General features: G+C 70.3%; 53 protein-coding genes (2 of these 53 only partly in view). 26 read left to right on the top strand and 27 right to left on the bottom strand.

Features of this window, described 5'->3' with window-relative positions; translation table 11 throughout:
* The 5 genes in view from C7444_RS01615 to C7444_RS01635 are tightly spaced (at most 58 nt apart) and all read right to left on the bottom strand, a layout consistent with a single transcriptional unit that may run on beyond the window.
* Positions 1-567 carry the 5' portion of a GntR family transcriptional regulator gene (locus tag C7444_RS01615; RefSeq protein ID WP_110399061.1) on the bottom strand. Its footprint begins 171 nt before the window's first position, so 567 of the gene's 738 nt are visible here — the first part of the coding sequence; it begins with the start codon at positions 565-567; its stop codon lies beyond the left edge, outside the window.
* Positions 568-609: 42 nt separating this feature from the next.
* A complete protein-coding gene (locus C7444_RS01620; RefSeq protein WP_110399062.1) occupies positions 610-1,542 on the bottom strand; it encodes an ABC transporter permease in 933 nt (310 codons plus the stop codon).
* Between the two features lie 2 nt (positions 1,543-1,544).
* Positions 1,545-2,426 (bottom strand): ABC transporter permease, encoded by an 882-nt coding sequence (locus C7444_RS01625; RefSeq protein ID WP_245909354.1) that lies wholly within the window; start codon positions 2,424-2,426, stop codon positions 1,545-1,547.
* A 28-nt stretch (positions 2,427-2,454) separates the two neighbouring features.
* On the bottom strand, positions 2,455-3,774 hold the full coding sequence (locus C7444_RS01630; protein ID WP_245909355.1) for an ABC transporter substrate-binding protein: 1,320 nt from the start codon (positions 3,772-3,774) through the stop codon (positions 2,455-2,457).
* A gap of 58 nt (positions 3,775-3,832) precedes the next feature.
* Positions 3,833-4,855 (bottom strand): ABC transporter ATP-binding protein, encoded by a 1,023-nt coding sequence (locus tag C7444_RS01635; RefSeq protein ID WP_110399064.1) that lies wholly within the window; start codon positions 4,853-4,855, stop codon positions 3,833-3,835.
* Positions 4,856-5,096: 241 nt separating this feature from the next.
* Between C7444_RS01635 and C7444_RS01640 the strand changes: the two genes are divergently transcribed.
* Positions 5,097-5,822, top strand: a complete 726-nt coding sequence (locus C7444_RS01640; RefSeq protein WP_110399065.1) for an aspartate/glutamate racemase family protein — start codon at positions 5,097-5,099, stop codon at positions 5,820-5,822.
* A 21-nt stretch (positions 5,823-5,843) separates the two neighbouring features.
* On the opposite strand, the gene C7444_RS01645 is transcribed toward C7444_RS01640, so the two are convergent.
* From C7444_RS01645 to C7444_RS01675, 7 genes are all read right to left on the bottom strand, one after another.
* On the bottom strand, positions 5,844-6,611 hold the full coding sequence (locus tag C7444_RS01645) for a M48 family metallopeptidase (protein ID WP_110399066.1): 768 nt from the start codon (positions 6,609-6,611) through the stop codon (positions 5,844-5,846).
* Between the two features lie 16 nt (positions 6,612-6,627).
* Complete coding sequence (locus C7444_RS01650) at positions 6,628-7,380, bottom strand: lysophospholipid acyltransferase family protein (protein WP_110399164.1); 753 nt, start codon at positions 7,378-7,380, stop codon at positions 6,628-6,630.
* Between the two features lie 79 nt (positions 7,381-7,459).
* Positions 7,460-8,107, bottom strand: coding sequence for a D-glycero-beta-D-manno-heptose 1,7-bisphosphate 7-phosphatase (gene gmhB, locus C7444_RS01655; RefSeq protein ID WP_245909356.1), 648 nt, complete (start codon positions 8,105-8,107; stop codon positions 7,460-7,462).
* 7 nt (positions 8,108-8,114) lie between these two features.
* The gene (glyS, locus tag C7444_RS01660; RefSeq protein WP_110399067.1) at positions 8,115-10,256 is read right to left on the bottom strand and encodes a glycine--tRNA ligase subunit beta; all 2,142 of its coding nucleotides are present in this window, start codon (positions 10,254-10,256) and stop codon (positions 8,115-8,117) included.
* Between the two features lie 2 nt (positions 10,257-10,258).
* Positions 10,259-11,212: a glycine--tRNA ligase subunit alpha gene (gene glyQ / locus C7444_RS01665; RefSeq protein WP_110399068.1), complete on the bottom strand. Its 954-nt coding sequence runs from the start codon at positions 11,210-11,212 to the stop codon at positions 10,259-10,261.
* A 207-nt stretch (positions 11,213-11,419) separates the two neighbouring features.
* Positions 11,420-12,298: a hypothetical protein gene (locus tag C7444_RS01670; protein ID WP_110399069.1), complete on the bottom strand. Its 879-nt coding sequence runs from the start codon at positions 12,296-12,298 to the stop codon at positions 11,420-11,422.
* Between the two features lie 9 nt (positions 12,299-12,307).
* The gene (locus tag C7444_RS01675) at positions 12,308-13,114 is read right to left on the bottom strand and encodes a nucleotidyltransferase family protein (RefSeq protein ID WP_110399070.1); all 807 of its coding nucleotides are present in this window, start codon (positions 13,112-13,114) and stop codon (positions 12,308-12,310) included.
* Between the two features lie 222 nt (positions 13,115-13,336).
* Between C7444_RS01675 and tkt the strand changes: the two genes are divergently transcribed.
* The 3 genes from tkt (at position 13,337) to C7444_RS01690 (ending at position 17,767) form a co-directional block, all read left to right on the top strand.
* A complete protein-coding gene (tkt, locus tag C7444_RS01680; protein ID WP_110399071.1) occupies positions 13,337-15,397 on the top strand; it encodes a transketolase in 2,061 nt (686 codons plus the stop codon).
* 81 nt (positions 15,398-15,478) lie between these two features.
* On the top strand, positions 15,479-16,477 hold the full coding sequence (gene gap, locus C7444_RS01685) for a type I glyceraldehyde-3-phosphate dehydrogenase (protein WP_110399072.1): 999 nt from the start codon (positions 15,479-15,481) through the stop codon (positions 16,475-16,477).
* Positions 16,478-16,615: 138 nt separating this feature from the next.
* Positions 16,616-17,767, top strand: a complete 1,152-nt coding sequence (locus C7444_RS01690) for an acyltransferase family protein (protein WP_245909358.1) — start codon at positions 16,616-16,618, stop codon at positions 17,765-17,767.
* A gap of 9 nt (positions 17,768-17,776) precedes the next feature.
* On the opposite strand, the gene C7444_RS01695 is transcribed toward C7444_RS01690, so the two are convergent.
* From C7444_RS01695 to C7444_RS01710, 4 genes are read right to left on the bottom strand one after another with little or no spacing between them, the layout of a single operon-like run.
* On the bottom strand, positions 17,777-19,075 hold the full coding sequence (locus tag C7444_RS01695; RefSeq protein ID WP_110399073.1) for a DUF445 domain-containing protein: 1,299 nt from the start codon (positions 19,073-19,075) through the stop codon (positions 17,777-17,779).
* A 15-nt stretch (positions 19,076-19,090) separates the two neighbouring features.
* Positions 19,091-19,735, bottom strand: coding sequence for an SPOR domain-containing protein (locus tag C7444_RS01700; RefSeq protein WP_146219322.1), 645 nt, complete (start codon positions 19,733-19,735; stop codon positions 19,091-19,093).
* Positions 19,729-20,532: a biotin--[acetyl-CoA-carboxylase] ligase gene (locus C7444_RS01705; protein WP_110399075.1), complete on the bottom strand. Its 804-nt coding sequence runs from the start codon at positions 20,530-20,532 to the stop codon at positions 19,729-19,731. Before C7444_RS01705 ends, C7444_RS01700 begins: the two co-directional genes overlap by 7 nt.
* A 40-nt stretch (positions 20,533-20,572) precedes the next feature.
* Positions 20,573-21,103: an SET domain-containing protein gene (locus C7444_RS01710; RefSeq protein WP_110399076.1), complete on the bottom strand. Its 531-nt coding sequence runs from the start codon at positions 21,101-21,103 to the stop codon at positions 20,573-20,575.
* 91 nt (positions 21,104-21,194) lie between these two features.
* Here C7444_RS01710 and C7444_RS01715 point away from each other — a divergent pair, with 91 nt between their 5' ends.
* Positions 21,195-23,783 carry a DNA topoisomerase III gene (locus C7444_RS01715; protein WP_110399077.1) on the top strand — a complete coding sequence of 863 codons (2,589 nt, stop codon included), beginning with the start codon at positions 21,195-21,197 and terminating at the stop codon, positions 23,781-23,783.
* Between the two features lie 22 nt (positions 23,784-23,805).
* On the opposite strand, the gene C7444_RS01720 is transcribed toward C7444_RS01715, so the two are convergent.
* Positions 23,806-24,330 (bottom strand): PIN domain-containing protein, encoded by a 525-nt coding sequence (locus C7444_RS01720; RefSeq protein ID WP_110399078.1) that lies wholly within the window; start codon positions 24,328-24,330, stop codon positions 23,806-23,808.
* A gap of 105 nt (positions 24,331-24,435) precedes the next feature.
* Between C7444_RS01720 and C7444_RS01725 the strand changes: the two genes are divergently transcribed.
* From C7444_RS01725 to C7444_RS20150, 3 genes are all read left to right on the top strand, one after another.
* Complete coding sequence (locus C7444_RS01725; RefSeq protein WP_375136896.1) at positions 24,436-24,642, top strand: DUF1289 domain-containing protein; 207 nt, start codon at positions 24,436-24,438, stop codon at positions 24,640-24,642.
* Between the two features lie 198 nt (positions 24,643-24,840).
* Entirely contained in the window at positions 24,841-26,538 is a 1,698-nt protein-coding gene (locus C7444_RS01730; protein ID WP_110399080.1) for an MFS transporter, read from the top strand.
* A gap of 30 nt (positions 26,539-26,568) precedes the next feature.
* A complete protein-coding gene (locus tag C7444_RS20150; RefSeq protein ID WP_170130588.1) occupies positions 26,569-26,709 on the top strand; it encodes a hypothetical protein in 141 nt (46 codons plus the stop codon).
* 91 nt (positions 26,710-26,800) lie between these two features.
* On the opposite strand, the gene ahpF is transcribed toward C7444_RS20150, so the two are convergent.
* From ahpF to C7444_RS01745, 3 genes are all read right to left on the bottom strand, one after another.
* Positions 26,801-28,369: an alkyl hydroperoxide reductase subunit F gene (ahpF, locus tag C7444_RS01735; protein WP_110399081.1), complete on the bottom strand. Its 1,569-nt coding sequence runs from the start codon at positions 28,367-28,369 to the stop codon at positions 26,801-26,803.
* Positions 28,370-28,551: 182 nt separating this feature from the next.
* Complete coding sequence (gene ahpC / locus C7444_RS01740) at positions 28,552-29,115, bottom strand: alkyl hydroperoxide reductase subunit C (RefSeq protein ID WP_110399082.1); 564 nt, start codon at positions 29,113-29,115, stop codon at positions 28,552-28,554.
* A 224-nt stretch (positions 29,116-29,339) separates the two neighbouring features.
* On the bottom strand, positions 29,340-30,254 hold the full coding sequence (locus tag C7444_RS01745) for a LysR family transcriptional regulator (RefSeq protein WP_110399083.1): 915 nt from the start codon (positions 30,252-30,254) through the stop codon (positions 29,340-29,342).
* Positions 30,255-30,364: 110 nt separating this feature from the next.
* Here C7444_RS01745 and C7444_RS01750 point away from each other — a divergent pair, with 110 nt between their 5' ends.
* From C7444_RS01750 to C7444_RS01765, 4 genes are all read left to right on the top strand, one after another.
* Positions 30,365-31,327, top strand: coding sequence for a tripartite tricarboxylate transporter substrate binding protein (locus tag C7444_RS01750; RefSeq protein ID WP_110399084.1), 963 nt, complete (start codon positions 30,365-30,367; stop codon positions 31,325-31,327).
* 87 nt (positions 31,328-31,414) lie between these two features.
* Entirely contained in the window at positions 31,415-32,827 is a 1,413-nt protein-coding gene (gene leuC / locus C7444_RS01755) for a 3-isopropylmalate dehydratase large subunit (RefSeq protein ID WP_110399085.1), read from the top strand.
* On the top strand, positions 32,824-33,465 hold the full coding sequence (leuD, locus tag C7444_RS01760; RefSeq protein ID WP_110399086.1) for a 3-isopropylmalate dehydratase small subunit: 642 nt from the start codon (positions 32,824-32,826) through the stop codon (positions 33,463-33,465). The genes leuC and leuD overlap by 4 nt, the downstream gene beginning before the upstream one ends.
* A 35-nt stretch (positions 33,466-33,500) precedes the next feature.
* Complete coding sequence (locus C7444_RS01765; protein ID WP_110399167.1) at positions 33,501-34,394, top strand: alpha/beta fold hydrolase; 894 nt, start codon at positions 33,501-33,503, stop codon at positions 34,392-34,394.
* 39 nt (positions 34,395-34,433) lie between these two features.
* Here C7444_RS01765 and C7444_RS01770 read toward each other — a convergent pair whose 3' ends face one another.
* Positions 34,434-35,081, bottom strand: a complete 648-nt coding sequence (locus C7444_RS01770; RefSeq protein WP_110399087.1) for a response regulator — start codon at positions 35,079-35,081, stop codon at positions 34,434-34,436.
* The gene (locus tag C7444_RS01775; RefSeq protein ID WP_110399088.1) at positions 35,078-36,520 is read right to left on the bottom strand and encodes a histidine kinase; all 1,443 of its coding nucleotides are present in this window, start codon (positions 36,518-36,520) and stop codon (positions 35,078-35,080) included. The genes C7444_RS01770 and C7444_RS01775 overlap by 4 nt, the downstream gene beginning before the upstream one ends.
* Before the next feature lie 197 nt (positions 36,521-36,717).
* On the opposite strand from C7444_RS01775, the gene pqqA reads away from it, so the two are divergent.
* From pqqA to C7444_RS01825, 10 genes are all read left to right on the top strand, one after another.
* The gene (gene pqqA / locus C7444_RS20945; RefSeq protein ID WP_110399168.1) at positions 36,718-36,792 is read left to right on the top strand and encodes a pyrroloquinoline quinone precursor peptide PqqA; all 75 of its coding nucleotides are present in this window, start codon (positions 36,718-36,720) and stop codon (positions 36,790-36,792) included.
* Between the two features lie 48 nt (positions 36,793-36,840).
* Positions 36,841-37,755, top strand: a complete 915-nt coding sequence (pqqB, locus tag C7444_RS01785) for a pyrroloquinoline quinone biosynthesis protein PqqB (RefSeq protein ID WP_110399089.1) — start codon at positions 36,841-36,843, stop codon at positions 37,753-37,755.
* An 8-nt stretch (positions 37,756-37,763) separates the two neighbouring features.
* Complete coding sequence (gene pqqC, locus C7444_RS01790; RefSeq protein ID WP_110399090.1) at positions 37,764-38,543, top strand: pyrroloquinoline-quinone synthase PqqC; 780 nt, start codon at positions 37,764-37,766, stop codon at positions 38,541-38,543.
* Positions 38,540-38,839: a pyrroloquinoline quinone biosynthesis peptide chaperone PqqD gene (pqqD, locus tag C7444_RS01795; RefSeq protein WP_110399091.1), complete on the top strand. Its 300-nt coding sequence runs from the start codon at positions 38,540-38,542 to the stop codon at positions 38,837-38,839. The genes pqqC and pqqD overlap by 4 nt, the downstream gene beginning before the upstream one ends.
* On the top strand, positions 38,836-39,984 hold the full coding sequence (gene pqqE / locus C7444_RS01800; RefSeq protein WP_110399092.1) for a pyrroloquinoline quinone biosynthesis protein PqqE: 1,149 nt from the start codon (positions 38,836-38,838) through the stop codon (positions 39,982-39,984). The genes pqqD and pqqE overlap by 4 nt, the downstream gene beginning before the upstream one ends.
* A gap of 63 nt (positions 39,985-40,047) precedes the next feature.
* Positions 40,048-40,491, top strand: coding sequence for a universal stress protein (locus C7444_RS01805; protein ID WP_110399169.1), 444 nt, complete (start codon positions 40,048-40,050; stop codon positions 40,489-40,491).
* Between the two features lie 144 nt (positions 40,492-40,635).
* A complete protein-coding gene (locus tag C7444_RS01810) occupies positions 40,636-41,430 on the top strand; it encodes an SDR family oxidoreductase (RefSeq protein WP_110399093.1) in 795 nt (264 codons plus the stop codon).
* A 107-nt stretch (positions 41,431-41,537) separates the two neighbouring features.
* A complete protein-coding gene (locus C7444_RS01815; protein ID WP_110399170.1) occupies positions 41,538-41,849 on the top strand; it encodes an ElaB/YgaM/YqjD family protein in 312 nt (103 codons plus the stop codon).
* A 34-nt stretch (positions 41,850-41,883) separates the two neighbouring features.
* Entirely contained in the window at positions 41,884-42,312 is a 429-nt protein-coding gene (locus tag C7444_RS01820; protein ID WP_110399094.1) for a phage holin family protein, read from the top strand.
* Between the two features lie 14 nt (positions 42,313-42,326).
* Positions 42,327-42,791, top strand: coding sequence for a hypothetical protein (locus tag C7444_RS01825; protein ID WP_110399095.1), 465 nt, complete (start codon positions 42,327-42,329; stop codon positions 42,789-42,791).
* On the opposite strand, the gene C7444_RS01830 is transcribed toward C7444_RS01825, so the two are convergent.
* From C7444_RS01830 to C7444_RS01850, 5 genes are all read right to left on the bottom strand, one after another.
* A complete protein-coding gene (locus tag C7444_RS01830; protein ID WP_170130589.1) occupies positions 42,777-43,187 on the bottom strand; it encodes an iron-sulfur cluster assembly protein in 411 nt (136 codons plus the stop codon). The genes C7444_RS01825 and C7444_RS01830 overlap by 15 nt on opposite strands.
* Before the next feature lie 58 nt (positions 43,188-43,245).
* Positions 43,246-44,217 carry an AEC family transporter gene (locus C7444_RS01835; RefSeq protein ID WP_110399097.1) on the bottom strand — a complete coding sequence of 324 codons (972 nt, stop codon included), beginning with the start codon at positions 44,215-44,217 and terminating at the stop codon, positions 43,246-43,248.
* A 58-nt stretch (positions 44,218-44,275) separates the two neighbouring features.
* Positions 44,276-44,623: an iron-sulfur cluster assembly protein gene (locus C7444_RS01840; RefSeq protein WP_110399098.1), complete on the bottom strand. Its 348-nt coding sequence runs from the start codon at positions 44,621-44,623 to the stop codon at positions 44,276-44,278.
* Between the two features lie 121 nt (positions 44,624-44,744).
* Positions 44,745-46,610, bottom strand: coding sequence for an EAL domain-containing response regulator (locus tag C7444_RS01845; protein ID WP_211317459.1), 1,866 nt, complete (start codon positions 46,608-46,610; stop codon positions 44,745-44,747).
* A complete protein-coding gene (locus C7444_RS01850; RefSeq protein WP_170130590.1) occupies positions 46,607-49,807 on the bottom strand; it encodes an ATP-binding protein in 3,201 nt (1,066 codons plus the stop codon). The genes C7444_RS01845 and C7444_RS01850 overlap by 4 nt, the downstream gene beginning before the upstream one ends.
* A 297-nt stretch (positions 49,808-50,104) precedes the next feature.
* Between C7444_RS01850 and C7444_RS01855 the strand changes: the two genes are divergently transcribed.
* From C7444_RS01855 to C7444_RS01870, 4 genes are all read left to right on the top strand, one after another.
* The gene (locus tag C7444_RS01855) at positions 50,105-53,089 is read left to right on the top strand and encodes an adenosylcobalamin-dependent ribonucleoside-diphosphate reductase (protein ID WP_110399100.1); all 2,985 of its coding nucleotides are present in this window, start codon (positions 50,105-50,107) and stop codon (positions 53,087-53,089) included.
* A 91-nt stretch (positions 53,090-53,180) separates the two neighbouring features.
* Positions 53,181-54,605, top strand: a complete 1,425-nt coding sequence (locus C7444_RS01860) for a HAMP domain-containing sensor histidine kinase (protein ID WP_245909359.1) — start codon at positions 53,181-53,183, stop codon at positions 54,603-54,605.
* Positions 54,606-54,663: 58 nt separating this feature from the next.
* Complete coding sequence (locus C7444_RS01865; protein ID WP_170130591.1) at positions 54,664-55,296, top strand: hypothetical protein; 633 nt, start codon at positions 54,664-54,666, stop codon at positions 55,294-55,296.
* A 2-nt stretch (positions 55,297-55,298) separates the two neighbouring features.
* A protein-coding gene (locus C7444_RS01870; RefSeq protein WP_110399103.1) for a sigma 54-interacting transcriptional regulator crosses the window boundary here: on the top strand, positions 55,299-55,651 show its 5' portion. The gene runs 1,036 nt beyond the window's last position; 353 of the gene's 1,389 nt are visible here — the first part of the coding sequence; its start codon is at positions 55,299-55,301; the stop codon falls past the right edge of the window.

Consider the following 55,651-nt stretch of genomic DNA (forward strand, 5'->3'; position numbering starts at 1 on the left):
ATGGCGGTGTGCCACGCAGACCGGTTTCTGGCTGGCCTGGTAGAGCGCCATCAGCATCGAGGTGGTGGGCAGCAGGCCGTCGAGCAGGCGCAGCAGCAGCGGGTTGCCGCTCATGCGGGCCAGCGCCCGGTGGAACTCGCCCGACAGCCGGATCGAGTTCGGCCGGTCGTTGCGGGCCAGTGCCTGCTCCTCCTGGCGCACCAGGGCGTGCAGCTGCTCCAGCTGTTCGTCGCTGAGCTGGCCGGCGATGCGGCGGGCCACGTCGCACTCGAGCAGCCGGCGCACGTCGAACACCTGCCGGGCCTCCTCGTAGGTCGGCGACGGCACCACCGCACCACGGTTGTGGCGCAGCTCGATCACCTGGTCCTGCGCCAGCCGGTGCAGGGCCTGGCGCACGAGGGTGCGGGACACGCTGAACTGCTCGGCCAGCGCCTCCTCGCGCAGGCGGGTGCCCGGCGGCAGGCGCAACTCGAGGATGGCGGCGTGGATGCTGTCGTAGACCCGCTGGGTCGGGGTCTGTCCGGTGTCGGCGGGCGCAGGCAGTTCAGGGTGGAAGGCGTCGTTCATAAGCGTTCGCCCTGAGGCGGGTCGTGGGGGCCTCGCGGGGCGTCAGGCTCGGCGACGTTGCCACAGCACGACCACGCTCAGCGTCAGCCCCATGACCAGGAAAGATACCACCGTCGTCACCGTGCCCAGCGCGTAGATCACCGGCGTGGTCACGGTGGTGGTCAGGCCCTGCAGCTCCAGAGGCAGCGTGTTCAGGTCGCCCATGGCCTGCGAGCTGCGGGCGATCTCGTCCCAGCTCAGCGTGAAGCCGAACATGCCCACGCCCACCAGACTGGGCCCGATCAGCGGCAGCACCACGTGCACGAAGGTCTGCCAGGGCGAGGCGCCCAGGTCGCGGGCCGCTTCTTCGTAGGCCGGATTGAAGCGGTTGAACACCGCGAACATGATCAGCAGTCCGAAGGGCAGGGTCCAGGTCAGCTGGGCCCCCAGGCCCGAGCTGTACATGCCCAGCGTGGTGGTGAAACCCTCGGCCGCTTCCGGCGACCAGACCTCGAGCAGCGAGCGCACCCCGGCGTCGAGCAGGCGGAAGCTCAGCCCGATGCCCAGCGAGACGATGATCGACGGCATGATCAGGCTGGCCACCACCACGTAGAACAGCGCCGTGCCGCCAAGCAGTTTCTTGCGGTAGGCCAGACCGGCCAGCAGCGAGCAGCCCACCGTCAGCACCATCACCACCGCGCCCAGGCCGAGCGAGCGCCGGAAGGCCGCACCGATGTCGATCACGCCGATGCCCTCCCACAGCGTGCGGAACCAGTGCAGCGACACGCCGCGCATCGGGAAGGTCAGTCCGCCCTCCGGTCCCTGGAAGCTCAGCACGAAGATGGCCAGCATCGGCCCGTAGAGGAACAGCACGAAGGCCGCGAACACGCTGCCCAGCAGCCAGAAGCTCAGCGGCCGTCCGGGCTGGACCCGGGCGCGACCGGCGGCCCCCTCCCTCGGGGAGGTGGCCGCCGCAGGCGGACGGCGGGTCGTCATGTCTACAACTCCTTGCGCAGGTTCACCAGCCGCATCATCGCGGCGATCATCAGCAGCACCACGGCCAGCAGGATCACGGCATTGGCCGCGGCGATCGGGAACTGCAGGTAGCTGGTCTGCACCTGGATGATCTTGCCCACCGAGGCGATCTGCTGGCCACCCATCACGCCCACGGTGACGAAGTCGCCCATCACCAGCGCGATCACGAAGATGGAGCCGATGATCAGCCCGGTGCGGCTCAGCGGCAGCACCACGTGCACGACGGTCTGCCAGGGCGAGGCGCCGTTGTCGCGGGCGGCCTCCAGCAGCGAACGGTCGATGCGCATCATCGAGTTGAAGATCGGCACGATCATGAACATCGTGTAGAGGTGCACGAAGGCCAGCACCACCGAGAAGTCGGAGAACAGCAGCCACTCGATGGGCGTGTCGATCAGCCCGATGCCCTGCAGGCTCTGGTTGATCAGGCCGTTGCGCCCGAGCAGCGGCACCCACGAGATCATGCGGATGACGTTGCTGGTCCAGAACGGTACGGTGCAGACGATGAACAGCACCGTCTGCAGCAGCTGGCTGCGGATGTGGAAGGCCAGGAAGTAGGCGATCGAGAAGCCCAGCAGCGAGGTGATCAGCCAGGTCAGCACGCTGAACTTCAGCGTCGACAGGTAGGTCTTCAGCGTCACGCACAGGTCGCCACCGCCGACCGAGCAGCCGGCGAAGATGTCGACGTAGTTCTGCAGCGTGAACGCGGGAATCAGCTCGTACTCGGTGGCCTGCCAGAAGCTGACCATCAGCACGAGCGCCAGCGGCACGATGAAGAACAGCGCAAACACCGCCGTCAGCGGCGAGGCCTGCAGCCAGGCGTGGAGGGAGGTGCGTGCGTGTCGCATCATCGTGTGCCGGTCAGGGAGACGTCGCTCAGGCGGCGACGAACTCGTTCCACTTCTGGACCATGTAGGCGTTCTCGTCCATCACGGCGTTCCAGCAGGCGATGCCGCCCATGCGGGCCTCGTAGCTGCCGCCGTCGCGCACCGAGCCCGCCTTGGCCAGCACGTCACCGTTGGGGCTCTTGATGTCCTGCGAGGCGGCCTTGCCTTCCATCCAGTAGGCCCACTCGTAGGCTTCCATCTTGGCCTTGGCGGTGTCGAGCACGGCGCTGTAGTAGCCCTGGCGGTTCAGGTAGGCGCCCGCCCAGCCGTCGAGGAACCAGTTGATGAACTCGTAGACGCCATCGGCCTTGCGCCCGGTGACGGTCTTGGGCACGCCGAAGCCGGCGGCCCAGGCGCGATAGCCTTCCTTCAGCGGCTGGAAGGTGCAGGCGATGCCCTTGGTGCGCACGGCGGTCACGGCCGGCGACCACATCGACTGGATCACCACCTCGCCCGAGGCCATCAGGTTCACCGACTCGTTGAAGTCCTTCCACAGGCTGCGGAACTGGCCCGCCTTCTTCGCCTCGATCAGCGTCTTGATCGTCAGGTCGATTTCCTTCTTGGTCATGTTCCCCTTGTCGGGGTACTTGTAGATCCCCATGGCCTCCACGACCATCGCCGCGTCCATGATGCCGATCGACGGGATGTTCAGGATCGCGGCCTTGCCCTTGAACTCGGGGTTGAGCAGCTCGGCCCAGGAGTTGATCGGACGCTTGATCAGGTCGGGGCGGATGCCCAGCGTGTCGGCGTTGTAGACGGTGGGGATCAGCGTCATGAAGCCGGTGGGCGTGGCGGAGAACTTGGTGCTCTTGCCGCCTTCGAGGTACATGACCTTCTTCGGTGCGGTGCCCTGGTCGCCGACCTTCTTGCCGGCGACTTCGCCCTTGGTGAACAGCGAGGTGATCTTGTCGGCGTTCTTGATGCGCTTGACGTCGATGCCCAGCAGGTTGCCGGTCGGGATGATCTTCTTGAGCGAGAAGTACTCGGTGTCGATCAGGTCGAAGCTGTTGGGCGCGGTGACGGCGCGCTTGGTCACGTCGTCGGTGGTGACCGGGATGTACTGGATCTTGATGCCGGTGTCGGCCTCGAACTTCTCGGCGATCGCCTTGTCCTGGTTCACCGCGGTGCCCAGGTAGCGCAGCACGATCTTCTCCTGCGCGTGCACGAAGGGGAAGCCGGTGATGCCGGTGGCGGCCACGCCGGCGCCGGCGGCGGCCTTCAGGAAGCCGCGGCGTGGACTGGCCACGGTCGGGGCGGTGTCGGGGGTCACGCTCGGCGGCGTCGTCTGGGGATCGAACTCAGCGGACATGGCATTCACTCCGGGGTTGGGAAGCTGCAGGGAACGGGGATCTCGGGCTCGGGCGGCCTCAGGCGGCCAGTGCGTGGGCGTCGGCGGCATGCCAGCGCATGCCCACCTGCTGGCCGGGCCGCCACGGCGCGGCGTGGAAGGCGGCGTCGGGCAGGCTGGCCATCCAGCGGGCGGGGTTCCGGGCCTCGTCGTCCGCCGAGGCGGCACGGGTCTCGTCGGTCGGGGCGAGGTGCACCTGCACCTGCGCGCCCTGGTATTCGACGGCGGTGACCTGCACGGCCAGCTCGCCGGGTGCGGGCTCGGCCAGCGTGATGCGGTCGCAGCGCACGGCCACCTTGCCCGCTGGCGTGTCGATCACGTTGTGCGCGCCGATGAAGCGGGCCACGAACTCGGTGCGCGGGCGCTCGAACACCTCGCGGGCCGAACCGGCCTGCTCGATGCGGCCCTGGTTCATCACCACCACCAGATCGGCCAGGGCCATCGCCTCTTCCTGCGAGTGCGTGACGTGGATGAAGCTCATGCCCAGCTCCTGGTGCCAGCGCTTGAGCTCGGCGCGCATCCGCACGCGCAGGAAGGGGTCCAGCGCCGACAGCGGCTCGTCGAGCAGCAGCACCCGCGGGCGGGTCATCAGCGCCCGGGCCAGCGCCACACGCTGCTGCTGGCCGCCCGACAGGGCGGCGGGCAGGCGCTGCGCATACGGCTCCATCGCCACCAGCTTCAGCAGCTCCTGGGCACGGGCTTCACGCTCGGCACGGGCCACGCCCTTCATGCGGGCGCTGAAGGCCACGTTGTCCCGCACGCTCAGGTGCGGGAACAGCGCATAGCTCTGGAACATCATCGCCGTGCCGCGCTCGGCCGGCGACAGGTGCGTGATCTCGCGCCCGCCCAGCACGATGCTGCCTTCTGTCGGGTCCTCGTGGCCGGCGATCATGCGCAGCGTCGAGGTCTTGCCACAGCCCGAAGGCCCGAGCAGGCAGCAGTAGCTGCCCGCGGGAATCCTCAGGTCGATGCCCGCCACCGCGAGGGACTGGCCGTAGTCCTTCTCGAGGTGGATGAGCTCCAGGTCGGTGCGGTCGTTCATGGACTGCTTTGTATGCAATCGCTGTGCCACTGGACCGGATCCGCCGCCGGGCCGCACGTCCTGCCGCGCACCACCGCGGCGTGCCTCTTGCAGCACGCTGGCGGGACGGCCGGCCACGGCGGCGGTCCCGCCGAACCGGTCCAGCCGGCGTGCACCAAGCACAGGCGATCCGCTGCATCCTGCAGCACATCACGCACTTTTTGTATGCAAAATAGACCTCGGCCCTGAGGAGAGGCCCACCATGAAACTGCTGATCATCAATCCCAACACCTCGACCGCGATGACGACGGGCATCGCCGCGGCGGCCCGTCAGGTGGCCGCGGCGGACACGCGGATCGTCGCGGTGCAACCCAGCTTCGGCCCGCTGTCCATCGAGGGGCATTTCGACGAGACCATCGCGGCGGCTGGCGTGGCCGAGCAGGTGCGGCTGGCCGCGCCCCACGACGCGGTGGTCATCGCCTGCTTTGGCGACCCGGGCCTGGACGCGGCCCGCGAGGCCACCCGGGCGCCGGTGCTGGGCATCGCCGAGGCGGCCTTCCACGCGGCCAGCTTCGTGGCCACCGGGTTCTCGGTCGTCACCACGATGACGCGGACCTGCGTCATCGCCGAGCACCTGCTGCACCGCTACGGCTTCGAGCGCCGCTGCCGCGGGGTGCACGGCACCGACATCCCCGTGCTGGCGCTCGAGGACGGCGGCGCGGGCTGCGTCGATCAGATCGAGGCGGCCGCCCGCGAGGCGCTGAGCCGCGACCGCAGCGGCGCCATCGTGCTGGGCTGCGCGGGCATGGCCGCGCTGTGCGCCGAACTGACCCGGCGCCTGGGCGTGCCGGTGATCGATGGCGTGGCGGCTGCCGTCAAGTTCGCCGAGGGCCTGGCCGCGCTGGGCCTGGGCACGAGCCAGCACGGCGACTATGCGCCGCCGCTGCCCAAGACCTACGCGGGCTGGGCCGCGCCGCTGGGCTGGTGACGCAGCAGGCCTGCGGCGGCTTCAGTCGCAGACCGGCACCGGGCGGGTCTTGAGCGTGTGGCGCTGGTGTTCGTAGTCGGGCATCACGCCGTGCACCAGGGCCCAGAACGCCGGGCCGTGGTTCATCTCGCGCAGGTGGGCAAGCTCGTGCACGACGACGTAGTCGATCACCGGCAGCTCGAAGTGGATCAGGCGCCAGTTCAGGCGCACGGTGCCATCGCTGCTGGCGCTGCCCCAGCGGGTGCGCGCGGCGCTCAGGCGCAGCTGGCGGGGCTGCACCTGCAGCCGCGGCGCATGGTGCAGCACCCGTTCCTGGAACAGCGTGAGGGCCTGGCGCTGCAGCCAGGCGAGCGTGGCGTGGCGCAGATGGTCCGCCGGGGTGTCCTCGGGGCGGGCGGCCGCGCCCAGGCCGATCTGCAGGCGCCGGTCGGCGCCCAGCACGACGCCCCGCTGGCCGGGCACCAGCGTCAGGGTCAGCGGGGTGCCGAGGTAGGGCAGGCTGCCACCCTCGGCCCACTGCACCCGCTGGGTGTCACGCTGCAGCACCCGCTCGGCCTGCTCGGCGAGCTTGCGCAGGATCCAGGCGGCCTTGCTGCGCAGGGCGTCGTCGATGTCGGCCTGCGCGACCCAGCGGGGCGCACGCACCACCAGGCCTTCCGGGCCGACGACAAAACCGATCGTGCGGCGCCGGGCATGTCCCAGCTCGTAGCCGACCAGCTGCGGGCCGAGCTGCACGCTGCGGTTGCTGCGCACATGGCGCCACGGCGGCGCGGGGCTGGCCTGCGTCATGCCCGTGGGGTCTCGTTCAGGTCGGGCGGCCCCGATAGGCTTGGGGATCGAGGCGCTGCATCTCGCCTTCGATCCAGGCCTCGACTTCCTGCATCAGCTCGTCCGGGCGCCGCCCGACCGGCGAGATCGGCCGGCCGATCGACACGTCGATCACGCCCGGGCGCAGCAGGAAACTCTTGCGCGGCCAGCAGCGGGCCGACGTGACGGCGATCGGCACCAGCGGCGTGCCGGTGGTGACGGCCAGGCGCGAGGCGCCGGTCTTGTAGTCGCCCTTCTCGCCGCGGGCCGTGCGCGTGCCTTCGGGGAACATGATCATCCAGCTGCCCTTGGCCATGATCTCGCTGCCCTGCTGGACCACCTTGCGCCACGCCTCGGAGCGCCGGGCGCGGTCGATGTGCACCATGTCGAGCCGGCCGATGGCCCAGCCGAAGAAGGGGATGTAGAGCAGTTCGCGCTTGAACACGTAGGCCAGCGGGTGCGACATGATCGCCGGCAGGGCGAAGGTCTCCCAGGTCGACTGGTGCTTGGGCACGAGGATGACCGCGGCCTTCTCGTCGGCCGCGGTGGGCAGGTGCTCCATGCCCTGCACACGCCACTGCACGCCGCAGATCCAGCGGGCGCCCAGCACCGCCAGCCGCAGCCAGCCGGCGCAGAGCCAGTACAGCGGCTGGCCCTTCATGACGGCCGAGGCCAGCACGGCCACCAGACTCCAGGGGATGACCGTGACGGTCAGCCACAGGATGAACAGCGCGGAGCGCAGGTAGATCAGCATGGTGTGGGGCGCGGCCCGGCAGCGAGCCGGCCGCTTTCTGGGCGGAAGAAAGGACGGGCGTGGCGGGGCGCCACGCTCATGGCTGGGGAGGAGCGGGGGGCGGCGTGGCGCCGGCCCCCGAGGCCAGGCGGCGCGCCTCCTGGACGCGGCGCTTCTCGGCGCTGAGCAGCTGGTCGGCGAACGTGGCCAGGTCGGCATGCACGACCAGGCCGGGCACCCGCTGGCGCATGGCCTCGATGCCGGCGTCGTCCAGTCCGCCGGACTTGCCGGTCAGCACCAGGTGCGGCTTGCAGCCGGCCGCGGCGCTGGCCTGCAGGTCCCGCAGCGTGTCGCCGACGGCGGGCACGCTGCGCAGGTCCACGCCGTAGCGCTCGCCGATCTGGGTGAACAGGCCGGGCAGGGGCTTGCGGCAGTCGCAGTCGTCCTCGGGCGCATGCGGGCAGAAGAACACCGCGTCGATGCGCCCGCCGAGCGTGGCCAGGCGCTCGTTCATCTTCAGGTGCATCGCGTTGAGCGCGGACATGTCGAACAGGCCGCGCCCCAGGCCCGACTGGTTGGTCGCGACCACGACATGCCAGCCCGCCTGGTGCAGGCGGGCGATCGCCTCCAGCGCGCCGGGCATCGGCACCCATTCTTCCGGGGACTTGACGTAGTCGTCGCGGTCCTCGTTGATGGTGCCGTCGCGGTCGAGGATGACCAGCTTCATCGGGTTGCGTTCGGCCATGGAGCGCTCAGGTCGCCAGTTTCGACAGGTCGGCCACCCGGTTCATGGCCGCGTGCAGCATCGCCAGCAGGCCCAGGCGGTTGGCGCGCAGCGCCGGATCCTCGGCGTTGACCATCACGTCGTCGAAGAAGGCGTCGACCGGCGCCTTCAGCGCGGCCAGCGCCTGCAGGCTGCTGGCGTATTCACCCTGCTCGAACAGGCGGTCGGCGTCGGGCTGCACGGCGGCCAGCGCGGCAGCCAGCGCCTGCTCGGCCGCGACCTGCAGCAGCGCGGCGTCGATGCGCGCCTCGACCGTGCCCTCGGCCTTCTTCAGGATGTTGCCGATGCGCTTGTTGGCGGCGGCCAGCGAAGCGGCTTCCGGCAGCGCCGAGAATGCCCGCACCGCAGCCAGCCGGCGCGGGACATCGCCCAGGCGGCTGGGCGACAGCGCGAGCACGGCATCCACTTCCTGGGCGCTGTAGCCCTGCTCACGCAGGCTGACGGCCAGGCGGTCGCCGAAGAAGGCCAGCAGCGCGGTGCGCGGATCGCTGATCAGCTCGCCGAAGGCCGGCAGCGCGGCCCGGATCAGCTCGGCCAGGTCGAGCGGCAGGTTGTTCTCGACCAGGATGCGGATCACGCCGAGCGCATGGCGGCGCAGCGCGAACGGATCCTTGTCGCCGGTGGGCAGCTGGCCGATGCCGAACAGGCCGATCAGCGTCTCCAGCTTGTCGGCCAGCGCGACCACCGTGCCGCTGTGGTTGCGCGGCAGGCTGTCGCCGGCGAAGCGCGGCTTGTAGTGGTCCTCGATGGCGATGGCCACGCCATCGCGCAGGCCTTCGTGGCGGGCGTAGTAGCCGCCCATGATGCCCTGCAGCTCGGGGAACTCGCCGACCATGTCGGTCAGCAGGTCGGTCTTGGCCAGCAGCGCGGCCTGCTGCACCTTGCTGTCGAGCACCTTGAAGTGGTCGTCGGCGTCCACCGTGTACGGCAGCGTGGCCATGCTCAGCTGCGTGACGATGGCGTGTCCGATGGCGCGCACGCGCTCGGCGCGCTCGCCCTGGGTGCCCAGCTTGCCGTGGTAGACCACCTTGGCCAGGCCGTCCACGCGCGACTCGAGCGTCTTCTTGCGGTCCTGGTCGAAGAAGAACTTGGCGTCGGCCAGGCGCGGGCGCACGACCCGCTCGTTGCCGCCGATGACCGCGCTCGGATCGTCCGGCGTGATGTTGCTGACGACCAGGAACTTGTTCGTCAGCTTGCCGTGTCCGTCCAGCAGCGGGAAGTACTTCTGGTTGGCCTTCATCGTCAGGATCAGGCATTCCTGCGGCACGCCCAGGAATTCCTTCTCGAACTGGCAGGTCAGCACGTTCGGGCGCTCGACCAGCGCGGTGACCTCGTCGAGCAGCGCGTCGTCCTCGATCGGCTTGAGGCCTTCCCGGGCGGCCGCGGCCTCGAGCTGGCGCACGATCTCGGCGCGGCGGGCGTCGAAGCCGGCGATCACCGAGCCTTCGCGGGCGAGCTGCTCGGCGTAGTGGTCGGCGTGCTGCAGCGTGACCGTCGGCAGGGCCGCCTCGAAGCGGTGGCCCGTCGTGGTGCGGCCGGCTTCCAGGCCCAGCGCGCTCAGCGCGACGACCTGCTCGCCATGCAGCGCGACCAGGCCATGGGCCGGGCGCACGAAGTTCACGCTGCTCCAGCCGTCGGCCAGCTGGTAGGTCATGACCTTGGGGATGGGCAGCCGGGCCAGCGCCTCGTCCAGCGCCTTCTGCAGGCCGTCGGCCAGCGTCGCGCCGGGCACGACCGAGTCGAGGAACAGCGCTTCGGCCTTGCCGTCGGGCTGGCGCTTCAGCGTGGGCACGACCGACGCGTCGGCACCGACCGCGGCGAGCTTCTTCAGCAGCGCGGGCGTGGCCTGGCCATCGGCCGTCAGCGCCACCGCCACCGGCATCAGCTTGAGCTGCACGGCCTTGTCGGCCGCACGGGCCGACACGCCGGTGACGTGCACGGCCAGGCGGCGCGGCGAGGCGAACGGGGTCACGACGGCGTCGGTCGCCGCCAGGCCGCTGGCCTTCAGGCTGGCGGCCAGCGTGCCTGCAAACGACTCGCCCAGCTTCTTCAGCGCCTTGGGCGGCAGTTCTTCGACGAAGAGTTCAAGCAACAGGTTCTGCACGGTCATGATCAGGCGGCCTTCTTCGCGTCGTTCTTGGCGCCGGCTTTTTCCGCCTCGGCGGTCAGCTTGGCAGTGATCTCGTCGGCCCAGGCCTTCGGGGCCATCGGGAAGCCGAGGCGGGCGCGGCTGTCGAGGTAGGCGGCGGCGACGCTGCGGGCCAGGTTGCGGATGCGGCCGATGTAGGCCGCGCGCTCGGTCACCGAGATGGCGCCGCGCGCGTCCAGCAGGTTGAAGGTGTGCGCGGCCTTGAGCACCTGCTCGTAGGCCGGCAGCGCCAGCTGCTGCGTGATCAGGTGCTGCGCGTTGCCCTCGTGCGCACCGAAGGCGCTCAGCAGGAACTCGACGTTGCTGTGCTCGAAGTTGTAGGTCGACTGCTCGACCTCGTTCTGGTGGAACACGTCGCCGTACTTCAGGCCCGGCGCGTACTCCAGGTCGTAGACGTTCTCGACGCCCTGCAGGTACATCGCCAGGCGCTCCAGGCCGTAGGTGATCTCGCCGGTGATGGGCTTGCAGTCGATGCCGCCGACCTGCTGGAAGTAGGTGAACTGCGTGACTTCCATGCCGTTGAGCCAGACCTCCCAGCCCAGGCCCCAGGCGCCGAGCGTCGGATTCTCCCAGTCGTCCTCGACGAAGCGGATGTCGTTCTTCTTCAGGTCGAAGCCCAGCGCCTCCAGCGAGCCCAGGTACAGCTCGAGGATGTTGGCCGGTGCCGGCTTGAGCACGACCTGGTACTGGTAGTAGTGCTGCAGGCGGTTCGGGTTGTCGCCGTAGCGGCCGTCCTTGGGGCGACGGCTGGGCTGCACGTAGGCGGCTTTCCAGGGCTCCGGGCCGAGGGCTCGCAGGAAGGTGGCGGTGTGGCTGGTGCCGGCGCCGACCTCCATGTCGTAGGGCTGCAGCAGCGCGCAGCCCTGACGGTCCCAGTAGTCCTGCAGGCGAAGAATGATGTGCTGGAAGGTCAGCATGGTGGCAGTGGGTCGCAGCGTGGTGGCGGCTGCCCGGGGGGCAGCCGTTGGGGGACGGCAATCTGAACCGCGGCCGGCACGGCCGCCCCGCATTCGCAGGGGCAGCTCATCGTGCCGCACGGAAAGGCAGATTCTAGGCCGCCGGCCCGTGTGCCGGGGAGGGGCGGATGCCGCGCGGCCGCGCCGGTGTCGCCACCGGCCCGTGGCTCAGCGCTGCGCGGTGCGCCATTCCCGGCCCTCGAACGGCCGGGTCTGGATGGTGTCGATGTAGTGCGGGTTGGGCAGGCGCACCTGGCGCTCGGCCCGCACCAGCGCGAACAGGCGGCCGGCGGCGACGCTGTCGTCGAGGGCCTGCCGGTCCTTCAGCGCGCACAGCTCGTGCTGCAGCGCGACCTGTTCGGCGTCGGGCAGCGGACGGGCGCGGCGCGACAGCGCATTGAGCTGATGGCGGATCGCCACCATGCGCTCGCGGTCGGCCTGGCGGCGCTGGCGCCGGATCAGGCTGGCACTCGCCCGCACCTGGCCGGCACCGGCCAGCCAGCCGGTGCGCGGCAGCTTGATGGCGCCGCCGCTGTGCAGCTCCAGCGCGAGGTAGCAGGTGCCCAGGCGCCGGCCCATGAAGCCAGCCTCGGTCGGATCCCGGCCATCGAGGCCACGCTCGACCACATGCACCCGCGAGATCTCGCCGAGCGCCAGCCGCCGCACTTGGCGTGAGCGCCCGCGCCGCCACACCACCTGCCAGGCGCTGACCTGCACGCATTCCCAGGTCCACAGGTCCCAGGCGGCCGCCGCGGCCAGGCCCAGGGCCGCCAGGGCCCACGCCGGCGTGAATCCGGCCCAGCCGAGCCAGGCGCACAGCCCGCTCACCAGGATGCCCAGGCCCACCTCGAGCGAGGCCCGCGAGCCGGGCGTGAACAGCGAGCGCTGGTAGCCGGCCGAGGCCTCCCGGTCGGGCACCATCGGCTGGCGGCGCAGCAGCAGGGCCTGCACGCCCCGGGTCAGCAGCTGTTCCAGGACCAGCGCGGTGGCCAGGCAGCACAGCAGGGCCAGCCAGGCGGGCAGCGGATCGTGCAGCAGCGGGTTCATGGGGTGGGCTCAGGTCGTCGCAGGCGGGGGCTGCAGGGCCGACCACTGCGCCGGCGTGCCGACGTTTTCCCAGCGGCCGGGGTAAGGTTGCAGGCTGATGCGCTGCGCGGCCAGGCCGTCGTGCAGCAGCGGCCCCAGCGCGGCGCGGGTGCCGGCCGGGGTGGCCGCGAGCAGGTCGCGGTGCATCAGCGCGAGGTTGGCGTAGGTGCAGCGTCCGCCGTCGGGCAGGGCATCCGCCTCGGCCCGGGCCAGGCCCAGCGAGGCCTCGGCGCCGATCGCGGGCTGCGGCGCACCGGGGGCGAAATCCCCTCGGGGGTGAAAGGCCGGATTGGGCACGGTCCACAGGTGGGCCAGCAGGCCGCTGCGCACGAAGCGCTGGGCCAGCTCGGCGTCGAAGCGGAAGTCCGGTGCCCAGATGTCGCCCGAGATGACCCAGAACGCCTCGCGGCCGTCGGCGCACAGCCAGTCCAGCACGGTGGCGATGCCACCGGCCGTCTCCAGCGCCCCGCCGTGCTCACGCTGCTCGTGGGAATAGCGCAGGTGCAGGCCGAAGCGGCTGCCGTCGCCCAGCACCTCGGGAAACTGCACCTCGAGCCAGGCGGTGTTGATCACCACGTCCTGCACCCCGTCGCGCGCCAGCGCCTGCAGGTGCCACTCGATCATCGGCCGGCCCAGCACCGGCAGCAGCGGCTTGGGCGTGCGGTCCGTCAGCGGACGCATGCGCTCGCCCCGTCCGGCGGCCAGCACGATGGCACGCAGGGGTAGGGGGGGTGTTGCCGGAGCGGAGAGGGACACGGGAGCGGGTGCTGGGTTCATTTTTGAAAGCTGCGGGGCAGTTTAGGAAACGAGGTGTGCAAATGCTGCCCCCGAATCGATGGGGTTCGTGAGGCGGATCGTGTGCGAATGGCGAAAAATCGCCGGTCATCGGCGGACCGCTCTCCGGTGCCCGTGGCAGCCCGTGTGGAAGGGGCTGCGCGCCGTGCGCCTAAAATCGGTGGGTTGTCCTCCTCCACACGGCGTCTCTCGCCGCACAGCGCCATGGCCGCATCACAAGAAATCTCCTCGTCTTCGACCGCCCAGATGGCCAACGCCATCCGTGCACTGGCCATGGACGCCGTGCAGCAGGCCAATTCCGGCCACCCCGGCGCCCCGATGGGCATGGCCGAGATCGGCGTGGCGCTGTGGAAGCGTCACCTGAAGCACAACCCCGCCAATCCGCTGTGGGCCGACCGTGACCGCTTCGTGCTGTCCAACGGCCACGGCTCGATGCTGATCTATGCGCTGCTGCACCTGACCGGCTACGCGCTGAGCCTGGACGACCTGAAGGCCTTCCGCCAGATGCACAGCAAGACGCCGGGCCACCCGGAAGTCGGCGTGACGCCGGGCGTCGAGACCACCACCGGCCCGCTGGGCCAGGGCATCACCAACGCGGTGGGCATGGCGCTGGCCGAGAAGCTGCTGGCTGCCGAGTTCAACCGCGACGGCCACACCGTGGTCGACCACCGCACCTACGCCTTCCTGGGCGACGGCTGCCTGATGGAGGGCATCAGCCACGAGGCCTGCGCGCTGGCCGGTGCCTGGAAGCTCAACAAGCTGGTCGCCCTGTACGACGACAACGGCATCTCGATCGACGGCCAGGTCGCTCCCTGGTTCATCGACGACACCGCCGGGCGTTTTGCCGCCTATGGCTGGAACGTGGTCGGTCCGGTCGACGGCCATGACGTCGAGGCCGTCGACGCCGCCATCGCCCAGGCCCGCCAGAGCGGCGACAAGCCCACGCTGGTGATCTGCAAGACCCACATCGGCAAGGGCTCGCCCAACCGCGCCAACACCTCCAAGGCCCACGGCGAGCCGCTGGGTGCCGAGGAGATCAAGCTGACCCGCGAGTCGATCGGCTGGAGCGCCGAGCCCTTCGTGATCCCCGCGGACGTCGCCGCTGCCTGGAACTGCCAGGTCGCCGGTGCCGCCAGCCAGGCCGCGTGGGACGAGCGTTTTGCCGCCTACGCCGCCGCCTTCCCGGAACTGGCCGCCGAGTTCACCCGCCGCATGGCCGGTGAACTGCCCGACACCTTTGCCGAGATCGCCGTCGAGGTGGTCGCCGCCGCTCACGACAAGGCCGAGACGGTCGCCAGCCGCAAGGCCAGCCAGCTCGCGCTGGAGCACTTCACCGCGAAGCTGCCCGAGATGCTGGGCGGCTCGGCCGACCTGACCGGCTCGAACCTGACCAACACCAAGTCCACGCCCAACCTGCGCTTCGACGCGGCCGGCGCCGTGGTCAAGAACGAGGCCGGCCAGGGCGGGCGCCACATCAACTACGGCGTGCGCGAGTTCGGCATGGCCGCCATCATGAACGGCGTGGCGCTGCACGGCGGCTACATCCCCTACGGCGGCACCTTCCTGACCTTCAGCGACTACAGCCGCAACGCCATCCGCATGGCCGCGCTGATGAAGCTGCGCGTGGTGCATGTGTTCACCCACGACTCGATCGGCCTGGGCGAGGACGGCCCGACCCACCAGTCGGTCGAGCACGCCGCCAGCCTGCGCCTGATCCCCGGCCTGGACGTCTGGCGTCCGGCCGACACCACCGAGACCGCGGTCGCCTGGACCATGGCGCTGGCCAACAAGCATCGCCCCAGCGCGCTGCTGCTGAGCCGCCAGAACCTGCCCTACGCACCCAAGACCGATGCCGACGTCATCACCAAGGGCGCCTACGTGCTGGCCGAGCCCAGCGAAGTGGGCTTCAAGGAAGGCAAGAAGGCCAAGGCCGTGATCATCGCCACCGGCTCCGAAGTGCAGCTGGCGCTGCACGCCCAGGCTGAGCTGGCCAAGCTGAAGATCCCCGTGCGCGTGGTCAGCATGCCCTCGACCACGGTGTTCGACCGCCAGAGCGTCGCCTACAAGACCGAGGTGCTGCCGGCCAAGCTGCCGCGCATCGCGATCGAGGCCGGCGTGACCGACTTCTGGTGGAAGTACGGCTGCGACGCCGTCATCGGCCTGGACACCTACGGCGAGTCGGCTCCGGCCGGCGTGTTGTTCAAGCACTTCGGTTTCACCCCCGAGAACGTGGTGGCCACCGTGCGGAAAGTACTCGGCGCGTAAGCATCGCCAGCGCACACTCGACGGGTTTTGTCCCGACGGGATCCGGTTTCCTGTTTTGTCCGTTAACGAGAGGAGCGTTCCATGACCATCAAGATCGGCATCAATGGCTTCGGCCGCATCGGCCGCATGGTTTTCCGTGCCGCCGTGCAGAACTTCAACGACGTCGAAGTCGTCGGCATCAACGACCTGCTGGAGCCTGACTACCTGGCGTACATGCTGAAGTACGACTCGGTCCATGGCCGCTTCAAGGGCGACGTGGCCGTCGAAGGCAACACCCTGGTCGTCAATGGCAAGAAGATCCGCCTGACCGCCGTCAAGAACCCGGCCGAGCTGAAGTGGGACGAGGTTGGCGCCGACGTCGTCATCGAGTCCACCGGCCTGTTCCTGACCAAGGAAACCGCCGAAGCCCACCTGAAGGCCGGTGCCAAGAAGGTCATCCTGTCGGCCCCGTCCAAGGACGACACCCCGATGTTCGTCTTCGGCGTGAACCACGGCTCCTATGCCGGCCAGGCGATCATCTCCAACGCCAGCTGCACGACCAACTGTCTGGCCCCCGTGGCCAAGGTGCTCAACGACACCTTCGGCATCAAGCGTGGCCTGATGACCACCGTGCACGCCGCCACCGCGACGCAGAAGACCGTCGACGGTCCGAGCAACAAGGACTGGCGCGGTGGCCGTGGCATCCTGGAGAACATCATCCCGTCGTCCACGGGCGCGGCCAAGGCCGTCGGCGTGGTGATCCCGGAGCTGAACAAGAAGCTGACCGGCATGGCCTTCCGCGTGCCGACCAGCGACGTGTCGGTGGTCGACCTGACGGTCGAGCTGAACAAGGAAACCTCCTACGCCGAGATCTGCGCGGCCATGAAGGCGGCCTCCGAAGGCGCGATGAAGGGCGTGCTGGGCTACACGGAAGACAAGGTCGTGGCGACCGACTTCCGCGGCGAAGTCTGCACCTCGGTGTTCGACGCCGAAGCCGGCCTTGCGCTGGACAGCACCTTCGTCAAGGTCGTGTCCTGGTACGACAACGAGTGGGGCTACTCGAACAAGTGCCTGGAAATGGCACGCGTGATCGCCGGCTGAATCGCCGCTGACCTGCACTCGCGGGCGTGACTTCGGTCACGTGCCCGGAGTAAGCTGGAGGGCTTTGCTCCCACGAGCAGGGCCCTTTTTCTTTTGTCCGCGCGATCCGTGAATCCTGCCGCTGCTCTTCCTTCCGGCGTGAATGCCGCCCCCGTGCCGCGTGCGTCCCCCGCGGGCGGCCCGCCGGTCGGCGTGATCGATCTGGTGCGTGTGCTGGCCACCCAGCTCATCGTCTGGCATCACCTGGCCTTCTACGGCCCGATGTCGGACGTGGTCCATCGTGAGTGGCCGCTGCCGATCGGCGCGCTCTACGACCACGGTCGCCTGGCCGTCCAGGTCTTCCTGGTGCTGGGCGGGTACCTGGCCGCCCGCTCGCTGGCCGGGCGCCTGACGCTGCCCCCCGGGCGGGCCGTGCCCGCCTTGCCGCTGCCCAGGCTGCTCTGGCAGCGCTACGTGCGCCTGGTCCAGCCGCTGGGCGTGGCGCTGCTGCTGGCCATCGCCGCGGCGGCGCTGGCGCGCCAGCTGATGGACCACGAGGCCACCCCCGCGGCGCCGACCTGGGAGCAGTGGGCCGCCCACCTGCTGCTGCTGCACGACGTGCTGGACTACGACGGCCTGTCGGCCGGCGTCTGGTACGTGGCCATCGATTTCCAGCTGCAGGCCCTGCTGATCGCCTGGGCCTGGCTGTGCCGCCTGGCCATGCCGGGGGCCAGCCGCTGGCCGCAGCGCCTGTTCTTCGTCGGCTCGGCCCTGCTGACCGTGGTGTCGCTGCTGTGCTTCAACCGCCAGCCCGAGCTGGACGTGTGGGCGCCGTATTTCTACGGCTCCTTCGGCCTGGGCGTCATGGTGCAGGGCCTGACCCGTCGGGGCCGGCCCTGGGGCGCGCTGGCGGCGCTGCTGCTGCTGGTCGGGCTGGTGCTGGAGGTCGAGTGGCGGCTGCGCATCCTGGTGGCGGGGGGCACGGCGATGGCGCTGGTCGTCTGCGTGGCGTCCCGCCGCTGCGCGGACTGGCAGCCCGCGGCATGGCTGCAGGGCCTGGCGCGGGTGTCCTACGCCCAGTTCCTGCTGCACTATCCGCTGGCGCTGGTGGTCAACGCCCTGGTGTTCCGCCTCTGGCCCGAGCAGGTGGTGGCCAATGCCGCCGGCATGCTCGCGATCTGGCTGCTCAGCCTGCCGGCGGCGATGCTGTTCCATGCCCTGGTCGAGGCGCCGACCGCGACCCGGCACTGGCAGGCGCTGGGTCGCCTGCTGATGCGCTTGCTGCGCCTGCCCCGGCCGAGCGTGGGCTGACGCGGCGCTTCAGCGCAGCGCCGCCCAGAGCAGGTCGGCGCCGTGCAGCAGCAGGCCGATGCAGCCGCCGACCAGCGTGCCGTTGAGGCGGATGAACTGCAGGTCGGGGCCGACGCTGAGCTCGACGCTGTGCACCAGCTCCCGCTCGTCCCAGCTGCGCACGGTGCTGGCGATGTGCCGGGTGATGCCGTCGCGCAGGTCGTCGGCCACGGCGGCGGCGGCGTCTTCCAGGTGCTGCTGCAGCGCGGCGCGCAGCGGTGCGTGGTCCGCCAGCGCGGCGGCCAGCGTCTGCAGGGCGGTCGTCAGCTGGGTGCGCAGGGCCGAATCGTCCTGTGCCAGATCGGCCTGGATCCGTGAGCGCAGGCCCTGCCACAGGCCGTGCAGGCCCTGCTGCACGGTCGGGTCGTCCAGCAGTCCGGCCTGCTGGCGGGCGATGCGATCGCGCCAGTCCGGGTCGTGCTGCAGCCGGTCGATGGTGCGCTGCAGTGCCTCGCTCCAGGCGATCCGCCGGGGGTGGTCGGCCTGGGTGGCCACACGCTGCAGCCAGTCGCGGGCCCCGCGCAGCAGGCTCTGGGTGATGCGCTGGCTGTAGTCGGCCGGGTTGGCGAGCAGGCCCAGCGCCTTGAGCGTGCGGGGGTATTCCTTGTCCGCGACCTCGATGAGCAGGTCCGACAGCATGTCGTGCACCTGCGGATCGTCCAGCCAGCGCTCCATCTGCTCCAGCGTCAGCGTCAGCAGGCGCTGGTCGTGCCCGCTGGCGCTGAGCCAGCGCAGCAGGCGAGCGGCCGCATCGGCGCTGTCGACCTGCGCGAGCTGGTCACGCACCAGCCCGGTCAGCACCCCGCGCACCCGTTCGTCGTCGACGGTGTCGAGCGCGCCGGCCATCAGGCGGGCCAGGCGCTCGCCGAGCCAGCGGGCATGGGTCGGGTCGGCCAGCCAGCGGGTCAGCTGCTCGACCGGCTGCAGCGCGCGCAGCCGCTCCATCAGCCGGTCGCGGCCGAGGAAACGGTCGCGGATGAAGGCCGCCAGGCTGTCGGCGACCCGGGCCTGGTTGCGTGGCAGGATGGCCGTGTGCGGAAAGGGCAGCCCCATCGGGTGGCGGAACAGCGCGACGACCGCGAACCAGTCCGCCAGCGCGCCCACCATGGCCGCCTCGGCGAAGGCGGCGATCCAGGCCCAGGTGCCGTCGGGCGCCTGGGCGCGGGCCAGTACGTACAGGGCGCTGACCGCCACCAGCAGGCCGGTGGCCAGCCGCTTGCCGCGGCGCAGCGCCGCTTCCTTGTCGGCGCCCGCCCCGGCCGCCGTCATCGGGGCCGCCGCCGTTCAGCCATTGCGGCAGGGCTGGAAACGTTTGCCGTGCAGCGGCGCGCCGATGCCCTTCAGGCTCTCCTGCACCGACACGTCGGCCGCCGGCACGCGGATGGTGTGCCAGACGGTGGGCGGCGTGAGCGTGACGATGCGCGCCGACCGCAGGCGCTGGCTCTCGAGCCGGCGCACCGCCTCGCGCGCCTCCTCGATGCCGTTGAAGCGGCCCAGCGACAGCCCGGGCACCAGCGTGGCGGGTTCCTCGACCTCGGTGTAGCCGATGTTGCGCTTCTTCAGGTCCTCGATGCGCCGCTGCATGGCCTCCGGCTTGGCGTAGCGGCCCATGTAGACCAGCCACACCCCGGGCTTCTCGAGCCGGGTGACGGCCCAGCCGCCCTGCGGCAGCAGCGCCCGCACCGCGTTGTCGGCGCTGCTGAACTCGGCCGGCGTGAACGGGCCGGCCTCCAGGCAGATCGGCGGGGGCGCCACCAGGCTGCCGGGCGCGACCGGGCGGATCAGGTCCGGCTGCACCTGCTGGGCGATGCGCTGGGGCTCGCGGTCGGCCTCGGGCGACAGGTCGATCACCGAACGCAGCCAGCCCTGGGTCCAGCCGAAGAACAGCAGGTTGGCCGCGACCAGCAGCAGCACCAGACCCCTCAGCATGGGCGCACGCTCACTTCGCCGCTGGCCACCGGCTGCAGCGTGCCGTCGTCGCGCCGGACCCGCAGCTGGCCGTCGCGGTCGGGGCCGATCGCCGTGCCCCGCAGCTCGCCGGCCGAGACGGTGCGACCGGCCAGCACGTCCCGCTCGGCGTAGGCCGGCAGCAGCGGCGCCAGCCCGTCCCGCTCGAAGGCCTGCAGGGCCTGCAGCAGCGGGGCGGCGATGCGGTGCAGCGTCCGGGGGGCATCCAGGTCGGGCTGCAGCTCCTGCACGCCGGCATAACCGGTGCGGAAGCCGCCTTCGGGTCCGGCGCTCGGGCCGGCGGCCGGTCGGGCCAGGATGTTCAGTCCGCAGCCGATCACGGTCCAGCGGCCCTCGGGGTCACCCGGCAGGGCCACGGTCTCGATCAGGATGCCACCGAGCTTGCGGTCGGCGCCGTCGGTCAGCCAGAGGTCGTTGGGCCACTTGATGCCCAGGCGCGGTGGCGCGGACGGGTCCAGCGCGCGCGCCAGCGCCAGGCCCACCGCCAGCGACAGGCCGGACCAGTCCCGGGGGGCGTAGCGCAGGCCGAGCGAGAAGGTCAGCGAGCCGCCGGGCTCGCTCCACCAGGGCCGGCCCAGGCGGCCACGACCGGCCGTCTGCTGCTCGGCCACCATCAGGCAGGTCGAGGTGTCGCCGGCACGGGCGCGCTCCATCAGCGAGGTGTTGGTCGAGCCGGTGCGTGGCAGGACCTCCACGCTCAGGTCCGGGGCCAGGGGCAGCAGCAGCTGCCAGAGGGTTTCAGCATCCCAGTGCAGCATGGGTTCCAGGCGGGGGGCAGTCACGCGCAAGCTGGCGCGCTCAGCGCTTGGGTGCCAGCATGGTGCCGCGGCAGGTCGCGGCGCCGCAGCGGCAGGCGTAGGCTTTTTTCAGTTTGGCAGTGTATCGTTCGTCGATCACCAGTCGGTAGTCGAAGAACAGTTCCTCGCCTGCATCGATGTCGCGCAGCGCGCAGATGAAGATGCGGCCGTCGATCTCCTCGGCCTCGCAGTTGGGCGCGCAGGCGTGGTTGATCCAGCGTGACGAATTGCCTTGATGCGCTCCGTCGATCACATGACCGTCGTCCAGATGGAAATAGAACGTATGGTTCGGGTCCGAGGGATCGTGCGGGTGACGCCGCAGCGCCTCGTCCCAGTCGATGATCTCGCCCTTGTATTCGATGATGCGCTCGCCGTGCTGCAGGGGCAGGACGGCGAAGACGCCCCGGCCATGCACGCCGGAGCGGCGCACCTGGATGCGCCTCTGCCCGGTGGCGGGCGGGGGGGCGGCGAGGGCGGAATCGGCGTCGAGGCCGGCGTTGGGGGCGGGGCGCTGGCGACGCGTCGTGCTCATGGGTGCGAGAACTTGGTTAGATTGAGGTGTGTGAGCGCGCGTGCGCACGCCTGCGCGCAGGGACCGGATTGTAGAGAGCACAGTTGAAAGCATGAGCAAATCACTCGTCATCGCCGAGAAACCGTCGGTCGCGCAGGACATCGTCCGCGCGCTCACCCCCGTGTCCGGCAAGTTCGAGAAGCATGCCGAGCACTTCGAGAACGACCATTACGTGGTCAGCTCCGCCGTGGGCCACCTCGTGGAGATCCGCGCGCCGGAGGAGTTCGACGTCAAGCGCGGCAAGTGGAGCTTCGCGAACCTGCCGGTGCTGCCGCCGCATTTCGACCTGGAGCCCATCGACAAGAGCAAGAGCCGGCTCGGTGCGGTGGTCAAGCTGATCAAGCGCAAGGACGTCACCACGCTGATCAACGCCTGTGACGCCGGGCGGGAAGGGGAGCTGATCTTCCGACTGATCGTGCAGTACGCCGACGGCGGCAAGGGCAAGCTCGACAAGCCGGTGCAGCGCCTGTGGCTGCAGAGCATGACGCCCCAGGCCATCCGCGACGGCTTCGACCGCCTGCGCAGCGATGCCGACATGCGCGGCCTGGCCGATGCGGCACGCAGCCGCAGCGAGGCCGACTGGCTCGTGGGCATCAACGGCACCCGCGCGATGACCGCGTTCAACTCGCGCGACGGCGGTTTTTTCCTGACGACGGTCGGGCGGGTGCAGACCCCCACGCTGTCGATCATGGTCGAGCGCGAGGAGAAGATCCGCAAGCACGTCGCGCGCGACTACTGGGAGGTGCGCGCCGACTTCGCCGCGGCCGCCGGCCTCTACGAAGGCAAGTGGTTCGACCCGAAGTTCAAGAAGGACGAGGATGGCGAGCGCCGTGCCGACCGGGTCTGGACCGCCGCCGAGGCGCAGGCCATCGCCGATGCCGTGCGTGGCCAGGCCGGCACGGTGCGCGAGGAGGCCAAGCCCAGCACCCAGGCCAGCCCGTTGCTCTATGACCTGACCACGCTGCAGCGCGAGGCCAACTCGCGCTTCGGCTTCTCGGCCAAGACCACGCTGTCGCTGGCCCAGGCGCTCTACGAGAAGCACAAGGTGCTGACCTACCCGCGGACCGACGCCCGGGCGCTGCCCGAGGACTACGTCAGCGTGGCCAAGGAGACGCTGGCGGCCATCGCCAGCGAGGACCTGCCCGGCCCGCTGCGTGACCTGGCCCTGCATGCCCGCAAGGCGCTCAACGAGGGTTACGTCAAGCCCAGCAAGCGCATCTTCGACAACAGCAAGATCTCGGACCACTTCGCGATCATCCCGACGCTGCAGACGCCCAAGAGCCTGAGCGAGATCGAGGCCAAGCTCTACGACCTGGTGGTCAAGCGTTTCATCGCGGTGTTCTACCCGTCGGCCGAGTTCATGGTCACGACCCGCATCACGCAGGTCGAGGGCCACAGCTTCCAGACCAACGGCAAGGTGCTGGTCAACCCGGGCTGGCTGGCCGTCTACGGCAAGGAGGCCGCGGGCGAGGACGCCAACCTGGTCGCGGTGCAGCCGGGCGAGGGCGTCTCGGTCGACGAGCTGAAGGTCGCCGCCCAGCGCACCAAGCCGCCGGCCCGCTACAACGAGTCGACGCTGCTCAGCGCGATGGAAGGCGCCGGCAAGCTGATCGACGACGAGGAGCTGAAGGCGGCGATGCAGGAGAAGGGCCTGGGCACGCCTGCCACGCGCGCGGCCATCATCGAAGGCCTGATCCTCGAGAAGTACCTGCTGCGCGAAGGCCGTGACCTGATCCCCACGGCCAAGGCCTTCCAGCTGATGACGCTGCTGCGAGGCCTGGCCATCGAGGACCTGACCAAGCCCGAACTGACCGGCCAGTGGGAATACCAGCTCACGCAGATCGAGAAGGGCCAGCTCAGCCGCGCCGACTTCATGGCCGGCATCGCCGACATGGCCCGGCGCGTGGTGGCCAAGGCCAAGGAATACGACCGCGACACCATTCCGGGCGACTACGCCACGCTGAAGGCCCCCTGCCCGAACTGCGGCGGCGTGGTCAAGGAGAACTACCGGCGCTTCGCCTGCTCCGGGACCGACGGTCACGGTGCGGGCTGCGGCTTCTCGATCGGCAAGATCCCGGGCGGGCGGGCCTTCGAGCTGCACGAGGCCGAAGCCTTCCTGCAGGATCACAAGATCGGCCCGCTGGAGGGTTTCCGCTCCAAGGCCGGCTGGCCCTTCACCGCCGAGCTCAAGCTGGTGCGCGACGAGGAGGCCGGCAACTGGAAGCTCGAGTTCGACTTCGGCGAGGACGCCAAGAAGGACGACGAATCGGGCGAACCGGTCGACTTCAGCGCGCAGCCGAGCCTGGGCAGCTGCCCCAAGTGCCAGAGCCATGTGTTCGAGCACGGCACCAGCTACGTCTGCGAGCACTCGGTGGGCGCCAACACCACTTGCGACTTCAAGACCGGCAAGATCATCCTGCAGCAGCCGGTGACCCACGAGCAGATGAACAAGCTGCTGGCCGCGGGCAAGACCGACCTGCTGGACGGCTTCGTCTCCAACAAGACCCGCCGCAAGTTCAAGGCCTTCCTGGTCTACGACAAGAAGGAAGGCAAGGTGGTGTTCGAGTTCGAGCCGCGTCCGGCACGTCCGGCGGGCAAGACGGCCGCCCGGGCGGGAGCGGCGAAGAAGACCGCCGCCTGACGGGGCGGATCCTCAGGCCGGGTCAGGCGACGTGGCGTCGCGATCCGGCCTGGTCGCCGGCGACCGGCACCGATCGAAGCCGCACCTGCTTGAGCAGCTCGATGAAGGTGTCGAGCGACAGCATCGGGCAGACGTGGGCGGACTTCATGCCCAGCAGTTCCTGGTCGGCGGTCACCACGGCATGGGCCTGGCCGGCCATGGCCAGGCGCACGTAGGGCAGGCCGGGCGGATCCCCCGCACGCATCTGGTCCTCGGCGTGCGGCACCCGCACCTTCAAGGTGTGCGGCAGGTAGTCGACCAGCAGCACCTGCTGGTCGTAGCGGGAAAAACCCAGCTGCGGCAGCGCCAGCCGGGTCGTCAGGTCGAACAGCGTGGCCTTGCACATCATCGGGCGGAAGACGCCGTTCTGCCACGCGTGGCGCAGCTGGGCGGCCGCGCCGCCACCGAACATCAGTGCCGACACCACGATCGTGGCGTCCAGCACCACCCGGGGCGGTTTGCCCCTGCGCGCGGCGAGCGTGGCAGCGAAGGTCTCGGCGGGTGTCATGTCGATGCAAGGGGCGGCGTGCGCAGATGCGGCATTATCGGCACAGCCTCCGCCGATCGCGCAAAGATCCTGCTCAATATTCCAATTTTTTCATTTAGAGCCATGATGACCACCGATGCCGATCCCGTCCCCAGTCCTTGCGTGAACCTGTGTCGCATGGACCGTCAGCGGCGCTGGTGCGAAGGCTGCCTGCGTACCATCGACGAGATCGCCGGCTGGTCGCGCATGGACGAGAGCAGCAAGCGTGCCGTCCACGCGCTGCTGCCCGAGCGCCGCGAGCAGCGTGCGGCCGAGGGGCCTCGAACGGATTAGGGACAGTCCCAGGCAGTGCTTACCCGAGGCGATCGGGGCGGTGCTGGAACCTGTCTCACATCAAGAAAAGCCGGCTCCGGGTTCTTGCTGATCTTGTAAGGTTCTGTTGTGAATCCGTCAGGAATCGGTCAGACATGCCCCTGACATTGCGCTCCAGCGCCGCAGGTCGCGGTGCCGGGAATGACTGGAGACGCAACCATGGCAAGCACCACCCTGCCTGCTCGTTCCGCCGCATCGCCGATGACGTCCGAGGAGAAGAAGGTCATCTTCGCCTCGTCGCTCGGCACGGTGTTCGAGTGGTACGACTTCTACCTCTACGGATCGCTGGCGGCCATCATCGCCAAGCAGTTCTTCTCGGGGCTGGATCCGACCTCCGCCTTCATCTTCGCGCTGCTGGCCTTCGCTGCGGGGTTCATCGTGCGGCCCTTCGGCGCGCTGGTGTTCGGGCGGCTGGGCGACATGATCGGGCGCAAGTACACCTTCCTGGTGACCATCCTGATCATGGGCCTGTCGACCTTCATCGTCGGCGTGCTGCCTTCCTACGCGTCCATCGGCGTGGCCGCCCCGGTCATCCTGATCGGCCTGCGCATGCTGCAGGGCCTGGCGCTCGGCGGTGAATACGGCGGCGCGGCCACCTATGTGGCCGAACATGCGCCGCACGGTCGCCGCGGGGCCTACACCGCCTGGATCCAGACGACCGCCACGCTGGGCCTGTTCCTGAGCCTGATGGTCATCCTGGGCACCCGCACCGCCATCGGCGAGGAGGCCTTCGGCGACTGGGGCTGGCGGGTGCCGTTCATCGTCTCGATCCTGCTGCTGGGCGTCAGCGTCTGGATCCGGCTGTCGATGAACGAATCGCCGGCGTTCAAGAAGATGAAGGAAGAAGGCAAGACCTCCAAGGCGCCGCTGTCCGAGTCCTTCGGCCAGTGGAAGAACCTGAAGGTCGTGATCCTGGCGCTGTTCGGCCTGGTGGCCGGCCAGGCGGTGGTCTGGTACTCAGGGCAGTTCTACGCGCTGTTCTTCCTGACCAACGTGCTGAAGGTGGACGGCCCGACGGCCAACATCCTGGTGGCCGTCTCGCTGATCATCGGCACGCCGTTCTTCGTCATCTTCGGCACGCTGTCGGACAAGGTCGGCCGCAAGCCGGTGATCATGCTCGGCCTGGCGCTGGCGGTGCTGACCTACTTCCCGCTGTTCAAGGCGCTGGCGGAGACCGCGAACCCCAAGCTCGCGGCGGCCCAGGCGTCGGCCCGGATCACCGTGACGGTGGACCCGGCCCAGTGCTCGTTCCAGGGCAGCCCGATCGCCCGTGACGTGGACTTCACCACGCCGTGCGACATCGCCAAGCGCACGCTGGCCCAGGCTGCGGCCAGCTACGACACGGTGATGCAGGCCGGGGCGTCGGGCACGGTGCGCATCGGTGACAAGGAGATCGTGGCACCGAGCGCGACGCTGACGGCGGGCGGGCACAAGTTCGACGAGAACAGCGCCAAGACCATCGCGGCGTTCAAGAAGGAAGTGGCCGAGGCGCTGAAGGCCGCCGGTTATCCGCCCAAGGCCGATCCGATCCCGATGGGCTCGGCCCAGTGGCTGAAGATCGTCGGCATCCTGTCGATCCTGGTGATCTACGTCACGATGGTCTACGGCCCGATCGCCGCCATGCTGGTGGAGCTGTTCCCGACCCGCATCCGCTACACCTCGATGTCGCTGCCGTATCACATCGGCAATGGCTGGTTCGGTGGCCTGATGCCCACGATCGCCTTCGCGATGGTGGCCCAGAACGGCAACATCTTCCACGGCCTCTGGTACCCGGTCACGATCGCCGCGGCCACCTTCGTGATCGGCATGCTGTTCGTGCGCGAGACCAAGGACATCGACATCTACGCCCAGGATTGAACCCGCGGGCTGAACAAGGAGGAACTTCTCATGTGGAAACTGGCGCTCGGATTCCTGGCCTTCGCCGCGCTGGCGCTGTTCATCATGGCGCGCAGCGGTGCCGACGTGGACATGGGGGGCGAGCAGCACGGCATCGCCTCGCACGAGCCGGCTTCGGCCGCATCGAACTGAAGCGCGGCGGCCGTGACGCCTGAGTGGTCCAGGCGATGAAAGAAGGGGCGGCCTCTCGCGAGGCCGCCCCTTGCGCCTTCAGTGCCGGGTGTCAGGCGGCGGCCGGCGTGCGGATCAGGTGGTCGAAGGCGCTGAGCGCGGCCTTGGCGCCTTCGCCGGTGGCGATGATGATCTGCTTGTAGGGCACGGTCGTCACGTCACCCGCGGCGAAGATGCCCGGCACGCTGGTGTGGCACTTGGCGTCGACGATGATCTCGCCGAACTTGCTCAGCTCCACCGTGCCGCGCACGAACTCGGTGTTGGGCACCAGGCCGATCTGCACGAACACGCCGGCCAGATCGAGCAGGTGCTCGTCGCCGCTGACCCGATCCTTGTAGCGCAGGCCGTTCATCTTCTGGCCGTCGCCGGTGACCTCGGTGGTCTGGGCGTTGACGTGGATGGTGACGTTGGGCAGGCTCTTGAGCTTGTCCACCAGCACCTGGTCGGCCTTGAGCTGGTCGGCGAATTCGAGCAGCGTGACGCTCTTGACCACGCCGGCCAGGTCGATCGCGGCCTCGACGCCGGAGTTGCCGCCGCCGATCACCGCCACGTCCTTGCCCTTGAACAGCGGGCCGTCGCAGTGCGGGCAGTAGGCCACGCCCTTGGTCTTGTATTCCTGCTCGCCGGGCACGTTCATGTTGCGCCAGCGCGCGCCGGTGGCCAGGATCACGGTGCGGCCCTGGAGCACGGCGCCGTTGTCCAGCGTGACCGCGGCGTAGCCGCCCGGCTGCTCGGCCGGATCGATCTTCGCCACCCGCTGCAGCGTGATGATGTCCACGCCGTAGTGGCGCACATGCGCTTCCAGCGCGGCGGCGAACTTCGGCCCTTCGGTCTCCAGCACGGAGACGAAGTTCTCGATGCCCAGCGTGTCCATGGTCTGGCCGCCGAAACGCTCGGCCACGATGCCGGTGCGGATGCCCTTGCGCGCGGCGTACACCGCGGCGGCGGCGCCGGCCGGGCCGCCACCGATGATCAGCACCTCGTACGGGGCCTTTTCATTGAGCTTGGCCGCTTCGCGCCTGGCGGCGCCGGTGTCGATCTTGGCCAGGATCTCGCCGACTTCCATGCGGCCGTTGCCGAAGGGCTGGCCGTTCAGGAACACGCTGGGCACGGCCATGATCTGGCGGTCCTCGACCTCCTTCTGGAACAGGCCGCCGTCGATGGCCACGGCGCGGATGCGCGGGTTGAACACCGCCATCAGGTTCATCGCCTGCACCACGTCCGGGCAGTTGTGGCAGGTCAGGCTCATGAAGGTGTCGAAGGCGAAGTCACCCTCGAGCGCCTTGATCTGCTCGAGCACCTCGGGCTCGACCTTGGGCGGGTGGCCGCCGGCCCACAGCAGCGCCAGCAGCAGCGAGGTGAACTCGTGGCCCATCGGCACGGCGGCGAAGTGCACGCCCATGTCGTGGCCGACGCGGGTGATCTGGAAGGAGGGGCGGCGCTCGAACGTGCCGTCCAGGCGCACGCCGATCCTGTCCGGCGCGATGGCGGCGATCTCGGTGACCAGCTCGCGGATGTCGGCGGCGCCTTCGGAGTCGTCGAGGCTGGCGATCAGCTCGATGGGCTGGGTGATGCGCTCGAAATAGGAGGCGAGTTGTGCCTTGGTGCTGTCGTCCAACATGATGCGGTCCTTTCGCAGGGAGATTCAGGCGTGGTCGTTCCGACCCCGTTGAAAGCACCCCGGCACGGGCCGCGGGACGCTTTCAACAGGGCCCGAGAGGGGCCCGGGCGGGCGCGGGGCCCGCCGGGGAAGCTGGATCGACCGGCGTGAGGCCGGTCTCGAGCCGCTTCATCGCATGCAGATCAGATCTTGCCGACCAGGTCGATGCTCGGAGCCAGGGTCTTGGCGCCTTCCTTCCACTTGGCCGGGCAGACCTGGCCGGGGTTGGCGGCGGTGTACTGGGCGGCCTTCAGCTTGCGCAGGGTTTCCGACACGTCACGGGCGATCTCGTTGCTGTGGATCTCGGCCGTCTTGATCACGCCATCGGGGTTGATGACGAAGGTGCCGCGCAGCGCCAGGCCTTCTTCGGGGATGTGCACGCCGAAGGCATTGGTCAGCGTGTGGGTCGGGTCGCCGACCAGCGGGAACTTGGCCTTGCCGACGGCCGGCGAGGTCTCGTGCCACACCTTGTGCGAGAAGTGGGTGTCGGTGGTGACGATGTAGACCTCGGCACCGGCGGCCTGGAAGGCGGCGTAGTTGTCGGCAGCGTCCTCGATCTCGGTCGGGCAGTTGAAGGTGAAGGCGGCCGGCATGAAGATCAGCACGGACCACTTGCCCTTCAGGCTCTCTTCGCTGACCTCGATGAACTTGCCGTTGTGGAAGGCCTGGGTCTTGAAGGGCTGGACTTGGGTGTTGATCAGGGACATTGCAAATTCCTACGTTGGTTGAAGTGGCGATAGAGATCTTATGTCGGCTGGCCGGCAAACTGCATTGAATCGCCATATGTGGCTCATTGAGTCCGCCTATTTTTTGCCTCGACAGGCCGCTCGGGTTTGCGCCCGGACAGGTCCGTCGAGGATGTTCCCGCAGCGCGGGCCGGCCCGCAAGCCCGTGCAACGTCACCGTCGGCGACCACCGGGGGCCGTGCGGGCTACCAGGCCCCGTCCTGCTGCTGGCGATGCGGCTCGAAGGCTTCCAGCAGGAAGTCCACCAAGGCACGGGTCTTGGCGGACAGGTTGCTGCGCGTCGGAAACACGGCATAGATGTCGGCGGGAGGCAGGCTCCAGTCCGCCAGCACCGGTTTCAGCCGGCCCGAGCGCAGCATGGGTGCCGCCTCCCAGACGGATCGCATCAGGATGCCGTGCCCATCCAGGGCCCAGCCGACCACGCACTCGCCATCGTTGGAGGCCAGCGGTCCGCGCACCTTGACGGCTTCCGCACGGGCGCCGCTGCGAAGGTGCCAGGTGCCGAAGGTTTCGTCGCTCTCGCGGATGAACAGGCAGGCGTGCCGGGCGAGGTCCCGCGGTGAGGCCGGCTCCCCGGCACGGCGCAGGTAGGCCGGCGAGGCGCACAGCAGGCGTCGGTTGTGGGCCAGCAGCCGGGCGGTCAATCGAGCGTCCGGCAACTCGCCGAATCGCAGCTGCAGATCGAAGCCCTGCTCGATCAGGTTCACGGGCCGATCCGTGAGGTGCAGCTGCAGTTCGACGTCCGGATAGTCGCGCGTGAACCTCGACAATGCGGGCGCGATGTGCCGCCGGCCGAAGCCCAGCGTGCAGCAGACACGCACCAGTCCCTTGGGGATGGCGCGGCTGCCGGACACGGTGCGCTCGAGGGCCTCCAGTTCTTCCAGCACCCGGGCGCCCTCTGAAAAATAGGTCTCGCCCTCCGGCGTGAGGCTGAGGCGGCGGGTGGATCGCTGCAGCAGCCGCACGCCCAGGCGCCGCTCGATGGCCGCCAGCCGCTTGCTCACCGCGGGAGGCGTCACGCCGATCTGCTGAGCCGCCGCGACCAGGCTTCCATGCTTGACCAACAAGGCAAAAAAGGCGATGTCGGAGAAGGCGTCCATTCATTCCTCTGGGGACCGAAAGAACTGCTTCTGAAGATATTGCAGTTCACATGTTCACTCCTAGCATACCGGTACCGCGACCTGCGGCCACAAGACCTGGAGACAAAAGCATGCAACTTCGATCATTGGTGGCGGCTCTGGCACTTTCCGTGTCGAGTCTGCCCCTCTGGGCCCAGAGCTACCCTGAACGTGCGGTCAAGCTGCTGGTGCCCTACGCGCCCGGTGGCAGCGCCGACATCGTGGCCCGCCTGATCGCGGATGAATGGGGCAGGTCGCTGGGCAAGCCGGTGTTCATCGAGAACAAGGCGGGCGCAGGGGGCAACCTGGGCGTGGATGCCGTCGCCAAGTCGATTCCCGACGGTCACACCATCGGTCTGCAGACGGTGTCGTTGGCCATCAATCCGGCCCTCACGCCCAGGATGCCCTACGACACGCTGAAGGATCTGGCCCCCATCGGCATGGTGGCGACTTCGCAGCATGTGCTGGTCGTCCATGACCGGCTGCCCGTCAGCAACCTCAAGGAGCTCCTGGCGCATGCCAGGAGCAAGCCGGGCAAGCTGACCTACGGCTCGGCGGGCGGCGGCAGCACCCTGCACATGTCGGCCGAGTTGTTCAAGGCGGTGGGTGGCCTGGCCATGCTTCACATTCCCTACCGCGGAGGCGGCCAGGCCCTGACGGACACCCTGGCCGGACAGGTGGACATGTCCTTCCCGGTGCTCTCCGCCGCGGCTGGCCATGTCCAGGCCGGAAAGGTCCGTGCGCTGGGTGTCACGGGCAGCAAGCGCTCGCCGCTGATGCCCGACGTCCCGACGATCGCGGAAGCCGGTTTGCCGGGCTACGCCTTCGAGACCTGGTTCATGGTGTTCGCTCCGGCGCAAGTTCCCAAGCCCGTGCTGGACAAGCTCAACAGCTCGCTCAACGCCGTCCTGCAATCTCCCGCCATCAAGGAGCGCATGGCCAGGGAAGGCTTCGACGCCACTTCATCGACTCCGGCACAGGCGCGCGTGCGCCTGGAGTCGGAGATGCCCAGATGGGCCAGGCTCGTCAAGGAGCGTGGCATCACCGCGGATTGACATGCACCCGTCCTCTCCTCCTGACCCGCGCAGCGTCGATTGGCCTGCACCGGGATCCCGGCCCCTCACCCCCTTCGGCCCACACGCATGACAGCCAGAACCCTCTATCGCAAACTGGTGGACAGCCACACCGTGGCGCAGATGGACGAACAGAACGTGCTCCTGTTCTGCGATCTGCACCTGATGAACGAGTACACCAGCCCGCAGGCCTTCGCCGGCTTGCACGAAGCCGGACGCGGCGTTCCGGTCCCCGGGCAGAACGTGGCCGTGGTGAGTCACATCATCCCGACGCACCCGGGCCGGTTTCGCGTGATCGCCGATCCGGCCTCGGCACTGCAGGCCAGCAATCTCAGGAAGAACTGCGACCACTTCAACATTCCCCTGTTCGACACCAACGACGCGCTGCAAGGCATTGAGCATGTGGTCGCGCCGGAGCACGGCCTCATCCGTCCGGGCATGGTGGTCATCTGCGGCGACAGCCACACGACCACCTACGGTGCGCTCGGTGCACTCGGCTTCGGCATCGGAACCACTGAAGTCGAGCATGTGCTCGCGACCCAGACCCTGGTGTATCGCCTGGCCAGGGACATGCACATCCGCGTCGATGGACGACTGCCGATGGGCACGACCGCCAAGGACCTGGTGCTCGCCATCATCGGTCGCATCGGTGCGCAGGGCGCGCGTGGTTTCGTGGTCGAGTATTCCGGCCCGGCGATCGATGCGCTGTCGGTGGAGGCTCGCTTCACGCTGTGCAACATGACGGTCGAGGCCGGTGCACGCGGCGCGTTGATCGCCCCGGATCAAGCCGCCATCGACTACGTGATGGCCCATGCGCCGGACCTGCTGGAGCACCGCGACGCCGCCTTGGGTGCCTGGCAGCAGTTGCGCAGCGATGAAGGCGCCTTCTTCGAGGTCGAGCATCAGTTCGACGCCTCCCGGATCGCGCCGCATGTCACCTGGGGCACCAGCCCCGATCAGGTGGTCGCCATCGATGGTGTCCTGCCGCGTCTGGCGGCACTGGACGCCGGCCCCGTGCGCAGCAGCGCCGAGCGTGCGCTGGCCTACACGCAACTGCAGGAAGGCGCGCGCCTGGCCGGAACGGCGGTGCAACATGTGTTCATCGGCTCCTGCACCAATGGACGCATCGAAGATCTGCGTGCGGCCGCCAGCGTGGTTCGAGGGCGTCAGGTGGCCACGGGCGTGCGTGCCATGGTGGTGCCGGGCTCGGGTGCGGTGAAGGCCGCCGCCGAAGCCGAGGGCCTGGCCGACGTGTTCATCAACGCAGGTTTCGAATGGCGCAACCCGGGCTGCTCCATGTGTCTGGCGATGAATGACGACGTGCTCGCCGACGGCGTGCGCTGCGCCTCCACCACCAACCGCAATTTCGAGGGCCGCCAGGGCCGCGGCGCCATCACTCACCTCATGAGCCCCGCGATGGCCGCCGCCGCCGCGGTGACGGGGCGCATCACCGACGCACGCCAACTGGAGATCCTCCCATGAGCGATCCGAGCCTCATTCATGTCCATGGCCGTGCCGCGGCCCTGCGCATCGAGAACCTGGACACGGACCAGATCATCCCCAAGCAGTTCCTGCGCGGCATCGACAAGTCCGGGCTCAAGGACGGCGTCTTCCATGACCTGCGATGCGACGGCGCCGGACAGGTCCGTCCCGACTTCGTGCTCAACCAGCCGGCCTACGGCGATGCCTCGATCTTGATCGCTGGCAACAACTTCGGCTGCGGCTCCAGCCGTGAGCACGCGGTGTGGGGACTGCAGCAGCTGGGCATCCGTGCCATCGTGGCGCCCAGCTTCGGCGAGATCTTCTACTCCAACGCGATGAACAATCGCCTGCTGCTGGTGATGTTGCCGCAGGCCACCGTCTCGCGGTTGATGGCGGACGCGGACGATCCGACCACCAACCAGGTCCGGATCGACCTGGAGGCCATGTCGCTGCGCAGCGCCACCGTGCAGGCCGGCTTCGAACTGATGCCGCGCCATCGCAGGATGTTTCTCGAAGGCCTGGACAGCATCGGCCTGTCGCTGACCTTCCAGGCGCAGATCGATGCCTTCGCCCAGGACCACTGGGCCCGCCAGCCCTGGCTGCGCGACGTGGCGGCCCTCACCAGGAGCCGCCTGTGACCGACCCGCGAGCCCGTGGCCCGGCGAGCGAGGCCATGGAGGATCTGTTCCCCGGATTCAGCACGCAGGACCTCACCACCGAGCCCGGCGTGCACATCCGCGTGCGCACCGGCGGGCGGGGCGCTCCGCTGCTGCTGCTGCACGGCCATCCGCAGACCCACGCCATCTGGCACAAGGTGGCGCCGGCGCTGGCGGCGCACTTCACGCTGGTGCTCGCCGACCTGCGGGGCTATGGCGACTCGGCCAGGCCGGCCGGCGATGCCGGACACCTGGCCCACAGCAAGCGCACGATGGCGCGCGACATGCTGCACGTGATGCGGTCGCTGGGCCATGAGCGCTTCAGCGTGCTGGCGCATGACCGTGGTGCCCGCGTGGCCCACCGGCTGGCGCTGGACCATGCCGCCGCAGTGCGCCGTCTGGTGCTGCTCGACATCGCGCCCACGCTGGCGATGTACGAGCAGACCGGCGAGGCCTTCGCGCGGGCCTACTGGCACTGGTTCTTCCTGATCCAGCCGGCACCGCTGCCCGAGCGGCTGATCGCCGCCGATCCCGCCGCCTATGTGCGTGACGTGATGGGCCGCCGCAGCGCGGGCCTGGCGCCCTTCGACCCGCGTGCGCTGGCCGAGTACCAGCGCACGCTGGCGCTGCCGGGCACCGCCCACGGCATCTGCGAGGACTACCGCGCTTCGGCCGGCATCGACCTGGAGCACGACCGCACCGACCGCGACCGCGGCGTGCGCCTGGCGGCGCCGCTGCTGGCGCTGTGGGGCCGCGACGGCGTGGTGCACCGCTGCTTCCAGCCGCTGGCCGAGTGGCGGCGGGTGGCCGACGACGTGCGCGGCGAGGCCTTGCCCTGCGGCCACTACATCGCCGAGGAAGCGCCCGACGTGCTGCTGCAGGCGGCGCTGCCCTTCCTCACCGCCGCCTGATCACCGGCCCGCATTGCCTCGTGCACGGCACCGCGACGCTCAGGCCTCGATCAGTCCCCAGCGCAGTGCCAGCAGCGTCAGCTCGGCCTGGTTGGAGGCGGCCAGCTTCTGCTTGACGTGGTAGAGGTGGGTGCCGATGGTGCTGGCCGACAGCTTGAGCGCCTGCGCGATCTCCTGGACCGAGCGGCCCCGGGCCAGCTGCACGAAGACCTCGAACTCGCGCGCGGACAGCGCGTCGACGGGGTTGCTGCCGCCGTCGAGCGCGGCCAGCGCCAGCTGCTGGGCGGTGGCCGCGTCGAGGTAGCGGCGCCCGGCGCCGACGCAGCGCACCGCCTGCGGCAGCGCATCGGGCGCGCTGCCCTTGGAGAGGAAACCCAGCGCGCCGGCGTCGAGCGCGCGCCGGGCGTGGGCGCTGTCGTCGTGGGCTGACAGCACCAGCACCTTCAGCTGGGGCTCGCGCGAGCGCAGCCGGCGCAGGGCCTCGAGCCCGCCCATGCCGGGCATCGACAGGTCGAGCACGACGACGTCCGGCCGGGCGGTGGCCAGCAGCGTCAGGGCTTGCTCGCCGCTGTCGGCCTCGGCCACGACGCTCAGGTCCGGGCTGGCGCCCAGCAGCATGCAGAACCCCATGCGCACCAGCGTGTGGTCGTCGACCAGCATGATGCGCAGCGGCGCGTGTTCCGTCATCCGAGGCCCTCCGGGGGTGATGGTGTCAGCGGCAGTGTGGCACGCAGGCGGGTGCCGGGCCGGCCATCCGCGCCGGCGGTGTCGTCCCGCGCCGCCAGTTCCAGCTCGCCGCCGAGCGCCTGCACCCGCTCCAGCAGGCCGCGCAGGCCGTGGCGGCCCCGGGTCTGCGCATCGGCGGGCAGGCCGATGCCGTCGTCCTCGAGCTGCAGCGTGGCCCGGTCGGCGTGGCCGTGCAGGGCCAGCGCCAGGTGCCGGGCGCCGCTGTGGCGCAGCGCATTGGTCAGGCCTTCCTGGGCGACGGCGTAGAGCGTGCGGGCGACGTCGCGGGGCAGCGCGCGGGCCAGCGCATCCCGGTCGGCCGGCGCCTGCCATTCGAGCGTGATGCCGGGGTGGCTGGCCCGGGTCCGGTCGACCAGCCCCGTCAGCGCGTCGGGCAGGCCGAGCTCGTCGAGCGCGGGCGGGCTCAGGCGCGGGATCAGCCCGTGCATCGCGTCATAGAGCCGGGCGGCCTCGTCGCCGATCAGCCGGGCCGCCTGCGCGCCGCTGTCGTCGTGCTGCCGGTCCAGGCGCTGCTGCAGCCCCCGCGCCAGGCTGCGGATGGCGGTCACCGACTGGGCGAACTCGTCGTGCAGCTCCCGGGCGATGGCGCGGCGCTCGGCGTCGGTGTGGGCCTCGAGCCGGCGCATGAACTCGCGGTGCTCCGACAGCCTGCGCTCGGCCTCGAAGGCGCGCAGGCGGGCGTCGAGCTGCTCCTCGATCGCCGCGGCCAGGCGGTTGACCTCCCGTCCGATCAGGCTGGCTTCCTTGCCGGGCAGGGCGGGCAGGCGCACGTGGTAGTCGCCCTCGCGCAGCCGGCTCAGGCCGGTGACGATGGTCGGCCAGGGCCGCAGGGCCCGCCCGACCAGCCAGAACACGCCCAGGTGCAGCAGCACCAGCGCGCCCGCGCCCAGCAGCGCCAGGCGCTGCAGCTCGTCCCAGCCGTCGAGGATGGCCCGCGAAGGATCGGCCTCGACCGTCAGCCGCCCGCCCGGCAGGTCGATCACCTGGCGCTGCGGCAGCGGTGCCACCAGCGTGCTGTACCAGGCCGGCGCTTCGCGGCCCTGCTTGTAGATCGAGGGCGGCGAGCGGAACAGCACCTCGCCCGTGTCGCTCTCGAGCGTGATGTCGTTGGCGCGCACCCGGCCGAGCTGCTCGAGGAACTGGCCCATCGCTCCCGGCCCGGCGCGGGTGTAGACCCAGGTGACCCGCTGCAGCAGCTGGCTGGCGACCCGGTTGGCCGCGACGATCTCCTCGTGCACGCTGCGGCGCGTGCTGTCGATCTGCAGCGCCACCAGCACGGCCACGAACACGCCCGTCAGCAGGGCGACGAGCGTGTGGATCTGCAGGCGCAGGCCCCAGCGCGGGGGGCGTGCGGGCAGCGTGTCGGTCGGCGTGGACATGGTCGCGATTGTCGGCCGGCCCGTCGACGCTGCCGCGGGCCCGGGGGCCGGCCGGTCCCGCATTCATGAAAATCATGAGCGCCGATTCATGCGGGTGACGAGGACGGCGCAGGCCGTGCCGCCGACACTGGAATCGATGCAGCGCCAAGCCCGGTGCCGCATCGATTCCATCCACCGCCTGTTCAGGAGACGACACCATGACCTGGGAAACCCCCGCTGCCTGCGATTTCCGTTTCGGTTTCGAGATCACGATGTACGTGGCCGCTCGCTGAGCGACCCGGACCTCGCCGAACCTCTGGCCTGACATGCCGGGCTCCTCCATGACCCTGCGGGTGCTCGGTTCGGGCGCCGGCGGTGGCTTTCCGCAGTGGAACTGCAACTGCGTCCAGTGCACCGCCGTGCGCGCCGGCTCGCCCCATCACCGGGCCCGCACCCAGTCGTCGATCGCCGTGGGCGGCCCCGACGACTGGCTGCTGGTCAATGCCTCCCCCGACATCCTGACCCAGCTGCAGCGCAGCCCGGCGCTGCAGCCGGCACGGGCCGTGCGAGACACCGGCATCGCCGCCGTGCTGCTGTGCGATGGCCAGATCGACCACAGCACCGGCCTGTACATGCTGCGCGAGCGTGGCACGCCGCTGCCGCTGTGGACCACCCGGCCGGCCTTCGAGGACCTGAGCCAGGGCAACCCGATCCTGCGCGTGCTGTCGCACTACTGCGGCGTCGACTGGAACGAGCTGCCGATCGATGGCACCTCGTTCAGCGTGCCCGGGGTCGCCGGCCTGCGCCTGACGGCGATGCCGCTCGACAGCAAGCCCGCGCCCTACTCGCCGCACCGCGAACGGCCGGTGCCCGGTGACAACATCGGCCTGGTGTTCGAGAACCTGCGCACCGGCGGGCGGGTCTTCTACGCGCCCGGCCTGGGCGAGATCAGCCCGCTGGTCTGGGAGACGCTGGGCACGGTCGATGCCGTGATGGTCGACGGCACCTTCTGGACCGACGACGAGATGATCCGCCTGGGCTTCTCGAAGAAGACCGCCCGCGACATCGGCCACCTGCCGCAGTCCGGCCCCGGCGGCATGCTCGACTGGCTCGCCCGCCTGCCCGCGAGCACCCGCAAGCTGCTCATCCACATCAACAACACCAATCCGATTCTCGACGAGTCGTCGCCCGAGCGGCGCGCGGTCGAGGCCGCGGGCGTCGAGGTGACGTTCGACGGACTGGAACTCACGTTCTGAGCCTGCCCATGAGCACCGCCACCGGCAACCGCTTCGGTACCCCGTTCAACGCGCCCGCCACCTTCCGTGCCCGCGAGCCCGACGCCCCGGCCTGGGACCGCGTCGCCTTCGAGGCGCAGCTGCGCGAGCAGGGCAGGAGCTATCACATCCACCACCCGTTCAACGTCATGCTGAACACGGGCCGCGCCACGCCCGAGCAGATCCGCGGCTGGGTGGCCAACCGCTTCTACTACCAGATCGCCATTCCGGTGAAGGACGCGGCGGTGCTGGCCAACTGCCCGGACCGCGAGGTGCGGCGCGAGTGGATCCAGCGCCTCCTCGACCACGACGGCTTCGAGATCGGCGGGGTGAAGGACGAAGGGGGCATCGAGGCCTGGATCCGCCTCGGCCAAGCCGTGGGCCTGGGCCGCGAGGAGATCACCGACCTGCGCCACGTGATCCCGGCGGTGCGCTTCGCGGTCGATGCCTACGTGAACTTCGCGCGCCACGCGCCGTGGCAGGAGGCGGTGTGCTCGTCGCTGACCGAGCTGTTCGCGCCCGAGATCCACAAGCAGCGCCTGGCCACCTGGCCCGAGCACTACGGCTGGATCGAGCCGACCGGGCTGCAGTACTTCCGCAACCGCGTCAGCCAGGCGCGACGTGACGTCGAGCAGGGGCTGGCGGTCACGCTCGGCCATTTCCGCAGCCGCGACCAGCAGGAGCGGGCGCTGGAGATCCTGCGCTTCAAGCTCGACATCCTCTGGGCGATGAACGACGCGATGGCGCAGCGCTACGGGGTGGCGGCATGACGACGCCGACCTCCGCGCCCGACACCCGGCTGCCCGACACGACGACCCCGCGCCTCGGCCGCGGTTTCCGCCTGCAGTGGGAAGCGGCGCAGGGCAACCACGTGCTGCTCTACCCCGAGGGCATGGTCAAGCTCAACCGCAGCGCGGGCGAGATCCTGACCCGCTGCACTGGCGAGGCGGCGCTGCCGCAGTTGGTCGCCGATCTCGAGGCGGCCTTCGGTGCCCCCGACCTGCGTGGTGACGTCGAACGTTTCCTCGCCCTGGCCCGCCAGCAGCGCTGGGTGGACTGGGCATGAGCGCGGTGCCGACCGTCGGCCCGCCGCTGTGGCTGCTGGCGGAGGTGACCTACCGCTGTCCGCTGCACTGCGTGTTCTGCTACAACCCGATCGACCTGGCCGACACCGGGCGCGCCGACGAGCTGTCGACCGCCGACTGGCTGCGCGTGCTGCGCGAGGCGAGGGCGCTGGGCGCGGTGCAGTGCGGCTTCTCGGGCGGCGAGCCGCTGATGCGCGAGGACCTCGAGGACCTGATCGCCGAGGCCCGCCGGCTGGGGTATTACACCAACCTGCTGACCTCGGGCGTCGGCCTGAGCCCCGAGCGTGCCGCGTCGCTGAAGGCCGCCGGGCTCGACCACGTGCAGCTCAGCTTCCAGGACTCGACCCGTGAGCTGAACGATTTCCTCAGCCACACGAAGACCTTCCAGCTCAAGCAGGGCGTGGGCGAGCTGATCAAGTCGCACGGCTGGCCGATGGTGATGAACGTCGTCATCCACCGCCTCAACATCGATCACATCGACCGCATCATCGCGATGGCCGACGCGCTCGGCGCCGAGTACCTGGAGCTGGCCAATTCCCAGTACTACTCGTGGGCGCACCTGAACCGGGATCACCTGCTGCCCACCAGCGAGCAGATCCGCCGCGCCGAGGCCGTCACCGACGCCTGGCGCGAGAAGGTGGCCGACCGGATGAAGCTGTTCTTCGTGGCGCCCGACTACCACGAGGGCCAGCCCAAGAAGTGCATGAACGGCTGGGGCAACGTCTTCCTGACGGTCACGCCCGACGGCACCGCGTTGCCTTGCCACACCGCGAAGATGCTGCCCGGGCTGGCCTTCCCGAACGTGCGTGACCACGACGTGCGCCACATCTGGCACGACAGCGAGGGCTTCAACCGCTACCGCGGCACCGGCTGGATGAAGGGCGCCTGCGCCACCTGCCCGGACCAGCAGAAGGACCTCGGCGGCTGCCGCTGCCAGGCCTTCCTGCTGACGGGCGATCCGGCCGCGACCGACCCGGTCTGTCCGAAGAGCGAGCGCCACGGGATCGTGCAGGCGGCGGTGGCCGCGGCCGATGCCGGCGAGGTACCGACGCGTCCGCTGGTGTTCCGCGATCCGAAGTCTTCCCGCCTGTTGACGCACCCTGGCGCGGGCCCTCGAACTTCCTGACCAGGATCAAGTTCCAGCGCTGACACGAAGCCTACAGTGAGCCATCACAGCAAGGAACCGACCATGTTCAAGCACCTTCTCGTCCCCGTCGATGGCTCCGAACTGTCGCTGCGTGCGATGGATTCCAGCATCGAGCTGGCCCGCCAGCTGGGCGCGCGCATCACCGCCTTCGTTGCCGAACCTGACGTGCCCCTGGCCGCGGTCAGTTCCAACCCGACGACCTTCGTCAAGCAGGTCGAGGCGCATCAGGCCAAGTCCGATGCCCACGCCCGCAACGTGCTGGGCGCGTTCGAGGAGCGTGCCAAGGCCGCCGGCATCACGTTCGTCGGCGAGACGCTGACCACCGTGGCCGTCGACAACGCCATCGTCGAGACCGCCGAGCGCTGCGACTGCGACCTGATCCTGATGGTCACCCACGGGCGTGGCGCCTTCGGTGAGCTGCTGTTCGGCTCGCACACCAAGAACGTGATGTCGCGCACCAAGCGCGCGGTGCTGGTCCTGCACTGAGCCGTCGGCCGCCCGGCGCGCTCCGGCCCGGTGTTCACGCGCCGTGCCGACGGCCGGCAGCGTTCTCCTGATGGCAGACTGAAGGCGCGCGGAGCCGATCGGGTGCAGTGGTGCACCCTCGCCGCGCCCTGGAGGATCCTGCCCATGCCTGCTGCCGTGCCCACGTCGCCCCACCTTCCTCGCATTGCCCTGGTGACCGGCGCGGGCAGCGGCATCGGCCGGGCCACGGCCCTGGCCCTCTGGCGCCAGGGCTGGACGGTCGTGCTGACCGGGCGTCGCCTCGAGACCCTGCAGGCCACGCTGGACCTCGCCCGCACCGAGCTCGACGTCGACCTGAGCGAGCGCAGCCTGCTGGTGAGCGCGGACGTCACCGACGAAGCGGCGGTGGCCGGGCTGTTCGAGACGATCCGCCTGCGTTTCGGCCGCCTCGACCTGCTGTTCAACAACGCGGGCCTCTTCACCCAGGGCGTGTCCATCGAGGACCTGAGCCTGCAGGCTTGGCGTGCCTCGGTCGACACCAACCTCACCGGCGTCTTCCTGTGCACCCGCGAGGCTTTCCGCCTGATGAAGGCCCAGCAGCCGCAGGGCGGGCGCATCGTCAACAACGGCTCCATCTCCGCCCACGCTCCCCGGCCGGGCTCGGTGGCCTACACCTCGACCAAACACGCGATCACCGGCCTGACCCGCACCGCCGCGCTGGACGGCCGGGCATGGAACATCGCGGTCGGGCAGATCGACATCGGCAATGCCGCCTCCGACATGACCGCGGCGATGACGGCGGGCATCCGCCAGGCGGACGGCTCGCTCCGGGTCGAGCCGGTGATGGACGTGTGCCATGCCGCCGACGCCGTCGCCCACATGGCCGGCCTGCCGCTGTCGGCCAACGTGCTGTTCATGACCGTCATGGCCACGGCCATGCCTTTCGTCGGGCGCGGGTGAGCCGGGCGCGGGTCACCGGCCGACACGCCTTGACCTTGCGCAAGCGGAACTTGTGCGAGGCGCCCATGATCGGAGGTGATCTATCAACCCGTACGAGGAGCATGGTGATGAGCGAATTCAATGCGGCACAGAAGGATCGGCTGCTGTCCGAACTGCGCATGGTCGTGGCCGACGCCGAGGATCTGCTCAAGGTGACCGCCGACGATGCCAGCGACGAGATGTCGGCCCTGCGCTCCCGCGTGCAGTCCCGACTCAAGGATGCCAAGGCCCAGATCGTCCAGATCCAGGAGGCCGCGCTCGCCCGGGCCAAGGAGGCCAGCAAGGCCACCGACGCCTATGTGCACGAGAACCCCTGGAAGTCCATCGGCGTCGCGGCGGGCGTGGGCCTGCTGGTGGGCATGCTGATCGGCCGTCGCTGACACCGGCCCGCAGCGGCTCCACGAGCGCCACCCGATGAATCCCGACGAGTTGCCCGATCGCTGGCTCGACCGCCTGCGGCGCATCGGTGATCTGGCGCTCGCGCTGGTGCAGACGCGGCTGGCGCTGCTCGGCTCCGAGTGCGAGGCGCTGGTGTGGCGTGTGCTCGGGGCGCTGGCCCGGGGTGCGGCGGCGCTGCTGCTGCTGATGCTGGGGCTGCTGTTCGCCTCCCTGTGGCTGGTGCTGCTGTTCTGGGACGATCACCGGCTGCTGGTGCTGGGCGGGCTGACCGCGGCCTGCCTGGCCGGCGGGGTCTGGCTGTGGCGCAGCGCGCAGCGGCTGCTGCGCTCCACCGGGGCGCTGTTCGCGCTCAGCGTCGAAGAGCTGGCGCGGGACCGGGCGCGCCTGGGGGCGTCTCCGGACGATGGTGGCGTGCCGCCGGTGCCGCCCCGTCCCCCGGCATGAGCGGCCGGCCCGCGATGAATCCCGATGCCCGTCCCCCCGCCGTCGTCCGGCCACCGCTGGCCGAGCGCCAGCAGGCCCTGATCGCCCGCAGTGCGCTGCTGCGTGACGAACTGGCCGGGCAGACGTCCCGGTGGTGCGAGCAGGGGCTGCAGCGCCACCGCCCGGCCCTGGTCTGGGGGCTGAGGGCCCTGCGCTGGGGGCAGGCCTCCCGCGAGTTCTGGCATCAGCGGGTCCGCGCCGACACGCCGGCGGCGCAGGGCGCGCGTGCCGCGCTGGTGGCCGTGACCACGACCGCGCTGACGTGGCTCTGGCGGCGCCGTCGCCACCGTGCCCACGCGGCGGCGTCCGCGGGTGCGCCGATGCCGGCGTCTCATCCGGCGCTGTCGCGGGTGAGCAGCCTGCTGCGTTGGAGCCGGCGGGCCCTGGTGGCTTGGCGACTGTGGCGTCAGGTCAGTGCACGGGATTCAACGCGAGGCTGAACCGCCGTCGGCCGCCGGTGCGCAGCCGCTGCAGTCCTGCGACGGTGCCGCGTCGGCCGAGCGATTGGCGCAGCGGGCGTCCACGTCGTGGCGCAGGTACAGGTCGGTGTCGGGCAGGGTCTGGCGCATGGCCTCGAAGGCCAGTTCGCCCACGGCACGGGCATGGTGGCAATGGCCGCTGCCCAGACTCAGCGTCAGCATGGCCTCGCCGGGGCACAGGTCCAGCGCGATCACCCGGCCGTTCTGGACGATGCTGCCCTGCCCGTCGGGCTCGGGGATCCGCTCCAGCGCGTCGAGCACCCGCCGGATCAGCCCCGGCTCCCCGCTGCACCTTGGTGCGACGGGGGATGTCGTTTCGACCTGGGGCCAGATCCGGATGGCGTTGTGGGTGCTCATGGCACCATGATGAGGCCATGCGTCGGCAGGCCCCTTGATAACCATCAACTCCAGGCGGTCATCGTGCCCACTGGCCCAGCACCCAGAGCCAGAACGGTGCAGCCAGCACGTAGGCCGCGGTCGAGAGCACGATGGTCGCCGTGGTCCGGGCTTCCATCGTGCCGTAGCGGTGGGCGAACAGCAGCGGGTTGCTGCCCACCGGCAGCGCGGCGGCCAGCACGACCACCGACAGCGGCAGGCCGCTCAGCCCGAACAGCCCGACGGCCACCGCACCGATGAAGGCCGGCATCACGAACAGCTTCAGCACGCTGGTGGCCAGGGCGCCGCGCCAGCCGTCGCGCAGCCCGTATTCGTCGAGCGCCACGCCGATCAGCAGCAGGCACAGCGGCACCATGCCCTGACCGAGCAGCTGCAGGCCATCGTCCAGCAGCACCGGCAGCGGCAGCGCCAGCGCGTTCCAGCCCAGGCCGAGCAGCACCGGCAGCACGACCGGGTGGATCAGCGCATGGCGGGCGGTGGTGAGCAGCGTGCGGCCGAGGGTCGGGCGCCGTCCCTGCGCCTGCGCCCGGGCGTGGGCCACGTCGAGCTCGGCCCAGGCCGTGCCCAGGCTGAGCAGCAGCAGCGCATGCAGGCTGACGATGGCCAGGTGCAGCTGCAGGCCGGCATCACCGAAGACGGTCGCCGCCATCGGGATGCCCAGCTGCACGCTGTTGCCGAAGCCCAGCGTCACCGCCAGCACCGCCGGGCGGGCCGGATGCGCCGGCCGCCGCCGCCGGGCGACCCAGCGCACCACGGCCATCCACAGCAGGGCCGGGGCGAAGAAGGCGATCAGCATCTGCACCGGCGGGGCGGCGAAGTCCATCCGGGCGGTGGTGCGGAACAGCAGCGCCGGGCCGAACACCAGGAAGGCGGCATTCGACAGCACCTTCGAGGCATCCGGGCTGCGGAACACCCCGGCACGCGAGGCACCCCAGCCGATCACGATCACCGTGAACAGGCCGAGCAACTTGAACAGGACATCGATCGACATCCGCCCAGCTTAGGGCCGATCGCTCAGGACGCCATCCGCGACACCCACATCGAGCGCATCAGGCGAGCGCGTCCAGATGCCGGCGCACCTTGGCGCTGGCCCGTGCGGGGCTCCATTCCATGTCCTGCGCGTGGGTGATGTAGAGGTCGGTGTCGGGCAGCACACGCTGCAGCGCCCGCAGGGCCTGGGCCGAGATCAGGTCGCTGACGGGGCAGCTGGCGCCGGTGCCGACCAGCTGCAGCTCGGCCTCCTGGCCGTCCAGGCACAGGCTGCGCACCATGCCCAGGTCGACGATGTTGTCGCCGAGTCGCCCGTCCTTGACCGTGCGCAGTGCATCGAGCGCCAGCAGCAGCGCGGCCGACGGGCCTTCGAGCCGCAGTTCGGGGCGGGGAGTGGACGTCACCATGATGCGGACCTCCTGTCAGCTTCGCGATGGCCCACTATCGGCAGCCTGTCCGCGCCCGGGTTTGTCCACGCTCAAGTCATGCCGCGATGGGCCCGCCGCCTCGCGGCATTCGTGCGAAGCATCACCCGTGCTCGACCTCGACCGCCGGGTAGGTGTGCCTCGCCTGGCGGGCCTGCTCGGTCAGCGCCTCGACGGTCAGCAGCTCGGGCTGGTGGAAGAAGTAGCCCTGGCCCCACTGCACGCCCAGGTCGGCCAGCAGCCGGGCCACCGGCTCGGTCTCGACGAACTCGGCCACCACCGGCTTTTCCAGCAGCCGGGCCATGTCGACCATCGAGCGCACCATCACCTGGTGGGATGCATCGGTCTGCATGTCGCGCACGAACAGGCCGTCGATCTTCAGGGTGTCGAAGGGCAGCTCGCGCAGGTAGGTGAAGGAGGCGTAGCCGGAGCCGAAGTCGTCGAGCGAGAAGCGGCAGCCCAGCGTGCGCAGCGTCTGCATGAAGGTGCGCGCGTGGTCGAGGTTGGTGATCGCCTCGGTCTCGGTCAGCTCGAAGCACAGCAGGTCCGGACGCACGCGGTGCCGGGTCAGCAGCTGGGCCACGTGGGCGGCCAGTCCAGGTTCGCGCAGCGAGATCGCCGACAGGTTCAGCGTCACCTGGCCCAGGCTGGCCTGCAGCGCGGGGTGCTGGCCCAGCAGCTCCAGCACCCGGGCCAGCATCCAGCGGTCGATCTCGCCGATCAGGTGGAAACGCTCGGCCGGCGAGATGAACTGGCCGGGCGAGACCAGCAGGTTGGTCTTCGGGTCCCACAGCCGCACCAGCGCCTCGACCCGCAGCGGCGTGTGGGCGCCGCTGTCGGTCAGGCCCAGCGGGTGCAGGCGCTGGAAGAAGACACGGAAACGGTCCTGGCGCAGGGCATCGAGCAGCACCAGCGCCCAGTTGACCGTCTCGCGGTGGGCATTGGCCGCGGCGGTGGCCTGGGTGTACCAGCGCAGCCCGCCGCGGCCTTCACGCTTGGCGAGGTAGGCGGTCTCGTCGGCCATCTGCATCAGCTGGTCGAAGCTGACCTGATCACGCCCCAGCGGCACGATGGCCACGGTCGCGGCCAGGCGGAAGCTGCGCTCGTTCCAGCGGAAGTCGAAGTCCTGCAGCGCCTTCAGGATCAGGCGCGCCAGCCCGCCGCCCTGGTCCGCCCCGGGGTCTTCGGTGACGATGACGAACTGGTCACCGCCGACGCGGGCGAGGAAGTCGCTGCGGCCCATCAGGCCGGCCAGCGTGTCGGCGAACTGGCGCAGCAGCTCGTCGCCGGCGATGCAGCCGCAGGTCTCGTTGACGAGGCGGAACTGGTCGATGTCGATCAGCATCATCACCGCCTGGCAGCCGGGCTCGGTCTGCATGCGGGCGAGCAGCTGCGAGGCGTGGGCGTCGAGCGCGCTGCGGTTGTAGAGCCGGGTGATGAAGTCGTGCGTGGCCAGGTAATTCAGCCGGTCCTGCATGTAGCGGCGCTCGTTGATCTCCTGGCGCAGCTGCAGATTGGTGCGGGTCAGCTCGGCCGTGCGCTCGCGCACCTTGTCCTCCAGCACCCGGTTGAGCTCCTTGAGCTCGGCCAGCAGCGCCCGGCGCTCGAGCTGGTGGTTCACCCGCGCCCGCACCTCGTCGGCCTGGATGGGCTTGGTGATGTAGTCGGCCGCGCCGACCGAGAACCCCAGCGCGACATCGTCGGTGCGGGCGGTCACGAAGATCACCGGCAGGTCGGCCGTGTGCGGGTCGGCCTTCAGGCGGCGACAGACCTCGAAGCCGTCCATGCCCGGCATCATCACGTCCAGCAGGATCAGGTCGGGCAGGTGGCGCGCGGCCAGCTCCAGGGCCCGGACCCCGCCGGTGGCCACGAGCAGGTCGGCGCCGCAGTCGGCCACGGTGGCGCTGAGCACGTCGATGTTCTGGGGCGTGTCGTCGACGATGAGGATCTTGGGGTTGAACAGGCTCACGGCAGGGTCGCCTCCGGGGTCGGGTGGGTGCCTTCTTCGGCGCGGCTGGACAGCTCGCCCGCCAGGTGCTCGAGGGCACTGAAGTCGTAGTCCTGAGCGGCGCGCTGCAGGCGCTCCAGCTCAGGGGGCGGCAGGGCGTCGATCGTGCTCGAGCCCGCTTCGGGAGCGGGGCGCTGCGCGAGCAGCTCGAGCAATTCGCGCACCCGCTTGAGCTGGCCGTTGGCGGCGGCTTCGACCAGCTGGGTGAGCAGCGGCAGGGTCACGGCGCCGGGACGGGCCTCGACGGTGGCCGCGGGGGCGTGGCCGGCCGGCTCGGCCGGGGTGTCGTCGGCGAGCACCTCGAAGCGGGCGCCGGCATGCAGCGCCAGCATGCGGTAGATGTCCTCGAAGGCGTAGGGCTTGCCCACGAAGTCGGAGAAGCCCTGCTGGATGTAGTGCCGGCGCTCGTGTTCCAGGCTCGAGGCGGAGACCGCCACCACCGGCGGCCCGGGCTGGTCGTCCCGCGCCTGGCTGCGCAGCTGCCGCAGCATCTGGATGCCGTCGAGCACCGGCATGCGGATGTCGGTGAAGACGATGTCCAGCCCGCCGCGGGCCGCCCGGCGCAGGCCGGCCAGGCCGTCGGGCGCGAACTCGACCTGGCAGCCGATGCGCTCGAGCAGGTGCACCAGGATGTCGCGGCTGTGGGCGTCGTCCTCGACCACGAGCGCCCGCACCGGCGTGTCGGCCGAGAGCTGCTCGGGGTGCTCGGGCGTGGGCATGACAAAACGGTCCGGGTGCTCGACCGGCAGCGGCAGGCGCAGCCGGACCTGCGTGCCCCGGCCCACCTCGCTGGTCAGCACCAGCTCGCCCCCCATGGCCAGGGCCATGTGGCGGGCCAGCACCAGGCCCAGCCCGGTCCCGCCCTTGTCCAGCCCCGACTTGCCCTGGCGGAAGGGCGCGAACAGCTGGGCCAGCTCGGCCGGGGCGATGCCGGGCCCGGTGTCGCCCACCTCGATCAGCACCTCGTTGTCCTCGCGCCGGGCACTCAGGGTGATGTGCCCCTGCTCGGTGAACTTCAGCGCATTGCTCATCAGGTTGAGGATGATCTGGCCGATCTTGGTGCGGTCGCCGCTCACCGGGCTGGGGGTGTCCAGCGTGATGTCGACCACCAGGCCGAGCCCCTTGCCGCGCGAGCGCTGCTCGAACATCTGGACGATCTCGTCGACCTCCTGGCGCAGGTCGAACAGCTCGCTGTGCAGTTGCAGGCCGCCGGCCTCGATCTTGGACAGGTCGAGCACGTCGTTGATCAGCCGCAGCAGCCGCTGGCCGGCCTGCAGGATGGTGCGCAGCCGCTCGCGGGTGCTGCCCACCAGCGCACGGTCCTCGAGCAGGATCTGCGTGTAGCCGATGACCGCGTTCAGCGGGGTGCGGATCTCGTGGCTCATGTTGGCCAGGAACATCGTCTTGGCCTGGTTGGCATGGTGGGCCTGCTGGCTGGCGCTGCGCAGGTCGTCTTCCAGCCGGCGGCGCTCCTCCACCTCGGTGAGCAGCCGCTCGTTGGTCGAGGCGAGCGCCCGGGTGCGCTGCTGCACCAGGGCCTCGAGGCCGTCGTGCGCGGCCTGCAGGTGGCGGATGTGGCGTTGCCGGGCCATCATCAGGTGGCCGAGCAGGGTGGTGAAGCCCAGGCCGCAGGCCAGCACCCCCAGCTGCAGCCAGGTCGGCAGCGGCGGCTCCGACAACCAGGTCGGCCGCGTCAGCAGCGTCCACTCCCGGTTGGCCAGGCGCACCGGCATGCGCTCGTGCAGGTCGCTGGTGAAGCGGTCCGGCCCGCCCCGGTCCTGGGTCGGCAGCCAGGCCTGCACGCGCAGATCCCGCCCGTCGTCCGACCGGCTCGACTGGACGCCGGCCGTTCCCTGGGCGCCCGCGCCCTCGAACAGCAGCAGGTCGACCTGCAGGGTGGCCATCTGCTCCAGCGTGTGCCCGACCATGCGGCCCAGGTCCAGCACGCCCGACACCACGCCGCGCACGGCGGCATGATCATGGGCCATGCCCTCATGCTGCTCTCCGGCGAGCACCGGGGCGTAGAGGCTGACGGCACTGGCGTCGGTGGCCGCACGGGCCAGCGAGACGTACGGGGAGCTGGCCACCAGGCCGCCGAGCTGCACGGCCTGCCGGATGGCCGGGGCCCGCAACGGATCGAAGCCCTCGTCGATGCCGATCAGCGCCTCGTTGCCGGTGGTCGGGGTGGTCCAGCGCAGCGGGTAGTACTCCGTGCGATCCAGCGCGCGCGTCAGGGCGCCGCGGGGGTCGAGTTCACGGATCGACTGGCCGTCGAGTTCGGCGGCACTGTCCTCGAAGGCGCGCCGGTACCAGTCCGGCACCCGCGGCAGCCAGCCGAAATGCAGCAGCCAGGGGCTGCGGGCGAGCATCGGATCGGCCACCATGTCGAATTCGCCCTGGCTGATCTCGACCTTGTAGTGGAAGTCGCGCAGCCGCTCCACGTCGCGCACCGCCATGTCGACATGGTTCTGCAGCGTCATGCCGATGGCGCGGGCGTCGCCTCGGAAGCCCGCCTCCCGGGCGTCACGCTGGATGACGCCGGTGATCGTGGCGGCCATCAGCGTCAGGCCGATGCCGGCGCACTGCATCGGGAACAGCAGCGTCCCCTGGCCCTGCGGCAGGCGGCGCCGGTCGAGCAGCACGCAGAGCATCGGCGTGACCAGCAGCAAGCCGGCGGCATGGGCCGACCAGAACTGCAGCCCCATCCGGACCTGGGCCGGCCAGGAGGATTTCGGGCGATCGAGCTCCAGCGCCTGCCAGACGGCGGTGTGAACCAGCGCGAGCAGCAGCGCGCCGCCGATCAGCGCGGCGCCGTAGCGCACGGCCGGCCCGAACCCGCCGTCGCTGTCGTGGAACGGGTCCTTCAGCCTTCGGCAGAGCGCGGCCGTCAGGGCCGTCACGGCCAGCGAGGACAGGGCGAGCGCCAGCACGCCCGCGGCCGCGCCCTGAACGTCCGGCCTCAGCGGCCACAGCACCGGCAGGCTGCCGGCCAGGGTGCCCAGGCCCAGCGCGAGGCCGTGGCGCAGGTCCGGCGTGCGCAGCAGCACCGCCAGCGCGAAGCCGGACGCCGGCCACAGCCAGGCCTCGCTGGCCGAGCCCAGGCTCAGGTGGCTGCCCAGCAGGATCAGCAGCGCCTGCAGCAGGACCGTGGCGGCCATGCGGAGCAGGGCGGCGGGACCGGAGGGACTGGGGGTGGGCATGGGCAGCTTGATCTGGATCAGGCGCTTGACCTGAACTGAAAAAATGAAGGTTAACTCACTGGTACCTCCATCGATGGCCCGGTCTAGCCACGTGTGTGGTGCAAGGGCTGCAGATCGTGAGCCTGACGCGCTAAAGTGAGCGGCTGATGCGGATGGCCCCAGTGAGTTCGGGGGCCCATTTTTGCTGTTTTTTCATTTGAAGCTCTCCAGGGGCCCTGCCCGGCGCCTTTGGAGGGCCTTTCCCGGAGACGATCCATGTCCCTGCCCGATTCCCAGGCCGACACCACCGCAGACCTGTTCGGTGCCCACGCCAAGGCGTCCGCTGCCGCTTTCCCCGGCCTGCCGGCCCAGGCCATCAGCGCCGAGGTGCTGATCGAGAAATACGCCAAGGGGGGGGAGACCACGGTCGTCGAGGTGCGCCGCCGGGTCGCGCAGGCGCTGGCCCAGGCGGAGGCGCCGGCCGAGCGGGACCGCTGGCAGGCCCGTTTCCTGTGGGCCCAGGAGCAGGGCTTCGTGCCGGCCGGGCGCATCGCGTCGGCGGCCGGCACCTCGCTGAGCGCCACGCTGATCAACTGTTTCGTCCAGCCGGTCGGCGATTCCATCGCCGAGCCCGAGGACGGTTTCCCGGGCATCTACACCGCGCTGACCGAGGCGGCCGAGACGATGCGCCGCGGCGGCGGGGTGGGCTACGACTTCTCGCGCATCCGTCCGGCCGGCGCCTGGGTCGGCTCGACCGAGAGCCATGCCTCCGGCCCGGTGAGCTACATGCGCGTGTTCGACCGCAGCTGCGAGACGGTCGAGTCCGCCGGGGCCCGGCGTGGCGCCCAGATGGGCGTGCTGCGCTGCGACCACCCGGACATCGAGACCTTCATCCACGCCAAGGACTCCGGCGACCTGCGCAACTTCAACATCTCGGTGGGCGTGACCGACGCCTTCATGGCGGCGGTCGAGGCCGACGCCGAGATCGAGCTGGTCCACAAGGCCGAGCCCGGCGCCAAGCAGAAGGCCGCCGGCGCCTGCCAGCGCGCCGACGGCCTGTGGGCCTACCGCCGCGTGCCGGCCCGCGACCTGTGGGACCAGATCATGCGCTCGACCTACGACCACGCCGAACCCGGCGTGCTCTTCCTCGACCGCATCAACGACGACAACAACCTGGGCTACTGCGAGACCATCGCGGCGACCAACCCGTGCGCCGAGCAGCCGCTGCCGCCGTACGGCTGCTGCTGCCTCGGCTCGATCGACCTGACCCGCTTCGTGCGCCGGCCCTTCACGGCCGACGTGGCCTTCGACGAGGCGGCCTTCGCCGAGGTCTGCGCCGTCGCCACCCGCATGCTCGACAACGTGCTCGACGTCACCGTCTGGCCGCTGCCGGCGCAGGCCCAGGAGGCGGCCAACAAGCGCCGCGTCGGCCTGGGCTTCACCGGCCTGGGGGACGCGCTGGTGATGCTCGGCCTGCGCTACGACACGCCGGCCGCGCGCGACATGGCCCGCCACATCAGCGAGGTCATGCGCGACGCGGCCTACGTCGCCTCGTCGGACCTGGCGGCGGAGCGGGGCGCCTTCCCGCTGTTCAATGCCGACCTGTACCTGAGCCGCGGCAGCTTCGCCTCGCGCCTGCCGGCGGCGGTGAAGGAGCGCATCCGCGCCCGCGGCCTGCGCAATTCGCACCTGCTGTCGATCGCGCCCACCGGCACCATCAGCCTGGCTTTCGCCGACAACGCCAGCAACGGCATCGAGCCCGCCTTCAGCTGGACCTACACCCGCAAGAAGCGCGAGGCTGACGGCAGCTTCAAGGAATACGCGGTCGAGGACCATGCCTGGCGTGTCTACCGCCACCTCAAGGGGCGTGAAGCCCCGCTGACCGATGCTTTCGTCACCGCGCTGGAGATGAGCGCCGAGGCCCATGCGCAGATGGTCGCCGCCGTCGCGCCGTGCATCGACACCGCGATCAGCAAGACGGTGAACGTGCCGGCCGACTACCCGTACGAGGACTTCCAGGGCCTGTACCTGCAGGCCTGGAAGGCGGGGCTCAAGGGCCTGGCGACCTACCGGCCCAACAGCGTGCTCGGCTCGGTGCTGTCGGTCACGCCGGCGCCGGCCCCGGTGGCCCAGCCCGCGCCGCTGACGGTGGAGGCCGACGCGGCCGATCCGGCCGCGGTGCCGGCGCTGTTCAACCAGCGCCTGCGCCTGGAGCGCCTGCCCCAGCCGGTGCTGGCCTCGCTGCGCTGGCCGAGCCGTCCGGACATGAGCGCCGGCAATCCGGCCTGGAGCTACATGATCCAGCACCCGCACGGCGACTTCGCGCTGTTCGTCGGCGAGCTGCCGGCCGAGGCCGGTCCGGACGCCGGCCTGTTCGGCAAGACCCTGCCCTTCGAGGTCTGGGTCAACGGCGCCGAGCAGCCGCGCGGCCTGGGGGCGCTGGCCAAGACGCTGTCGATGGACATGCGCGCCAACGACCCGAGCTGGCTGCGCCTGAAGCTCGACGCGCTGGCCACGGTGGCCGAGGAGCGAGCCTTCGACATGCCCTTCCCGCCGTCGGGCGAGAAGAAGCTGTTCCCCGGCGTCGTGGCGGCCACCGCCGCGGTGATCCGCTGGCGCTGCGAGCAGCTGGGCGCGCTGCAGGAAGGGGGCGCCACGCCGGTGCTCGACGCGATGTTCAGCCGCGACGAGCCGCGCACCGGCACCGACGGCACGCTGGCCTGGGCGGTGGACATCCACAACCCGGCCACCGGCGAGCAGTTCACGCTGACGCTCAAGGAAGTGACGCTGCCCACGCCGGATGGCGGCCACGTCACGCGGCCCTGCGCGATCGGCTTCGCCGGCAACTACCCGCGGGCCTTCGACGGTCTGGCGCGCCTGCTGTCGCTGGACATGCGGGTGATCGATCCAGCCTGGATCGGCATGAAGCTGCGCAAGCTGCTCAACGTCGGCGAGCCGCTGGGCCACTTCATGGCGCCGGTGCCGGGCCAGAAGCGCCAGCAAGTCTGGCCGAGCACGGTGGCCTACGTCGCCCGCCTGGTGATGCACCGCTACGCGATGCTGGGGGTGCTGACCGAAGACGGCCAGCCGGTCAGCGAGATGGGCGTGCTGGCCGCGCCCCAGGCGGCGGTGGCCCGGCCGGCCACCGGCCTGGCGCCCACGCCGGGGCGGCCGTGCCCTGAGTGCGGCAACGCGACCATGATCCACAAGGACGGCTGCGACTTCTGCACCAGCTGCGGCTACGTGGGGGCCTGCGGTTGAACGGCCCGCGAGCGGGATGAGCGGCGCAGGCACGGATCCTGCGCCGTCCCGCCCGGGCCGCGGGGGCGGCGCTCGACGGAGATGGACGACGGTGCTGGCGCGAGCCTCCTTCCGGCAGCTGCTGCTGCTGGCCTTCCTGGGCATCTCGCTGCTGCTGGGGGCCGTGTCGCTCAGCGGCCTGCAGGTGCTGCAGGGCCTGATGTCGCAGAGCCGCGAGGCGGCGGTCCAGGCCGTGGGCCTGAACAACGCCACCCAGGGGCTGGCCGAGCGCAGCACGGACATGGAGCGCTCGGCGCGCCAGTACCTGGTGCTCGGCGACGACACGCTGCGCCAGCGCTTCGATGCGGCGGCCAACGAGGCCCAGCAGTTGCTGCAGCCGCTGGTGGCCTCGGCCGACTTCGCCGTGCCGGCGGCGCAGTGGCTCACCTCGCTGACCCGCATCCGCACGCAGATCGCCGATCACCGCATCGGGGTGTCGGCCCGCGAGCAGTCGGTGGCCGAGGAGTTCCGCACCCTGGAAGGGCTGACCCGCACGCTGCGGGCGCAGGTCGAGGACGTCATCGCCGACCGCAACCGTGCGCTGCAGGACGCGCTGGAAGACCGCCGCAGCCTGCTGACGCAGCAGGTGCTGGCGGCCATCGTGCTGGCGGCGCTGGCCGCCTTCGGCTTCGGCCTCTGGCTGACCCGGCCGCTGCGCCGGCTGCAGGGCGCGATCGTCGCGCTGGGGGAGAACCAGCTCGATGCACCCGTGGCCATCTCCGGTCCGGCCGACCTGCGCCGCCTGGGCGAGCAGCTCGAGTGGCTGCGGCTGCGGCTCACCGAGCTGGACTCGGACAAGGCGCGTTTCCTGCGCCACATCTCGCATGAGCTGAAGACGCCGCTGGCGGCCCTGCGCGAGGGCGTGTCGCTGCTGCAGGAGGGCGTGGGCGGGCCGCTGAGCGACGACCAGCGCGAGATCATGAGCATCCTGGTCCAGAACACCAGCCAGCTGCAGCGCCAGATCGAGGACCTGCTGAGCTTCAATGCCGCCGCCTTCGATGCGCGGCGGCTGCAGCGCCGCCGCACCGACGTGCCCACCCTCGTGCGCCAGGTGGTCGAGTCGCAGCGCCTGCAGTGGCAGGCCCGCCAGCTCGACGTGCAGGTGGCGGGGGTCTCGGTCAGCCTGCCGCTCGATCCGGTCAAGCTCAGCACGGCGCTGGGCAACCTGATGTCCAACGCGATCCGCTTCAGCCCGACCGGCGGGGCCATCCGCTGGCGGGTCGACGCCGGCGACGGCGAAGTGCGCATCCGCATCAGCGACGCCGGGCCTGGCATCGCGCCGGCCGACCTCGGGCGCATCTTCGAGCCGTTCTACCGCGGTGCCGTGCAGCCGGAGGCGCTGCCCCGGGGCAGCGGCGTCGGCCTGTCCATCGTCCAGGAGATCGTCGCCGGTCATGGGGGCCGCATCACGCTGGAGCCCCAGACCCCCGGCGCCTGCTTCTGCATCCACCTTCCCCTTCGAGCCTCCGATGCCTGATCCCGCCGCCGAGTCCGCCGCGTGCCTGTCCTGTCCTCCCGGGTCTCGCCGGGGCCTGATGCTGGCTGCATCGATGCTGCTGTCCGCCTGTGGCGGGCTGCAGGCGGTGCAGGAGTCGCCCGGGCCGGGGCCCGCACCGTCCGCCGCGTCGGGCGAGGCGGTGGTCGCGGCGATGCAGGCCGCGGCCAGCGCCGTGCGGGCCGCCCCGGGGCCGGCGCCGCGCGAGGCGCCTGAACCGGCGCCGTCGGTGCCGGTCGATCCCCCGGCGCCGCAGCTGCTGCTGCAGTGGCATGACGAGCTGCGTCAGCTGCCGGGCGATGCGCTGCAGCGCGAGATCGGCCGCCTCGGTGATGCGGCCGCGCCGGGTGCGGCCCCGGGGCCGGCCATGCGCCTGGCCCTGGCGCTGACGAGCACCCGCAACCCGGCCGACCTGCCGCGGGCGATCGCCCTGCTGGAGCAGTTGCAGCGCAGCAGCCATGCCGATGCGCCCGCCTGGCGCGGCTGGGCGCGCCTGCTGGGCGCGCGCCTGCAGGAGCAGCGCCGCGCGGACGAGGCGGTCGAGCGCCTGTCGCTGCAGCTGCGCGACAGCCAGCGCCGCATCGACCAGCTCAACGACAAGCTCGAGGCCCTGAAGGCGATCGAGCGCAGCCTGACCATGCCGCGACCGGCGACCTCGGGCAACGGGAGATGAACATGAGCCAGAAGGCCTGCGTGCTGGTGGTCGACGACGATGCGGACATGCTGCGGCTGCTGTCCATCCGCCTGACGGCGGCCGGCTACCGCGTGGTCGGCGTCAGCAGCGCCGAGGCGGCGCTGTCGCAGCTGGCCGTGGCGCTGCCCCAGCTGGTGATCAGCGACGTGCAGCTGCCCGGCATGGACGGGCTGGCGCTGTTCGCCGCCATCCGCGCGCGCCACCCGGTGCTGCCGGTGATCCTGCTGACCGCCCACGGCACCATCCCCGACGCGGTCGAGGCGACCTCGCGCGGGGTCTACACCTACCTGACCAAACCCTTCGACGGCAAGGCGCTGCTGGAGACCATCGCCCG

The sequence above is a fragment of the Sphaerotilus hippei genome (genome assembly GCF_003201595.1).
Lineage (GTDB): Bacteria > Pseudomonadota > Gammaproteobacteria > Burkholderiales > Burkholderiaceae_C > Sphaerotilus > Sphaerotilus hippei.

Bases quoted from the DNA above. Each gene is read 5' to 3' on its own strand.
- pqqD (WP_110399091.1), top strand. From the start codon at position 38,540: ATGACGACGCCGACCTCCGCGCCCGACACCCGGCTGCCCGACACGACG.
- pqqB (WP_110399089.1), top strand. From the start codon at position 36,841: ATGACCCTGCGGGTGCTCGGTTCGGGCGCCGGCGGTGGCTTTCCGCAG.
- C7444_RS01805 (WP_110399169.1), top strand. From the start codon at position 40,048: ATGTTCAAGCACCTTCTCGTCCCCGTCGATGGCTCCGAACTGTCGCTG.
- C7444_RS01720 (WP_110399078.1), bottom strand. From the start codon at position 24,330: ATGACACCCGCCGAGACCTTCGCTGCCACGCTCGCCGCGCGCAGGGGC.
- C7444_RS01695 (WP_110399073.1), bottom strand. From the start codon at position 19,075: ATGACGGCGGCCGGGGCGGGCGCCGACAAGGAAGCGGCGCTGCGCCGC.
- C7444_RS01850 (WP_170130590.1), bottom strand. From the start codon at position 49,807: ATGGCCGCCACGGTCCTGCTGCAGGCGCTGCTGATCCTGCTGGGCAGC.
- C7444_RS01620 (WP_110399062.1), bottom strand. From the start codon at position 1,542: ATGACGACCCGCCGTCCGCCTGCGGCGGCCACCTCCCCGAGGGAGGGG.
- C7444_RS01700 (WP_146219322.1), bottom strand. From the start codon at position 19,735: ATGCTGAGGGGTCTGGTGCTGCTGCTGGTCGCGGCCAACCTGCTGTTC.
- ahpC (WP_110399082.1), bottom strand. From the start codon at position 29,115: ATGTCCCTGATCAACACCCAAGTCCAGCCCTTCAAGACCCAGGCCTTC.
- gmhB (WP_245909356.1), bottom strand. From the start codon at position 8,107: ATGGCCGAACGCAACCCGATGAAGCTGGTCATCCTCGACCGCGACGGC.
- C7444_RS01710 (WP_110399076.1), bottom strand. From the start codon at position 21,103: ATGAGCACGACGCGTCGCCAGCGCCCCGCCCCCAACGCCGGCCTCGAC.
- C7444_RS01645 (WP_110399066.1), bottom strand. From the start codon at position 6,611: ATGACGCAGGCCAGCCCCGCGCCGCCGTGGCGCCATGTGCGCAGCAAC.
- gap (WP_110399072.1), top strand. From the start codon at position 15,479: ATGACCATCAAGATCGGCATCAATGGCTTCGGCCGCATCGGCCGCATG.
- C7444_RS01670 (WP_110399069.1), bottom strand. From the start codon at position 12,298: ATGAACCCGCTGCTGCACGATCCGCTGCCCGCCTGGCTGGCCCTGCTG.
- C7444_RS01750 (WP_110399084.1), top strand. From the start codon at position 30,365: ATGCAACTTCGATCATTGGTGGCGGCTCTGGCACTTTCCGTGTCGAGT.
- C7444_RS20150 (WP_170130588.1), top strand. From the start codon at position 26,569: ATGTGGAAACTGGCGCTCGGATTCCTGGCCTTCGCCGCGCTGGCGCTG.
- C7444_RS01775 (WP_110399088.1), bottom strand. From the start codon at position 36,520: ATGTCCACGCCGACCGACACGCTGCCCGCACGCCCCCCGCGCTGGGGC.
- C7444_RS01765 (WP_110399167.1), top strand. From the start codon at position 33,501: ATGGAGGATCTGTTCCCCGGATTCAGCACGCAGGACCTCACCACCGAG.
- C7444_RS01625 (WP_245909354.1), bottom strand. From the start codon at position 2,426: ATGCGACACGCACGCACCTCCCTCCACGCCTGGCTGCAGGCCTCGCCG.
- pqqC (WP_110399090.1), top strand. From the start codon at position 37,764: ATGAGCACCGCCACCGGCAACCGCTTCGGTACCCCGTTCAACGCGCCC.
- C7444_RS01715 (WP_110399077.1), top strand. From the start codon at position 21,195: ATGAGCAAATCACTCGTCATCGCCGAGAAACCGTCGGTCGCGCAGGAC.
- C7444_RS01815 (WP_110399170.1), top strand. From the start codon at position 41,538: ATGAGCGAATTCAATGCGGCACAGAAGGATCGGCTGCTGTCCGAACTG.
- glyQ (WP_110399068.1), bottom strand. From the start codon at position 11,212: ATGCTGACCTTCCAGCACATCATTCTTCGCCTGCAGGACTACTGGGAC.
- C7444_RS01825 (WP_110399095.1), top strand. From the start codon at position 42,327: ATGAATCCCGATGCCCGTCCCCCCGCCGTCGTCCGGCCACCGCTGGCC.
- C7444_RS01745 (WP_110399083.1), bottom strand. From the start codon at position 30,254: ATGGACGCCTTCTCCGACATCGCCTTTTTTGCCTTGTTGGTCAAGCAT.
- C7444_RS01705 (WP_110399075.1), bottom strand. From the start codon at position 20,532: ATGCTGCACTGGGATGCTGAAACCCTCTGGCAGCTGCTGCTGCCCCTG.
- C7444_RS01630 (WP_245909355.1), bottom strand. From the start codon at position 3,774: ATGTCCGCTGAGTTCGATCCCCAGACGACGCCGCCGAGCGTGACCCCC.
- C7444_RS01835 (WP_110399097.1), bottom strand. From the start codon at position 44,217: ATGTCGATCGATGTCCTGTTCAAGTTGCTCGGCCTGTTCACGGTGATC.
- tkt (WP_110399071.1), top strand. From the start codon at position 13,337: ATGGCCGCATCACAAGAAATCTCCTCGTCTTCGACCGCCCAGATGGCC.
- C7444_RS01840 (WP_110399098.1), bottom strand. From the start codon at position 44,623: ATGGTGACGTCCACTCCCCGCCCCGAACTGCGGCTCGAAGGCCCGTCG.
- C7444_RS01830 (WP_170130589.1), bottom strand. From the start codon at position 43,187: ATGAGCACCCACAACGCCATCCGGATCTGGCCCCAGGTCGAAACGACA.
- leuC (WP_110399085.1), top strand. From the start codon at position 31,415: ATGACAGCCAGAACCCTCTATCGCAAACTGGTGGACAGCCACACCGTG.
- C7444_RS01865 (WP_170130591.1), top strand. From the start codon at position 54,664: ATGCTGGCTGCATCGATGCTGCTGTCCGCCTGTGGCGGGCTGCAGGCG.
- pqqE (WP_110399092.1), top strand. From the start codon at position 38,836: ATGAGCGCGGTGCCGACCGTCGGCCCGCCGCTGTGGCTGCTGGCGGAG.
- C7444_RS01770 (WP_110399087.1), bottom strand. From the start codon at position 35,081: ATGACGGAACACGCGCCGCTGCGCATCATGCTGGTCGACGACCACACG.
- C7444_RS01730 (WP_110399080.1), top strand. From the start codon at position 24,841: ATGGCAAGCACCACCCTGCCTGCTCGTTCCGCCGCATCGCCGATGACG.
- ahpF (WP_110399081.1), bottom strand. From the start codon at position 28,369: ATGTTGGACGACAGCACCAAGGCACAACTCGCCTCCTATTTCGAGCGC.
- C7444_RS01855 (WP_110399100.1), top strand. From the start codon at position 50,105: ATGTCCCTGCCCGATTCCCAGGCCGACACCACCGCAGACCTGTTCGGT.
- glyS (WP_110399067.1), bottom strand. From the start codon at position 10,256: ATGACCGTGCAGAACCTGTTGCTTGAACTCTTCGTCGAAGAACTGCCG.
- C7444_RS01635 (WP_110399064.1), bottom strand. From the start codon at position 4,855: ATGAACGACCGCACCGACCTGGAGCTCATCCACCTCGAGAAGGACTAC.
- leuD (WP_110399086.1), top strand. From the start codon at position 32,824: ATGAGCGATCCGAGCCTCATTCATGTCCATGGCCGTGCCGCGGCCCTG.
- C7444_RS01725 (WP_375136896.1), top strand. From the start codon at position 24,436: ATGACCACCGATGCCGATCCCGTCCCCAGTCCTTGCGTGAACCTGTGT.
- C7444_RS01820 (WP_110399094.1), top strand. From the start codon at position 41,884: ATGAATCCCGACGAGTTGCCCGATCGCTGGCTCGACCGCCTGCGGCGC.
- C7444_RS01810 (WP_110399093.1), top strand. From the start codon at position 40,636: ATGCCTGCTGCCGTGCCCACGTCGCCCCACCTTCCTCGCATTGCCCTG.
- C7444_RS01675 (WP_110399070.1), bottom strand. From the start codon at position 13,114: ATGAACCCAGCACCCGCTCCCGTGTCCCTCTCCGCTCCGGCAACACCC.
- C7444_RS01640 (WP_110399065.1), top strand. From the start codon at position 5,097: ATGAAACTGCTGATCATCAATCCCAACACCTCGACCGCGATGACGACG.